Origin of the sequence: Agrobacterium vacciniicorymbosi (genome assembly GCF_040427045.1) — a bacterium.
Classification (GTDB): Bacteria; Pseudomonadota; Alphaproteobacteria; order Rhizobiales; family Rhizobiaceae; genus Agrobacterium.
The window spans coordinates 285075-337656 of record NZ_JBETMF010000005.1 but is presented as its reverse complement, the minus strand read 5'-3'; the positions used below and the strand labels follow the sequence as shown (position 1 = coordinate 337656).

The 52582-nt window shown below is 58.8% G+C and carries 38 protein-coding genes and 1 tRNA gene (1 of these 39 running past the window's edge); 15 read left to right on the top strand and 24 right to left on the bottom strand.

All coding sequences use genetic code 11. The features are described from left to right. Positions 1-420: 420 nt before the first annotated feature. Positions 421-2358: a M23 family metallopeptidase gene (locus ABUK73_RS10780; RefSeq protein WP_353577274.1), complete on the top strand. Its 1938-nt coding sequence runs from the start codon at positions 421-423 to the stop codon at positions 2356-2358. Between the two features lie 58 nt (positions 2359-2416). Here the strand turns inward: ABUK73_RS10780 and clpB are convergent, their stop codons facing one another. The 3 genes from clpB to ABUK73_RS10765 all read right to left on the bottom strand — a co-directional run bounded on the left by clpB (position 2417) and on the right by ABUK73_RS10765 (position 14657). Further along, positions 2417-5035, bottom strand: a complete 2619-nt coding sequence (clpB, locus tag ABUK73_RS10775) for an ATP-dependent chaperone ClpB (protein ID WP_353577273.1) — start codon at positions 5033-5035, stop codon at positions 2417-2419. Positions 5036-7125: 2090 nt separating this feature from the next. After that, positions 7126-9207, bottom strand: coding sequence for a penicillin-binding protein 1C (gene pbpC / locus ABUK73_RS10770; RefSeq protein WP_353577272.1), 2082 nt, complete (start codon positions 9205-9207; stop codon positions 7126-7128). Continuing rightward, positions 9204-14657, bottom strand: a complete 5454-nt coding sequence (locus ABUK73_RS10765) for an alpha-2-macroglobulin family protein (RefSeq protein ID WP_353577271.1) — start codon at positions 14655-14657, stop codon at positions 9204-9206. The genes pbpC and ABUK73_RS10765 overlap by 4 nt, the downstream gene beginning before the upstream one ends. Before the next feature lie 293 nt (positions 14658-14950). Here ABUK73_RS10765 and kduI point away from each other — a divergent pair, with 293 nt between their 5' ends. Together kduI and ABUK73_RS10755 are read left to right on the top strand one after the other, a co-directional pair. Then, positions 14951-15793 carry a 5-dehydro-4-deoxy-D-glucuronate isomerase gene (gene kduI, locus ABUK73_RS10760; protein ID WP_353577270.1) on the top strand — a complete coding sequence of 281 codons (843 nt, stop codon included), beginning with the start codon at positions 14951-14953 and terminating at the stop codon, positions 15791-15793. 11 nt (positions 15794-15804) lie between these two features. Continuing rightward, on the top strand, positions 15805-16140 hold the full coding sequence (locus tag ABUK73_RS10755) for a cupin domain-containing protein (protein WP_353577269.1): 336 nt from the start codon (positions 15805-15807) through the stop codon (positions 16138-16140). A 70-nt stretch (positions 16141-16210) separates the two neighbouring features. On the opposite strand, the gene ABUK73_RS10750 is transcribed toward ABUK73_RS10755, so the two are convergent. From ABUK73_RS10750 to ABUK73_RS10735, 4 genes are all read right to left on the bottom strand, one after another. Beyond that, on the bottom strand, positions 16211-16399 hold the full coding sequence (locus ABUK73_RS10750; protein WP_353577268.1) for a Trm112 family protein: 189 nt from the start codon (positions 16397-16399) through the stop codon (positions 16211-16213). 10 nt (positions 16400-16409) lie between these two features. Then, on the bottom strand, positions 16410-17081 hold the full coding sequence (locus ABUK73_RS10745) for an LON peptidase substrate-binding domain-containing protein (RefSeq protein ID WP_353577267.1): 672 nt from the start codon (positions 17079-17081) through the stop codon (positions 16410-16412). Between the two features lie 151 nt (positions 17082-17232). Next, positions 17233-18198 (bottom strand): thioredoxin, encoded by a 966-nt coding sequence (gene trxA, locus ABUK73_RS10740; RefSeq protein WP_353577266.1) that lies wholly within the window; start codon positions 18196-18198, stop codon positions 17233-17235. 54 nt (positions 18199-18252) lie between these two features. Next, complete coding sequence (locus tag ABUK73_RS10735) at positions 18253-18762, bottom strand: prolyl-tRNA synthetase associated domain-containing protein (protein WP_353577265.1); 510 nt, start codon at positions 18760-18762, stop codon at positions 18253-18255. 257 nt (positions 18763-19019) lie between these two features. On the opposite strand from ABUK73_RS10735, the gene ABUK73_RS10730 reads away from it, so the two are divergent. Beyond that, a tRNA-Gly gene (locus ABUK73_RS10730) sits at positions 19020-19094 on the top strand. A gap of 175 nt (positions 19095-19269) precedes the next feature. Here the strand turns inward: ABUK73_RS10730 and ABUK73_RS10725 are convergent. Next, a complete protein-coding gene (locus tag ABUK73_RS10725; protein WP_353577264.1) occupies positions 19270-20433 on the bottom strand; it encodes a M20 aminoacylase family protein in 1164 nt (387 codons plus the stop codon). A 244-nt stretch (positions 20434-20677) separates the two neighbouring features. Between ABUK73_RS10725 and ABUK73_RS10720 the strand changes: the two genes are divergently transcribed. Together ABUK73_RS10720 and ABUK73_RS10715 are read left to right on the top strand one after the other, a co-directional pair. Next, positions 20678-21724, top strand: a complete 1047-nt coding sequence (locus ABUK73_RS10720) for a D-alanyl-D-alanine carboxypeptidase family protein (protein WP_353577289.1) — start codon at positions 20678-20680, stop codon at positions 21722-21724. Between the two features lie 132 nt (positions 21725-21856). Next, a complete protein-coding gene (locus ABUK73_RS10715; RefSeq protein ID WP_353577263.1) occupies positions 21857-22993 on the top strand; it encodes a CobW family GTP-binding protein in 1137 nt (378 codons plus the stop codon). A 15-nt stretch (positions 22994-23008) separates the two neighbouring features. On the opposite strand, the gene ABUK73_RS10710 is transcribed toward ABUK73_RS10715, so the two are convergent. From ABUK73_RS10710 to ABUK73_RS10695, 4 genes are all read right to left on the bottom strand, one after another. Next, the gene (locus tag ABUK73_RS10710; RefSeq protein ID WP_353577262.1) at positions 23009-24181 is read right to left on the bottom strand and encodes an L-talarate/galactarate dehydratase; all 1173 of its coding nucleotides are present in this window, start codon (positions 24179-24181) and stop codon (positions 23009-23011) included. A gap of 54 nt (positions 24182-24235) precedes the next feature. Beyond that, positions 24236-25735: a tripartite tricarboxylate transporter permease gene (locus tag ABUK73_RS10705; RefSeq protein ID WP_162727692.1), complete on the bottom strand. Its 1500-nt coding sequence runs from the start codon at positions 25733-25735 to the stop codon at positions 24236-24238. Positions 25736-25837: 102 nt separating this feature from the next. Then, positions 25838-26317 (bottom strand): tripartite tricarboxylate transporter TctB family protein, encoded by a 480-nt coding sequence (locus ABUK73_RS10700; RefSeq protein ID WP_113086788.1) that lies wholly within the window; start codon positions 26315-26317, stop codon positions 25838-25840. A gap of 61 nt (positions 26318-26378) precedes the next feature. After that, positions 26379-27359: a Bug family tripartite tricarboxylate transporter substrate binding protein gene (locus tag ABUK73_RS10695; protein WP_353577261.1), complete on the bottom strand. Its 981-nt coding sequence runs from the start codon at positions 27357-27359 to the stop codon at positions 26379-26381. Positions 27360-27588: 229 nt separating this feature from the next. On the opposite strand from ABUK73_RS10695, the gene ABUK73_RS10690 reads away from it, so the two are divergent. Continuing rightward, entirely contained in the window at positions 27589-28617 is a 1029-nt protein-coding gene (locus ABUK73_RS10690; protein WP_353577260.1) for a LacI family DNA-binding transcriptional regulator, read from the top strand. 6 nt (positions 28618-28623) lie between these two features. On the opposite strand, the gene ABUK73_RS10685 is transcribed toward ABUK73_RS10690, so the two are convergent. From ABUK73_RS10685 to ABUK73_RS10660, 6 genes are all read right to left on the bottom strand, one after another. Then, positions 28624-29547 carry an ROK family protein gene (locus ABUK73_RS10685; protein WP_353577259.1) on the bottom strand — a complete coding sequence of 308 codons (924 nt, stop codon included), beginning with the start codon at positions 29545-29547 and terminating at the stop codon, positions 28624-28626. A 28-nt stretch (positions 29548-29575) separates the two neighbouring features. Next, positions 29576-30757: a M20 aminoacylase family protein gene (locus ABUK73_RS10680; RefSeq protein WP_353577258.1), complete on the bottom strand. Its 1182-nt coding sequence runs from the start codon at positions 30755-30757 to the stop codon at positions 29576-29578. 101 nt (positions 30758-30858) lie between these two features. Continuing rightward, complete coding sequence (locus ABUK73_RS10675; RefSeq protein ID WP_353577257.1) at positions 30859-31641, bottom strand: amino acid ABC transporter ATP-binding protein; 783 nt, start codon at positions 31639-31641, stop codon at positions 30859-30861. After that, complete coding sequence (locus ABUK73_RS10670; RefSeq protein WP_113086782.1) at positions 31638-32561, bottom strand: amino acid ABC transporter permease; 924 nt, start codon at positions 32559-32561, stop codon at positions 31638-31640. Before ABUK73_RS10670 ends, ABUK73_RS10675 begins: the two co-directional genes overlap by 4 nt. Next, on the bottom strand, positions 32558-33448 hold the full coding sequence (locus ABUK73_RS10665) for an ABC transporter substrate-binding protein (RefSeq protein WP_353577256.1): 891 nt from the start codon (positions 33446-33448) through the stop codon (positions 32558-32560). Before ABUK73_RS10665 ends, ABUK73_RS10670 begins: the two co-directional genes overlap by 4 nt. Positions 33449-33502: 54 nt before the next feature. Beyond that, entirely contained in the window at positions 33503-34465 is a 963-nt protein-coding gene (locus ABUK73_RS10660; RefSeq protein WP_353577255.1) for a substrate-binding domain-containing protein, read from the bottom strand. Between the two features lie 100 nt (positions 34466-34565). Between ABUK73_RS10660 and ABUK73_RS10655 the strand changes: the two genes are divergently transcribed. Both ABUK73_RS10655 and ABUK73_RS10650 read left to right on the top strand, forming a co-directional pair. Then, the gene (locus tag ABUK73_RS10655) at positions 34566-35894 is read left to right on the top strand and encodes an aminotransferase-like domain-containing protein (protein WP_353577254.1); all 1329 of its coding nucleotides are present in this window, start codon (positions 34566-34568) and stop codon (positions 35892-35894) included. Positions 35895-35964: 70 nt separating this feature from the next. Next, on the top strand, positions 35965-36705 hold the full coding sequence (locus tag ABUK73_RS10650; RefSeq protein WP_353577253.1) for an MOSC domain-containing protein: 741 nt from the start codon (positions 35965-35967) through the stop codon (positions 36703-36705). Here the strand turns inward: ABUK73_RS10650 and ABUK73_RS10645 are convergent, their stop codons facing one another. Further along, positions 36706-38376 carry an FAD/NAD(P)-binding protein gene (locus tag ABUK73_RS10645; protein WP_353577252.1) on the bottom strand — a complete coding sequence of 557 codons (1671 nt, stop codon included), beginning with the start codon at positions 38374-38376 and terminating at the stop codon, positions 36706-36708. It abuts the gene before it with no gap. Between the two features lie 172 nt (positions 38377-38548). Here ABUK73_RS10645 and ABUK73_RS10640 point away from each other — a divergent pair, with 172 nt between their 5' ends. The 3 genes from ABUK73_RS10640 (at position 38549) to ABUK73_RS10630 (ending at position 42712) form a co-directional block, all read left to right on the top strand. Beyond that, the gene (locus ABUK73_RS10640) at positions 38549-39265 is read left to right on the top strand and encodes an SDR family NAD(P)-dependent oxidoreductase (RefSeq protein WP_353577251.1); all 717 of its coding nucleotides are present in this window, start codon (positions 38549-38551) and stop codon (positions 39263-39265) included. 63 nt (positions 39266-39328) lie between these two features. Continuing rightward, a complete protein-coding gene (locus ABUK73_RS10635) occupies positions 39329-40240 on the top strand; it encodes a transglycosylase SLT domain-containing protein (protein ID WP_353577250.1) in 912 nt (303 codons plus the stop codon). A gap of 189 nt (positions 40241-40429) precedes the next feature. After that, positions 40430-42712: an FdhF/YdeP family oxidoreductase gene (locus ABUK73_RS10630; RefSeq protein ID WP_353577249.1), complete on the top strand. Its 2283-nt coding sequence runs from the start codon at positions 40430-40432 to the stop codon at positions 42710-42712. 120 nt (positions 42713-42832) lie between these two features. Here ABUK73_RS10630 and ABUK73_RS10625 read toward each other — a convergent pair whose 3' ends face one another. The 3 genes from ABUK73_RS10625 to ABUK73_RS10615 form a co-directional block, all read right to left on the bottom strand. Continuing rightward, positions 42833-44941 carry a carboxy terminal-processing peptidase gene (locus tag ABUK73_RS10625; RefSeq protein ID WP_353577248.1) on the bottom strand — a complete coding sequence of 703 codons (2109 nt, stop codon included), beginning with the start codon at positions 44939-44941 and terminating at the stop codon, positions 42833-42835. A gap of 244 nt (positions 44942-45185) precedes the next feature. Beyond that, on the bottom strand, positions 45186-45752 hold the full coding sequence (locus tag ABUK73_RS10620; protein WP_353577247.1) for a hypothetical protein: 567 nt from the start codon (positions 45750-45752) through the stop codon (positions 45186-45188). A gap of 207 nt (positions 45753-45959) precedes the next feature. Continuing rightward, positions 45960-46589, bottom strand: coding sequence for a TetR/AcrR family transcriptional regulator (locus tag ABUK73_RS10615; protein ID WP_454892357.1), 630 nt, complete (start codon positions 46587-46589; stop codon positions 45960-45962). A gap of 212 nt (positions 46590-46801) precedes the next feature. Between ABUK73_RS10615 and ABUK73_RS10610 the strand changes: the two genes are divergently transcribed. Beyond that, on the top strand, positions 46802-48085 hold the full coding sequence (locus ABUK73_RS10610) for an MFS transporter (RefSeq protein ID WP_353577246.1): 1284 nt from the start codon (positions 46802-46804) through the stop codon (positions 48083-48085). Between the two features lie 72 nt (positions 48086-48157). After that, complete coding sequence (locus ABUK73_RS10605) at positions 48158-50629, top strand: glycoside hydrolase family 3 C-terminal domain-containing protein (RefSeq protein WP_353577245.1); 2472 nt, start codon at positions 48158-48160, stop codon at positions 50627-50629. 82 nt (positions 50630-50711) lie between these two features. Here ABUK73_RS10605 and ABUK73_RS10600 read toward each other — a convergent pair whose 3' ends face one another. Further along, a complete protein-coding gene (locus tag ABUK73_RS10600) occupies positions 50712-51176 on the bottom strand; it encodes a GNAT family N-acetyltransferase (RefSeq protein WP_353577244.1) in 465 nt (154 codons plus the stop codon). A 264-nt stretch (positions 51177-51440) separates the two neighbouring features. Here ABUK73_RS10600 and ABUK73_RS10595 point away from each other — a divergent pair, with 264 nt between their 5' ends. Next, on the top strand, positions 51441-51833 hold the full coding sequence (locus ABUK73_RS10595; RefSeq protein WP_353577243.1) for a response regulator: 393 nt from the start codon (positions 51441-51443) through the stop codon (positions 51831-51833). Between the two features lie 216 nt (positions 51834-52049). On the opposite strand, the gene ABUK73_RS10590 is transcribed toward ABUK73_RS10595, so the two are convergent. Next, positions 52050-52582, bottom strand: the end of a protein-coding gene (locus tag ABUK73_RS10590) for an acetyl/propionyl/methylcrotonyl-CoA carboxylase subunit alpha (RefSeq protein WP_353577242.1). It continues 1192 nt past the right edge of the window; the window shows 533 of its 1725 coding nt (coding positions 1193-1725); the start codon falls outside the window, past its right edge; it ends in the stop codon at positions 52050-52052.

Sequence of the window (52582 nt, the reverse complement as noted above, 5' to 3'; positions counted from 1 at the left end):
CTTCAGTTTTCTCTAGAACGAAGGACATCGTCGCTAGCAGCGCCGCCGCCCTCGTCAGTGAGCGGACTTATAGAGGACACACCCGAAACAAGTCAACAGCACACCTGTAAAAAAATAGACATATTTGATAGGTCATTGGTTTTATTGGGTAATTTTAGATTTTGGTATCTTGGGCCGTCATATTGGCCAACTTCCTTCATATAGGAAGAGCGGAAAAGCTGCTCATAAGAAGGGATACTGTCTTAAGCGCCACGTTTTCGACATGACACATCCATATCCGGTATCCACGAAGCGGTCTGCATATAAAGGCGGGGAAGATTCGGGCAGGCATAAAGCCGACGTTTGACTCCGGACTTTGAAAGTTGCACATCTTCGGCTCACGGTTTCTGGAGATCAAATGAACGACTGGTCGCGACAGGCATGATGACGGATCGAGACATGATCCGCTCGCTTGGAACCGAACCGCCCATTCTGGCGGAGGGACGGCGCGCCCCTGATCGGCGAGAGATTTCTCTGCGTTGGCTGAGCGGTACGTTTCTGACCGGCATTACCTCCTCCATCCTTATGGGTGTTGCCCTGTTTGCCGCGCTTGATGGCCGACAGCAGCTTGCCATTCCGGCAGAAGCCTTTGCGCGTGCTGATATGGAGCATGACGCATCCGAGACGGTGCGACGCGGTACGCGGCTTCTGGCACCCAATATTGCAGCGCGACCATCCGACCGCTCGGTCATGGAAGTTTCGACCGTCATTCATGATGGTGACAAGGAAGTGGTGCGCAAGGTCCCCTTCTCTCATGTGAAGATCGCGCTCGCCGCCAATTACAACAATCAGGAGGACTATCCTCCCTTCGATCCGCTGAATATTTTCGCGACCAATGACGATGCCTCTCCAGCAGCCAGCAAGACCGGCACGATCTACGGCTCCGAGGTGGAATCCGAAGTCAGCCTGAAGACGATTGCCTTTCCGACCAAGAACAGCCCCTTTGCCTATGCTGGCGGAATGAGCTTCGACGAGGTGGAAGAGGCTGTTCGCTCCAATGGCTCCATGTTGACCGATGGCAATGAGCAGCTTTCCGCCCTTTATTACATCGACCCACGCCGTTTTGAGGCCAGTGAAGATGTGGATGTTACGGCAGGGCTTTCGGCGCGCGTTGTCGAGCAGAACATGTCCGTTTCCACGCCGCAGGCCTCCACCGTCAAGGTGCAGGAATATGCCGACGACGTGATCCCGGTTCGTCAGGCCGAAACGATGGAGGAGGCGCTGTTTGGCGCCGGTTACTCCAAGGAACAGGCCAAACAGACGGCTGCGGCCTTGAGTGCTGAAAACGGATCGGCTGAGGTTCAGGCCGGAGACGTGCTGCGCATCGGCATTTTGCAGAGCGAGGAAAAAAGCGACGTCGTGCGTGCGAGCCTTTATCGCAAGTCGCGCCACGTAGTAACCGTGGCAACGAGTGACACCAAACGTTTCATCAAGGCGACCGAGCCGCCGCATCTGGATGCCGTGGCCACGGCGTTTGACAGCAGCAATGCACCACTGACGGCAAACCGTGATCTTCCGCGCGTTTACGATGGCGTTTACCGGGCGGCGCTGACCTATGGCATGAACCAGACGATGGTGGCGCAGCTGATCAAGCTTCTGGCCAGCAGCGTCGATTTCCAGGCGCAGCTAAAGCCGACGGATTCGCTCGAGGCCTTCTTCTCGGTCCAGGGATCGGACGGCAAGGCAACCGACCAATCCGAGCTGCTTTATGTGAATGCCAAATTCGGCGATAGCGAAACCCGCTTTTATCGCTTCCAGAACCCGGAGGATGGCAGCGTCGATTACTTTGACGGCCAGGGCAAGAGCATCCGGCAGTTCCTGATCCGCAACCCCGTGCCGAACGGCCGCATGACATCCGGTTTCGGCATGCGCCGTCACCCGGTCCTGCGCTTCAGCCGCATGCATACCGGTACCGACTGGGCCGCGCCACGCGGCACGCCGATCATCGCAACCGGCAATGGCGTTGTCGAGAAGGCAGGCTGGGCGTCCGGCTACGGCAACCAGACGCTGATCCGCCATGCCAATGGTTACGTGTCCTCTTACAATCACCAGAATGCGATTGCCAAAGGCGTCGTGGAAGGTGCGCGCGTGACCCAGGGTCAGGTGATCGGCTATGTCGGCTCTACCGGCCTATCGACCGGCGCGCATCTGCATTACGAGTTGATCGTCAATGGCACCAAGGTCGATGCGATGAAGGTGCGTTTGCCGGGCGGGAAGTCGCTTTCGGGTGAAGCGCTGGCGCGGTTTTCGGATGAGAGACGCCGGATCGATACGCTGCTGAACATCGATGGCAAGCCGGAACAGGTCGCGAGCCGCTAAATCATCTTTTCGGACCGAATGAAAAAGGGCTCCATCGCTGGAGCCCTTATCTGTTTCATCATGCCGCGTCGGCGGTTTCGACGTCGGGACGCAGCGGCTTGACCTTGAACAGCAGCCTGTCCGTGCCCGAGGTGACCTTGACGCGTGAGCCATCCGGAATGTCGCCGCTCAGGATCATTTCGGCAAGCCGGTCCTGAACGCTCTTCTGGATGATGCGCTTCAGCGGGCGGGCACCATAGGCAGGGTCGTAACCCTTGTCGGCCAGCCAAATGCGGGCATCCTCATCCAGATCCAGCACGATCTTGCGGTCGCTGAGCAGCGAGACGAGACGCTGAAGCTGGATATCCACGATGGCACCCATTTCATTGCGATGCAGGCGATGGAACAGGATGATGTCATCGATACGGTTGAGGAATTCGGGCCGGAAATGTCCCCGGACACGCTCCATCACCATCTCGCGGACAGAATCCACATCGTCATTATCGCCCATCTGCGTCAGGAACTCCGAACCAAGGTTCGATGTCATGATGATGATGGTGTTCTTGAAATCGACAGTGCGGCCCTGCCCGTCGGTCAGACGGCCATCATCCAGCACCTGCAAGAGGACGTTGAACACGTCCGGATGCGCTTTCTCGATCTCATCGAACAGCACGACCTGGTAGGGACGCCTGCGAATGGCTTCCGTCAGTGCACCACCTTCTTCGTAGCCGACATAGCCAGGGGGCGCACCGATGAGCCGGGCAACGGAGTGTTTCTCCATATATTCCGACATATCGAGGCGAACCATCGCGGTCTCGTCGTCAAACAGGAAGCGAGCCAAAGCCTTGGTCAGCTCTGTCTTGCCGACGCCGGTCGGGCCGAGGAAGATGAAGGAGCCAATCGGACGATTGGGGTCCTGCAAGCCGGCGCGCGCACGGCGAACCGCCTTCGACACGGCCTGAACCGCCTCGCCCTGTCCCACCACGGACTTGGCAAGCTCGTCTTCCATGCGCAGCAGCTTTTCGCGCTGACCTTCCAGCATCCGGTCAACCGGAATGCCGGTCCAGCGGGAAACGACGTGAGCAATATTGTCAGCCGTCACCACTTCCTGAACCATCGAAGCCGTGCCGCTGCTATCGCGTTCTTCCGCCGCAGCCAGTTCCTTTTCGAGGCCTGGAATGATGCCATAGGTCAATTCACCGGCACGCTGGAACTGGCCGTTGCGTTGAGCCGTCGCCAGCTCGTTGCGGGCCTCATCCAGCTGCTTTTTCAGATCAGCCGCATGGCCAAGCTTCTGCTTTTCCGCCTGCCAGCGGGCCGTCAGCGCATCTGCTTTTTCTTCCGTATCGGCAAGCTCGTCTTCGAGCTTCTTCAGCCGGTCGGCAGACGACGTATCGGTCTCCTGCTTCAAGGCTTCGCGCTCGATCTTGAGCTGGATGATACGGCGATCCAGTTCGTCCAGCTCTTCGGGCTTGCTGTCCACCTGCATACGAAGACGCGAAGCAGCTTCGTCCATCAGGTCGATGGCCTTATCCGGCAGGAAGCGGTCGGTGATATAGCGGTTGGACAGTGTCGCAGCCGCCACCAGAGCCGAATCCGAGATGCGGACCTTGTGATGCTGCTCGTATTTTTCCTTCAGGCCACGCAGGATCGAAATCGTGTCCTCAACGGTCGGCTCATCCACCAGAACCGGCTGGAAACGACGGGCAAGTGCGGGATCTTTTTCCACATGCTTGCGATATTCATCCAGCGTGGTTGCGCCGACGCAATGCAGTTCACCACGGGCCAGAGCCGGTTTCAGCAGGTTGGACGCATCCATGGCGCCATCTGCCTTGCCCGCGCCGACCAGCGTGTGCATCTCATCGATGAAGAGAACGATGCCACCGGCTTCCGCCTGCACTTCGTTCAGCACAGCCTTCAGACGCTCTTCGAACTCACCGCGATATTTCGCACCGGCAATCAGCGCACCCATATCGAGCGCCATCAGCTTCTTGTCTTTGAGGCTTTCGGGCACATCGCCATTGATGATGCGCAGGGCCAGACCTTCGGCAATCGCCGTTTTACCGACGCCGGGTTCACCGATCAGCACGGGGTTGTTCTTGGTGCGGCGCGACAGAACCTGAATTGTGCGACGGATTTCATCGTCACGACCAATCACCGGGTCAAGCTTGCCATCGCGGGCTTCCGCCGTCAGATCGCGTGCGTATTTCTTCAACGCATCAAAGCCTTGCTCGGCATTGGCGCTATCTGCGGTGCGGCCCTTGCGGATATCGTTGATGACCTGGTTCAGCGCCTGCGCGGTCACGCCTGCCTTCTTCAGGGAAGCGGAAGTCGACGCAGAGGTCTCGATGGCCATGGCCTGCAACAGCCGCTCCACGGTGACGAAACTATCGCCCGCTTTTTTGGACAGGTCTTCGGCGGTGGAAAACACCTTGGCCAGCGGAGCAGTCAGCGACAGGCCGCCATTGCCGCCGGAGACTTTCGGCAGCTTGGCCAGCGCGGCATCATTGGCAAGACGCGCTTCCTTGGCATTGCCACCGGCACGCTCTATGAGCGCCGCCGCCATGCCCTGGTCATCATCCAGCAACACCTTCAAGACGTGTTCAGCCGCAAATTGCTGATGGTTTTCCGCCAGCGCATAGGTCTGCGCCGATTGCAGAAAACCGCGAACGCGCTCGGAATATTTTTCAATGTTCATCGTCAAACTCCTCTTACCGCCCTGCCCGTTCTCGGCACAGTTTGGAATGTTAGGGTTGAGGCTCCCTGAAGCGGCAAGCCCCGCTACGATATCAGGCTGTTGAGATTTGCCCGCATCGCCTTGAGTGGAAGGCTTGGCATGGTGCCGCGCATTCCACTCTGATTGGCTTGATATGGTATGGGATTTTGATTGTTTAAAGAGGTGGTTGATGGGGGTGTGGTGATTTTTTGGGGCGGCTGGCGTTGGAGCAAGATCGCCACACCCTCCACCCTCATGCTGAGGTGGGAGCGAAGCGACCCTCGAAGCATCGGCCACGCACTCTGCCCCAAACCCGCACTGCCCCAAGCCCGCAACCCCCGTCCTTCGAGGCTCCGGCTGCGCCTGCGCACCTCAGGATGAGGGTTGCTATCGTCGCACCCTGCTTCCAGCTTTCAGCCTCTTACTCCGCCCTCTCACAAGGTAGGGCTGCCACACCCACTGCCCTCATGCTGAGGTGCTTTGACCGTAGGGCAAAGCCTCGAAGCATCCGCCGCAAACTCTGCCCCAAGCCCGCAACCCCCGTCCTTCGAGGCCCCTGCGGAGCACCTCAGGATGAGGGTTGCTCTGTTGCACCTGACGTTCTTCGCCTTGCACACAGCATCCAGCCACACCCTCCAAAATCCAATCCTGTCAAAAATCCCGGCAACCCATCACGCAAGCTTCGCCGTTCACGCGGCAGCATCTGCCCGTGGTATGCTTTACTCTCAGGTCCCATCACCATCAACGGCCATGGGTATGTCGGACGGGGCGCTGTAAGCTGCCTCGTTGGGTCGTCTATAAATGGCACCTCGCAGCGCCCCGTTCGGCTTTTTTGGCCAAACAGCAATCCACTTGCCATGGCTGGCAGAACCCGGATGGCAAAGGCGAAACCTTGCCGGAGAACCGGTCGGACATTTCAAGGCCCGACCCTTCCCATCCGGGTGGCAATGGTCTGTTGCCAGATCATCACCCTGCCAGTTCGGCTGCACCTGCCTTCGATTTGCTCCCGCGCCGATAATCCAAGGGGCGGGAGGATCGATCCGTTTTTCGCAAGGGCTTGCCGCGTCCATGATGGCTGCGGTTCATCCTTGCGATCCGTCCGCGCCGTTTCACAACGGTGCGGGGCAGATGCAGCGTGTTCCTGTGTACCGCCTGACTTTCGCCTCTCACCCCATGGTCGCGTTCGACCAGAGGACGATGAGCTGTCGGAACACCCGGCGGCGGTTAAGCCTTTCGGGCATCGGGAGAATGACACCGGCCGGTCCGAAACCGTGTCACGCTCCTCCCGTTGCCGCCGGGGGGATTGCTGCTCGACCCCGGGATCGAAAGGTTCGCGTCACCCTCTCAACCCCAGCGCCGGTCCCGCCTCGCCGCAACGCCTTGCGGTGTATCCGAGGGCGGAACGGGGCCATTGTCGCTGAGGTCTGGAGGCTGTGAATGAAATTTTGTGAGATTTTTTTGTGGGGTGTGGCGGATTTTGTTTAAGGTGTTGATTTGGTTTGGATGTTTTTATTGTTTGAGGTTTTTGGGTGTGGTTTACCCCGACGTTTCGATAAGGGGCCGCCACACCCACCGCCCTCATGCTGAGGTGGGAGCGAAGCGACCCTCGAAGCATTCGCCGCACATTCTGCCCCGAGCACGCACTGCCTCAAGCACGCAACCCCCGTCCTTCGAGGCTCCGGCTGCGCCTCCGCACCTCAGGATGAGGGTTGCTGCGGTGTGCCCAGCTTCCACCCTTCTCAAAGGGAGGGTTGCTCCGTTGTGCCCCGCCTCATCGGCTTTTTTTCGTCAGCCGGGCAACCACAACCTCCACCCTCTCATTGGGAGGCTTGCCGCACCCGCCGCCCTCATGCTGAGGTGGGAGCGAAGCGACTCTCGAAGCATCCGCCGCATACTCTGCCCCGAGCACGCAACCCTCGTCCTTGGAGGCCCCTACGGGGCACCTCTCCTTCGACAGGCTCAGGATGATGGATGAGGGTTGCTCTGTTGCGGTGGATCTCTGACATTGCCTGCATCTACGGCACCATGGGTTGCTTTCCAAACGCTAACGCCCACAGAAGCCGAGACAACCCCTACTCCACAAAAACCCGCACGCTCGACGCCCGTCCATCCGCATCGATCACCGTCAGTGTCGAAAACCCCTGTCCCTCCGGCAACCACTCACTGCTTCGGCGGCGGGACGGTTCGGACAAGGGTTTACCGTTGGCAAGCCAGTGGAAGGGCGCGCGGCCGCCCTGAAGTTTTAGGACGAGGGGGGAGAGTTCGCCGCTCTGGCCGGTGAGTTCGATGCGGGCGCCCTCGGGCGGATAGACGATCTGCGGTGAGGGTTCGCGGCGCGAGGCCGACAGGAGGCCTGATGGGGTGACGCTGAAGCGGCGTTGGTTTGCGGGGAGGTCCTTATAGGCAAGCCGGGAGACGCCCGGTGGTGCAGGCGGGAAGGGGGTGATGGCGACGCCGGATTTGGTGAAGGCTTCGAACAGGATGGGGGCTGCGGAGACGTAACCGGCAAGGCCGGGGACCGAGCCGTTATCGGCACGGCCTGCCCAGACGCCGATGACATAGCGGCCATCGTAACCCACCGACCATGCATCGCGATAACCATAACTCGTGCCGGTCTTGTAGGCGATGCCGCGCTGCTTCATGCCGAGGGGTGGAAGCACGCCGGAGAGGACATCGCTGATGTTCCAGATGGCGGCTTTGGAAAACAGCGGATCGACATCCAGCACCTGCGGTCTGGCGCGCACGCCATCGCCCAGCTGCACCGGCTGACCGCCATTGGCCAGCGCTGCGTAAAGCTGGACGAGATCGACGAGCGACAGGCCCGCGCCGCCGAGCGCAATGGCAAGCCCCGGCGCTTCTGCCTTCGGCAGCACCATCTGGACGGAGGCGCGGCGGAAGCGGACCATGAGAGCGGCGGGGCTGACGGCATCCAGCAGGCGCACGGCGGGGACGTTGAGCGACAGTTGCAGGGCCTGGCGAATGCTGACATCGCCCTGATACTGCATATCGAAATTGCGCGGACGGTAGCCGGAAAAATCCGCCGGGCGATCTTCGATGATGGTTTCCTGCGCAATCAGGCCGTTTTCGAAGGCAAGGCCATAGATGAAGGGTTTGAGCGTCGAGCCGGGAGAGCGCACCGCGCGGGACATTTCCACCCAGCCACGGCGGTCATTGTCGAGAAAATCCGATGAGCCGACGTCTGCGATGATGTCGCCGGTGGTGCTATCGGCCATGACGATGGCGACGGAAACCTTGTCGCCCAGCTTTTCGGCGGAGCGCTGTGCCAGGGCTTCAAGCTCTCTTTGAATAGGCAGGCGTAGCGTGGAGGCTATGGTGACGGACTGCGGGAAGCGGGCGCGCGCCGCTTGCGCCAGATGCGGGGCATAGGAGGGCAGATCGAGCCGTTTTACCGGAATGGCGGCAATGGTCGCGCGGGCGGCTTCGCCTTCCCCCACCACCTTGGAGACAGCGAGACGTTGCAACACGCGTTCGCGGGCGAGCTTTGCGGCATCGGCAAAGCGATCCGGGCGGCGTTTTTCCGGCAGCTGCGGGAGGGAAACGAGGAGTGCCGATTCTGCCGTTTCCAGCCGTTTCGGCTCCTTGCCGAACCATGCCAGACTGGCGGCTCTGATACCTTCCAGATTGCCGCCATAGGGCGCGATGTTGAGATAGAGGTCGATGATCTGCTGTTTGGTCAGCCGACGCTCGATCTGCCAGGCGCGCGCCATCTGCAGAAATTTGGCGCTGAAGGAGCGATCCGGGCGCGGCTCGATCAACCGTGCCACCTGCATGGACAGCGTGGAGGCGCCGGAGACGATGCGTCCATGGGTCAGCAATTGCCAGGCGGCGCGGCCCAAGGCTGTGAAATCGACGCCGCCGTGATCGAAGAAGCGTTGATCCTCATAGGCAACCAGCATGCGGATGAATTGCGGATCGACATCCGCAGCCGACGTGTGCAGACGCCAGCGTCCGTCCGGCGTTGCGAAGGCGCGCAAGAGTTTGCCATCGGCATCCAGCACTTCCTGCGAGACGATGCGGGCATTTTGCAGCGGTGGCGGAAAGGCGCGGTCCAGACGGTCGAGGCCGTAGACGGCAGCGCCAATCAGCACGGCCGAGACGACAAAACCACTGACAAACGCCCGCCACCTGATCATTGCTGCGCTGCGCGGACCTCCATGCGCCCGGTAGCGGTGCGGACGGAAAATTGCGGACGGTACATATCTTCCACCGACGCCGCCGGATTGTCGTAGGTGCCGGGGGTGACGGCGCGCACGACATAAGCGAGCGTTATCTCCGAACTATCACCTGATGCACGGTCGAAGGCCGCGACGAAACGGTCGTAGCGGAATTCGGTGTGAGCGGCCTCGGTTTCCGGCAGCCAATCGAAATTGGAAAGCGCTGCGCTGTTGACGAGGCTTGGATTGTCGATCTCGAAGCCGGAAGGCAGGAGATCCGTGACCATGATGCGCGATTGCCAGTCATTTTTCGGCGTGACCGTGAGGACGACGACATAGCGTTCGTTCTGGGTGGCTTCGCTGATGTTCACCTCTTCGCCATCCATCGAATAATAGGTCTTCTGGATATCGAAGCCTTCGCCGCCAGCTGGCAGCGGCTGTGCAGGTGGCGCAACGGTGGTGACGACAGCCGTTACCGTATCTTTCGAGGCATTGGTGATCTTGATGGGCGATTGCAGCAGCTCATCACCGCTGATGCTCTTGCTGTAGCCGCCATGTTCCACCGTGCCGTTGATATCGAGCTTGACGTCCTTGTCTTCGCCCTTCAGGGCGCGGGCGGCGAGCAGCATCCAGGCCTGTTCCTGCGTGCTGGTATAGGGCTTGGCGTCCCACGCCTTGGCCACCGCACTGGCCAGTTGCGGAACGACCGCAGGCACCGGGCGGCTTTCGGCGGCGAGCGCCAGCGAGGCGGCACCATCACGCAGGACCGAACCGTAATCGGCTCTGGAAAGGCTGACCTTGGTGGTGGCCGACGCCATGCTGAGAGACGCGCCGAAGACGGATTTCGCCCGTTCCGCATCGCCATAAAGCGACAGGGCCGAGGCCAGTTGCGCCTTGGCAAGCGGCGTCGGAAAATCCTTCAGCGCCGTGTCGGCGTAATAGCGCAGATCGTTGATGGCGGCCTTGCGGTTGCGGGCGAGAACATAGAGCGAGTAGGCGATCTCGTTGCCACGATCCTTGACGTTGTTGTCGTAGGCCAGACCGTTTTGCAGGTTGGTGAGCGCCTGTACCATCGCCGCTTCGGGCACATCGAAGGATTGTTCGCGCGCACGTGTCAGGAAGTCGGTGATATAGGCATCCAGCCACAGGTCACCCTCGCCCGGACCCCAGAGGCCGAAGCCGCCGGAGGAGGACTGGAAGGACAGCACGCGATAGATCGCATCCTGTACGCGCTTGTGGATATCGGGATCGTCAACACCGCCGCGCTGCTTCATCAGTTCTGAGAGATAGAGCAGGGGCAGCGCACGGCTGGTGGTCTGCTCGGCGCAGCCATAGGGGTATTTGTCCAGCATCATCACCAGACCCGGCACATCGAAGGCAGGCGAGCGGGTGACGTTGACGGCGACAGATGAGCCAAGCAGCATGCTCTCCGCCAGAAGATTGCCATCCACGGTCAGGCTGCTGTTGGGCGCGATCTGAATGTTGCGTCGCGTGGTGACCGGCAGCACGGCAGGGCGAACCGGAATGTTCAGCACCTGCTGCAACGAAAGGCCGCTGGCATTGGCGAGCGTGATGGTAATCGCGCCATCGCCGGGATTTTCTCCCGTCAGCGGCACGGTCAGCGATGTCTTGCCGCCCTTTTGCAAGGCGAGCGTCTGCGAGACCTCACCCTCATCGACGGTGATGGACATGTTGCTGGCGATGCCGAGCTTGTAATCGCCCGCCTCGCCGTCGGTATTGGCGATATCGATGCGCATTTGCGAGACATCGCCGGGGCTCAGGAACTTCGGCGCGCTGGCCGTGATGACGACGGGATCGCGGATGACCACGTCAGAGACGGCATGGCCGACACCGGTTTTGGTCCAGGCAACGGCCATGACGCGGGCGGTGCCGTTGAACTGCGGGATGTCGAAACGGATGGTGGCCTTGCCCTGCGCATCCAGCTCCACGGGACCGGCGAAGAAGGCGACCAGCTTTTCCTTGGGCGGGCTACCTTGCAGCGCAACCTGCCCGCCATCACCGCCGGTTTTGAGACGCCCTGTGGCACCCAGCGAACCATCGATCAGGCGACCATAGAGATCACGGATTTCCAGACCCAGACGCCGCTGGCCGAAATACCATTCATCCGGCTTGGGCGGCTCGTAACGGGTGAGGTTGAGAATGCCGACATCGACAGCGGCAACGGTGACATAGGCCTTGTCACCCGCACCGGCACCGGAGACCTGAACGGGGATTTCCAGCGGTTGGCGTGGCAGGGTCTGCTTGGGAAGCGTGAGCGCTATGCCGAGCTTGCGTTCACCGGGATCGACCGCCAGCCATTTGATGCCGATGGCGCGCATGGGCATGCGGCTTTCCTGCGCATCGCCGGGGCGGAACAGGGTGGCGGTGACGTAGGAACCAGCACCCCAGTCTTGCGTGACGGGAATATCCACCTCGCCGCCCTTGTCACCGATCTCGACATTCTGGACCGCAATCAGCTTTTCCGAGCCGGATGTGATCATCAGCTGGCCAGCATAGCGCGATGTGACCTGCAATTTGGCGGTCTCGCCGATCTTGTAGCTCTGCTTGTCGAGCGCGATTTCCAGCGCATCGGGTGTTTCGGTGGAGCTTGCGGAGACGAACCAGCCGGCATCGAACTCGACGCTGGAGGTGGGGCCGTTGTTTTCAGCCGATTCGACTTCGAGGCGATAGCGACCCCATGAGGCAGGCACGGAAATCTCGCCGCCATTGGCATCGATCGCCAATGTGCCTGTCTGCACCTGCTTGGTGTAGACGACCGGCTCATAACGCCAGGAATTGCCCTGACGATACCATTGATAATTCCGCTCGACCTTGATGAGCTTCCATGTGAGGCCGCTCATGGCCTGTTTGCTGCCGTCAGGACCAAGGCTGATGACATGGAAACGACCGATGGAATTTTCAGCGAGATCGCCGGAAAATTCCGGCTTGATGCCGATCATCGCACTATCGGATTTGACCGGCAAAGTCAGTGAGCGCTCAACGGCGCGGCCACCGGCTTCACGCATGCGCAGGGTGATATCGGCGGAGAGATACTGCGTGGTGGAGGGCAGATCGGCCAGCGCGACGTTGAAGGTTGCCTTGCCGTTTTCATCCAGCACGGGAAGATCATCCAGCGTGGTGCGGCTTTCCTCTTCTGTTTCCTCATCCGCAAGACCGAACATATAGCCTTCGAAGCCCGGATGGGTGCGGGTGGGCTTCAGCGCAATTTCACCTTCGAGCGTCAACCCGGCGGCGGGTGCGCCGTAGAGATAACGGCCATCGACATCGATGGCGGTATCACCGGCCGGGTCGATCTCCTTGGCCTTGCTGGTCAGATCGAATTCGGTGCGATCCGGCACGAAGTCATCGACGAGGAAGGATTTCTGGCTGATGGCAGCCGTCTTCGGGTCCGTATGGATGGCCAGGGTCCATGTGCCGCGCATGGCATTTTCCTGCAGGGCCAGATCGACTGCATAGCCGCCCAGCGCCTTGCCATCGGCGACGAAGCGGCGGTCCTCCACGCCATCGGGCCGCGAGAAGATGAAGGTGAGCGGCAGGTTCTCGACCGCATTGCCTTCGATATCGCGGGCGAGCGCCGCAGCATGCACGGTTTCACCGGCACGGTAGATGCCGCGCTCCGTCCAGCTGAAGACATCGATGGCACCGGGGGCGGCACGACCGGTGACGCCACGGTCGGAGAGGTCGAACCCGGCGCGGGTCATATCGAGAAAGACATAATCCTTGTCGCCATTGCGCGCCGTGATGATGGCAGGCGCCTGACCGGCGGTGCCACGCATGAGGCCTGCGGAAAACACCGCGCGGCCCTGCGCATCCGTCGTTGCGGTGCCGAGAACTTCATTGTTCTTGGCAAGAAGCTGGAGCGCCACGCCATCCAGCGGCTTTGCGCTGCTGAGCGCGCGAACGAAGACATTCAGCCCGTCCGTTCCGGCATAGGTGGTGATGCCGGTATCGGAAACGAGGAACCATTGCGTGGCGCGCGAATCCCAGCTTTCCGGCGCAGTGCCGGGTGGAACGGCGGTCAGCACATAGATGCCGGGCTTGCGCTGCGGCAGCGCTTCATCCACCGGGAAGCTGGTGACGACATCCTTGTTCAGCTCGTTCTGGATATCGATGCCGCCCTGCCAGACGAGTTCGCCGATTTCGTTTTCAATCCGCTCTGCGCCATAGCCATCCATCTGCGTCAGGAACTGCGAGTTGGTGAGCAGGCTGGTGATGCTGCGATCGCCCACCCGGTAAAGCTTGAGATCGGCGTGATCGATATTGACGGAAACGAGCGGAATGCCACGGCGGGCGGTGCCGGGCAGAACGAAATTCTCACCGGTAAAGCGCACCGACCCAGACCGGTCGCGGACGTAAATGTCGAGATCGACCTGCTTTTCCAGCGGCTCTTCGACAGAGGACGGCAGACCGGCGCGAAGCGCGATCTTGTAGCGCTGGCCGTGGGTCAGGCCCTCCACGCAAATCTCACTGCCCTTGGCTTCGATGGCCTTGGGGGCAGCGCCATCCAGCGTGACGAAGGAGGAATAATCGACGCCGTTTTTGACCAGCGGTTCGGAGAACTGGATGCAGGCGCGCGGGCTGACGCTATCGGTATCGACCGTGTTGTTGGTGACCCGGAAGCCCTGACGCGCCTTCAAGTCCACATAGGCGGCGCGCGTCTTGGCATTGTCCGACAGCGCAAGGCTGGCCTTGTAGCTATTGAGCGCTGCGCGGTAGCTCTGCGTTTTTTCAAAGGCCTTTGCCAGCGTGTTGAGCGCATCGGTGCGCGCGCTGACGGTGCGGCTCAGCGAATAGGCATTGAGGGCGGCGGTGGCGGATTGCCCCGATATCTCGTAATTATTGTCTATTCGTGCGGCTGTACGGGACAGCTCTGACCAAACAGCACCGTCATCCGGGTTCAGCGCCAAAGCGGACTTATAGCTCTCGACCGCTTGGGGAATATTGGCAGCGCCTGCGAATTGCCGGGCCTGCGCCAGAAGCGCCTCGACGCCCTGCGACTGGTCCGCATCCGATGCCGCAAGGCCTGCCTTCAGACGTCGCGCCTGCTGGTACAGGCTGTCATCCACGAAGGAGAGTTTCTGTGGCGCGCCAAGATCCGGCTCGCTGGTGACTTCCACCACCTTGCCAGCGACCGCGCCGGGGAAGGCGTTGAGCTGGTTGAAATCCGATTTCAGGAAGCACCATTGCACCTTGGGATTATAGGTGAAGGCCTTGCAGGCCTTGTCGTTGATGCAGATGGTTTCGCATTGCGGCAGGGAGACGTTCTGCTCTGTGCGAAGATCGAAGCCGAAATAATCACCATTTTGGGTGGTGACGACCTTTCGTGTTGCGTCCTGCGCAAGCGCTGGCTGGATGGCCAGAGTGGCTGCAACGAAAAACAGGCTCTTCAAAACAGAACGCACGAACATTGGTCCCTCCCCGGTACGCACGACCGCCGCGACTCTGCTCGGATTTCATGCAGAAAGTCAATGCGATCTGGAGTTCCTGGGCGCAGTCATATCCAGCGCTTCCTACCCGCAGTGGCTTGCACAAAAGCGTGGCCGAGAAACCTGCCTTACATGTTGGCATATCCATGAAATTCAGCGTTTGCAGCCTTTTCCTGCGGGAAACCGCTGCCAATCCTTTCGCCGCTATCGATTGACATAGGATTTCTATCGCATATATGTATGACAACTCTGCCTGAGATATGATTGGGAGAACAATGGGCCAGACACAGTACACGAACCGCTTCGCCATCGACCCGAAGACGGCTGCCAAATTCGGCACCGAGGAACTTCGCGAGAACTTTCTGCTGCCGCCACTGTTCGTCAACGACACTGTTCAGCTGCACTACACCAATTACGACCGCATGATCGTGGGTGGTGCCGTGCCGGTGTCGGGCTCGCTGGAACTGGAAGCCATCAAGCCAACGGGCACGAAATCCTTTCTCGACCGCCGTGAGCTGATCGTCGTCAATATTGGCGGCAAGGGCACGGTGACGGTGGATGGCGTAGCGTTTGAAACCGGCACGCGCGACATGGTCTATGCGGGTCTGGGTACGAAGGTGTCTTTCGCATCTACCTCTTCCGAAACACCCGCCAAGTTCTATCTGCTCAGTGCACCGGCGCATGCCGTCTATCCGGCTAAGCATATCAGCATCAGTGATGCCAAGCGCGTCGATCTCGGTTCGCAGGCAACCAGCAACGAACGCTCGATTTTCCAGTTCATCCACCCGGAAGGCGTCAAGACCTGCCAGCTTGTTGTCGGCATGACCAGCCTTGCGCCCGGCTCCGTCTGGAACACCATGCCATGCCATATTCATGATCGGCGCATGGAAGCCTATCTTTATTTCGACTTGCCGGAGACGGCGCGCGTCTTCCACTTCCTGGGTGAACCGAACGAAACGCGCCATCTGGTAATGAAGAATGAGGAAGCGGCTCTCTCTCCCGGCTGGTCCATCCATTCCGGTGCCGGAACGGCCAATTATTCCTTCATCTGGGCCATGGCCGGTGACAATGTCGACTATACCGACGTCGATCTCGTTGCCATCGATGATCTGAAATAAGGACACGCGATATGAGCGAGAGCAAAGCCTTCGTCAATGCCGGTGACGGCCAGTGGACGCCAACCGAACCCGGTGTTTCCCGCCGCATCATGGCTTATCTGCCGGAAATGATGATGGTCGAAGTCATCTTCGAAGCGGGCGCCATCGGCTCGCTTCACTCCCACCCGCATATTCAGGCGAGCTATGTGGCCGAAGGACGCTTCGAGGTGACAATCGACGGCGTGACACAGGAACTGGAGCAGGGCGGCAGTTTCATCGTCAAGCCTGATCTGGTGCATGGTGTGAAGGCGCTGGAAAAGGGCCGTTTGATTGATACGTTTACGCCGCATCGGGCAGAGTTTCTTTGAGGTTTGATTGATCTCGAAAGCTATTCCCGTCATCCCGTATCAGCTAAGGGATGACGGGGAATAGTGACGTTCAGTCCTCGATCCGTCTGGCTTCCGAAATCAGCATGATCGGCACGCCATCCCTTATCGGGTAGGCGAGCTTGGCGCTTTCGGAAATCAGTTCGCTGCGCTCGCGATTATAGGACAGCCGACCCTTGGTGAGCGGGCAGACCAGAAGGTCCAGCAGCTTGGGATCGACATTGCTCACCTTTTCGTCCATCGGAGCCCCATCACTGCAATGTCGTGCCGCCGTCATTGCCAGCTTGGGCAACGGCGATTTCGGTGATGGCGATCAGGGTATCGGCGCGGGATTTCAGGTCCGGGGCTTCCAGCAAAGCCTGTTTTTCCGCTGGCCCGAAGGGCGACATCATCGAGAGTGAGTTGACGAGAACGCGGTTTCCGGCGCGCTCGACGCTGTCCCAATCCGCTTCCAACTGGTTGGCATCCAGAAAGGCCCGGAACACCCGCAGCAGATTTTCCCGATCCACGGCATCCTCATCATATTCGCCCGAGAGATCGGAGATGAAGGGTGCGTGGCGGAAGGTGCGGTAGGGCTTGCCGGTGGAGACTTCTTCCAACAGGCGGAAGCGGCAAACGCCGCTGAGTGAGACGATGTAGCGCCCATCGCCCGTTTCCGAAAAGGATGTGACGCGACCGAGACAGCCGACTTGGCTGAGAGGACCGGTGCCGGTACCACTATCCAGAGCCTGAAGCGAGGGCTGGACCATGCCAATCAGCCTGTCGCTGGCCATGGCGGCATCGAACATGGCAAGGTAGCGCGGCTCGAATATGTTGAGAGGCAATTGCCCCTCCGGCAAAAGCAGAACACCGGGCAGGGGGAACACGGGCACCACGTCCGGAAGATCGGAGCTTTTCAGATATCTCGCGTTTCCGACATGCATGGATGAGCCCTCGGTTGGAGACATGATCGCGACGTTACGGAACGTCGCGATTGCATATCCGCGTCAGACATCTGCCTTGCAGTTGCTGCGCATCTATGCGGCATATCCTTTATAAATGTGGTTTGCGGCCACTGATCGCAAGACGCAAGGCTTATGAAAACAGAATGGACGACAGCTTGCGTCGTGCGGTGACGGAGGCCGGATCCTTGAAGCCCCAGCCTTCCAGAAACTCCACGAGCTGTTTGCGCGCGCCGTCATCTTCAAAGGTGCGGTCCTTGCGCATGATGGTCAGCAACTGATCGGCAGCTTCATCGCGCTTTCCCTGCGCGTTGAAGATTTTCGCAAGCTTCATGCGGGCATCGTGATTGTCCGGATTGGCCGACAATTCACGTTCCAGCGCTGCCGGATCACCCAGCAGGCGGGCCTCTTCATATTGCGCCAGCTTTTTCGACACCGTCTGAAGCGCGGGATCCTCGAGAAGCTCTGCGGGGACGGAGGCAAGAAGATCGCTGGCGCGCTGATATTCGCCAAGTGCAATCATGCAATCGGCAATACCGGCAATGGCAACTGCGTTTTCCGGGTCCACCTGCATGACGAAGCCGAAAAGCTGTGCTGCGCCCTGATGATCGCCATCGGCCAGAAGCTGCTTTGCTTCGGCAAGCGCCGCTTCGATTTCGGCTGCGGGATCATTGGCGGCGGGACCGGCGATCTTGTCAATGAATTCCCGGATCTGGCTTTCCGGCACGGCACCCATGAAGCCATCCACCGGGCGACCGTCCTGAAAGGCGACGATGGCGGGAATGGACTGAATGCCAAGCTGGCCGGGAATGGACGGATGGTCATCGATGTTGAGCTTGACGAGCTTGACGCGACCGCCAGCCTCGTTAACGACTTTTTCCAGCACAGGCGTCAGTTGCTTGCACGGGCCGCACCACGGCGCCCAGAAATCCACCAGCACGGGCTGGCGGCGCGATTCCTCCATGACATCCTTGGGGAAATTCGCCGTTGTCGTATCCTTGATATGCGAGGCCGCAGCCGTCGCACCTGGCGCGCTGCCATAATTGACGGAGCCAGTCATCTGTCCGCTGTTGGACGTTCCGTAGGGATTATCGCTCATATAAAGTCTCCGTTCATGTCGCAGCATGCCGCCATCTGGCGCAAAGATCGTACTTTACTCGGTCACTTTCAAGACGAGCGGTGTGTGACCCGTCGCTTCCAGAAAGCGAATGAGGTCGTCGCGCCCGATGGTGGTGGTGGCATCGTTGGACAGCGGGTGGCCGTTGATGAGATCATGCTTCATCAACTCGCTGTCGAGCACGAAGGTCACGTTGTGTCCCGTATCGTTGATGGCACCGAAAACGGTGACGGAGCCGGGTATGACGCCTAGATATTCCAGCATCTTTTCCGGCCTGCCGAACGACACGCGGCTGGACGCATCGATGACCTTGTGGACCGTCTTCAAATCGACAGTCGCATTTTCTTCCACCGTCAGGACGAAATATCTGTCCTTCTTGTCCTTCACGAAAAGGTTCTTGGTATGGCCGCCGGGAATGCGATCCCGCAGCGATTCCGACTCGGCGACAGTGAAGACCGGCTCATGGTCGACGGTCGTATGCGCAATGCCAAGCCCATCCAGCAAAGCGAAAAGGTCCTGCGCTGTCTTGGGCGATTGCTCGGTCATATTGGGTTTCTCGCGACATCGGATTCGGTTTTCGTTGCCATTGTCATTAGGCCCTCAAAACCGGTTTTGCAATTGGCTTTGAGATTTCAGTATCAAAAAAATCAAACGTTTTCCGTCACTTGTGTGGTTTTTCAAAATTTTCTGCAGCTTTTTGTCATTTCCCTGTTGCATTTAAAAAGCGGTTGAGCGATATAGCCCTCGTCGCCGCAACGCAGCGACCCGCGGTTCAGCGATCTACCCCGAACCAGCGGATTTGAGCGGGTGTAGCTCAGGGGTAGAGCACAACCTTGCCAAGGTTGGGGTCGAGGGTTCAAATCCCTTCGCCCGCTCCAATTTTCCTCAGACTGAGAAAATTGCCACCGAGGACCGGTATTGGGCCGACAATTACCATTCATTCCGACACTTATCCGCAGGCATTTCGTCGTCATGTTCGGCTGCTTTTTATTGTTTTAAAAAAGCCGGCAGAGGCTGCGACCGCACGATGACGCACGGTCGCTCGAAATCGTTTTACCCACCCAGACGCTGTTCGGCGAGCTTGACCCAATAGGACACGCCGTAAGCGATGGCGTCGTCGTTGAAGTCGTAGCTTGGATTGTGCAGACCGGGGCTATCGCCATTGCCGATGAAAATGAAAGCGCCGGGGCGCTCCTTCAGCATGTAGGAGAAGTCTTCTCCGGCCATAGAGGGATCGACATCGGGGTCGACATTCTTGTCGCCCACCACATCACGCGCGATGCGGATGGCGTGGTCGGTTTCATCCGCGTGGTTGACGGTGACGGGGCAGTAGCGCTCGTAGACGGCCTCGGCTTCGGCGCCATTGGCCTGCGCGATGCCCTCTGCCATCTGCTTGATGCGCGCTTCGGCGGCATCCCGCACGGATTCGTCCAGCGTGCGCACCGTGCCGGCAATCAGAGCTTCATTGGGGATGATATTGTGGCTGGAGCCCGCCTGAAACCGGGTGACTGACACGACGACGGAGCGGATGGGGTCGGTGTTGCGCGATGCGATCATCTGCAGATTGGTGACGATCTGCGCGCCGATCGAAATCGGGTCTATCGTGCGGTGCGGTTGCGCCGCATGGCCGCCGCGGCCCTTGACGAGAATGGAGAATTTGTCCGGTGCGGCCATGATGCCGCCCTTGCGAATGGCGAAGGACCCCAAGGGAATGCCCGGCATATTGTGCATGCCGTAGACTTCATCGATCTTGAAACGCTCCATCAAGCCGTCTTCGACCATGGCAAGCGCGCCCGCGCCACCTTCTTCGGCGGGCTGGAAGATGAGGGCGACGGAGCCGGAGAAATTGCGGGTTTCCGCCAGATGTTTTGCGGCGCCCAGAAGCATCGCCATATGGCCGTCGTGTCCGCAAGCATGCATCTTGCCATCGACTTTCGAGGCCCATTCCCGACCGGTTTCCTCGACGATGGGCAGGGCATCCATATCGGATCTCAGCCCGATGGTGCGGCCTTGACCGTGGCGTCCGTGAATGACGCCGACGACGCCGGTGCGGCCAATACCCGTCACGATTTCGTCAACGCCGAAGGATTTCAGCTTTTCGGCAACGAAGGCTGCCGTGTCATGCACATCGTAGAGCAGTTCAGGGTTTTCATGGAGATGACGTCGCCATTCGCTGGCTTCCGCCTGCAATTCCGCAGCTCTATTCAAAATCGGCATTCATTTATCCCTGATGTTCCATTCTCGACATGATAAGCTATAGCTCCTCCGCGGTGGATATTGCGCCGCATAATTGACGCAATCAATGTACTTTGCCATTGCTAGGCCATATATGGTGAATATTGCAAATCCCGAAACGATGACGGGAATTCGAGGATACGCCTTGCAGGAAAACTCCAGACACCGCCGCGCCGCAGGGCGGCTCGTAAAAACCATTGCCGCGATCTCTGCCAGTGTGCTGGCGATGACATCCGTTGGACACGCCAACCCCAAGATGGTGATTGACGTGCGCACTGGCAAGGTGATCTCGCATCAGGAAGCCTTTCGCAAGTGGTACCCCGCCTCGCTGACCAAGCTGATGACGGCCTATCTGGCATTCAGCGCCATGAAATCCGGCAAGCTGAGCCCCACGACGGAAGTGGTGATGAGCAAGAAGGCTGCCGACCAGCCCGCCAGCAAGATGTATTTCAAACCCGGCTCGAAGCTGACGCTGGATAGCGCGCTGAAGCTGCTGCTGATCAAATCCGCAAACGACGTGGCCGTGGCCATTGCCGAGACCGTGGGCGGCACGACCGAGAATTTCGTGGCGCAGATGAATGCGCAGGCCGCGCGTCTGGGCATGTCATCCACCCACTACATCAACCCCAATGGCCTGCCCGGCAAAGGTCAGTACACGACCGCGCGCGACCTGGCCGTTCTGGCGCTGATCCTCAAGCGCGAATTTCCCGAATATGCTGGCTATTTCTCGCTGGAAGGTGTGAGCACCGGCAAGAAGAATTACGCCAATTATAACATGCTGGTCGGTCGCTTCGACGGTGCCGATGGCATGAAGACCGGCTTCATCTGTGCGTCGGGCTTCAATCAGGTCTCGTCGGCCTCGCGCAATGGGCGTCAGGTCGTCAGCGTCGTATTGGGTGCAGACAGCCTTGCGGGCCGTACCGATCAGTCCGCCGACCTGCTGCAAATGGGCCTGACCTCACCTTCAGGCCAGGGCGTATCGCTGGCGTCGCTGGCGCCCTATGGCGACACTGACCTCAACGATGTCAGCGCCGATATCTGCAATCCCAGGGCCGCGAAAGTGCGCAGCGAAAGCCGGGATGATGCAGGCCGCATGATCATCAAATCACCCTATGTGCAGGAAATGACCCGTCCGCCGGTCTATTCCTATGCGGGCCTTATTCCCGGCAGCGAAACCCTTGCCGCCAATGCAACCCCTGCAACGGCGACCACGGCGACTGCCAAGGGCAGCCCCGCCAATGTGCCGATCCCCATTCCGCGCCCGGCATTCTGATCCGCACCTCACAAAGGCTCGCTCTCCGGAACGGGCCTTTTTCTTTTTCATAAAATCGATGCTTTCGCAGGCGGCCATTCTTGCTATAAGACGTGCCTCAGCACGTAATGTTCTAACACTACAGGTCGCCACATGGCACTCGAACGTATTCCGGTTTCCATCATCACGGGTTTTCTCGGCGCGGGAAAATCAACGCTGCTCAATCGTCTTCTGAAAGACCCTGCCATGCAGGATGCGGCAATCATCATCAACGAATTCGGCGATGTCAGCATCGACCATCTGCTGGTGGAGCGTTCCGGCGACGGCATTATAGAGCTGGCAGAGGGTTGCCTGTGCTGCACGGTGCGCGGCGAACTGGTAGATACGCTGGCGGAGCTGATGGATGGTATCCAGACCGGCAAGCTGAAACCGGTCAACCGCGTAGTGATCGAAACCACCGGCCTTGCCGACCCGGCACCGGTGATGCAATCGATCATCGGGAACCCTGTCATCGCCCAGAATTTTTCGCTGAACGGCATGGTCACGGTGGTGGATGCCGTGAACGGCGCAGCGACTCTCGATCATCACCCAGAGGCAGTCAAGCAGGTGGCGGTGGCCGACCGGCTGGTGCTGACCAAACAGGCATTGGCCACCGAAGCGCAGGTTGCCGCACTGACCGAGCGGCTGGCCGCGCTCAATCCCCGCGCGCCGATTGAAAACGGCGATAGTGAAGAGTGGCCAGCAGTAGCCCTGCTGGAAAACGGCCTTTACGACGCGACGAACAAGCTGGGCGATGTCAGCCGCTGGCTTGGCGAAGAAGATGCGCATGACCACGGGCATGAACATCACCACCATGACGACCACGACCACGGCGATCACCACTACGATCATCATCACGATGTGAACCGTCACAATAGCTCGATCCGCTCATTCTCCATCGTTCATGAACAGCCCATCGACCCGATGGCGCTGGAAATGTTCGTTGATCTGCTGCGGTCTGCCCATGGCGAAAAGCTGTTACGCATGAAGGCCATCGTGCAGCTGTCCGACAATCCCGACCGTCCGCTGGTGCTGCATGGCGTGCAATCCATCTTCCACCCGCCGCAACGCCTTGCCGCATGGCCCGACCCATCCGACAGGCGCACGCGCATGGTGCTGATTACCCATGATCTGCCAGAAGCTTTCGTGAAAGACCTGTTCGGCGCTTTCACCGGTGCGGTGCGCATCGACAAGCCAGACCGGCAAGCGGTGATGGACAATCCGCTGGCCGTTCCAGGTATGCGGTTTTAGGTAGAGCCCCCTTGATCAGGGGCGCTTGCCGAATTCGGCTTCGCCTCTGACCCATTTGAAGGCCTGTTCCGACAGTGTGATGCCGAGCCCCGGGCGCTGCGGAACGAGCATGCGGCCATCGCGGATTTCCAGCCGTTCATTGAACAGCGGATCGAGCCAGTCGAAATGTTCGACCCATGGCTCCAGCTCATAGGCTGCCGACAGATGCAGGTGGATTTCCATGGCGAAGTGCGGCGCAAGCTGTAGCTTCTTGGCCTCTGCCAGCGCGCAAATCTTCAGGAAGGGTGTGATGCCGCCGACGCGCGGAGCATCCGGCTGGATGAAATCGACGGAATTGTTGTTGATCAGCGCCACATGCTCCAGCACGCTGGTCAGCATTTCGCCGGTGGCGATGGGCGTATCAAGATGTGCGGCCAGTGCGGCGTGACCTTCCACGTCATAGGCATCCAGCGGCTCTTCGATCCATGTGAGATTATAGGGCTCCATCAGCCTGCCGAACCGCATCGCAGTCGGGCGGTCCCATTGCTGGTTGGCATCGACCATCATCGCCGCGCGGCCCGCAATATGCTCATGTACGGCCTGCACGCGTTTCAGGTCGGTTGCCATATCCGGCTGACCAACCTTGATCTTGATGCCGCCTATGCCGCTTGCAATCGCATGATCGACATTCTCCAGAACCTCTTCGATGGGCGAAGACAGGAAGCCGCCGGAGGTGTTGTAGCACTGAACGGAATCGCGGTGGGCGCCCAGCAGCTTGGCCAAGGGCAGGCCCGCGCGCTTGGCCTTGAGGTCCCAGAGCGCGATATCGAAGGCGGCGATGGCCTGAACGGCAAGACCGCTGCGCCCGACCGAAGCGCCTGCCCAGCAGAGCTTCAGCCAAAGTTTTCCGATATCGCTTGGGTCTTCACCGATCAGAACATTCGCGACCTCTTTGGCATGTTCGAACTGGCCGGGGCCGCCAGCGCGCTTCGAATAGCTGAAGCCGATGCCGCTGTGGCCTGACGTCGTCTCCACCTCAACGAAGAGGAAGGCGACTTCCGTCAAGGGCTTTTGCCGACCCGTCAGAACCTTGGCGTCGCTGATGGGCGTCTTGAGCGGCAGATAGATGGAGGAGAGTTTGATCCAGGCGATCTTGTCGCCACCGGTCTGCGGCGGCACGAGATCGGACTTCACGACATGCGTATTCATGACAAAAACCTCTATTGAATGATGCTATATGCGGCAGGCCGCTGGCCTGCGGGATTATTCGGTGAATGCTTCTTCGCGTTTGCGGCTGATGCTGGGTGACAGCACCAGTGCGAGAACGAGAACGGCGATGACCAGCAGCGAAAGGCTGAGCGGGCTGCGCACAAAAATCGTCGGATCGCCCTGGCTGATCAGCATGGCGCGGCGCAGGTTTTCTTCCAGCATGGGGCCGAGAATAAAGCCGAGCAACAAGGGCGCCGGTTCAAACCGCAATTTGCTGAGCGCAAAGCCGATGACGCTGAAGCCGGCCATGACGAACACATCGAAGACGCTGTTGTTGATGCTGTAAGCCCCGATGCAACAGAAGGCGATGATACCCGGAAACAGCACGTGATAGGGGATCGTCAGCATCCGCACCCAAAGCCCGATCAGCGGCAGGTTGAGGATGACGAGCATGAGGTTGCCCACCCACATGGAGACGATCATGCCCCAGAACATTGCGGGTTCGTCCGAGATGACGTTGGGACCGGGCGTGATGCCCTGAATGATCATCGCGCCCACCATCAGCGCCATGACCGGATTGCCGGGAATGCCGAGTGTCAGCATGGGGATGAAGGAGGTCTGCGCACCGGCATTATTGGCCGATTCCGGGGCTGCGACCCCTTCGATAGCGCCCTTGCCGAATTCCGCACTGTTGCGTGAAACGCGTTTTTCAACGGCATAGGATGCGAAAGAGGCAAGCATTGCCCCACCACCGGGCAAGACACCCAGCAACGAGCCAAGCGTCGTTCCGCGCAGGACCGGGCCGATAATTCGCTTGAAATCATCCTTGGTCAGCATGAGGCCGGTGACGCGTTTCACGCCGACGGAGCGTTCATGCTCGCTTTCCAGATTGCGCATGATTTCGCAGATGCCGAAGATGCCCATGCTAACGGCAACGAAATTGAGGCCGTCATAGAGTTCCGGAATGCCGAAGACATAACGCGGGCTGCCGCTTTCCACGTCCGTGCCGATGGTTCCCAGCAGCAAACCGAACAGGATCATCGCCACCGCCTTGAGCAGCGAGCCACTGGCAAGCGCGACCGATGCGACGAGACCGAGGATCATGAGCGAAAAATATTCCGCCGGGCCGAATTTGAGCGCAACGGCGGCAAGCGGCGGGGCGGCGACCGCCAGAAGCACGGTGGCGACTGAGCCCGCAAAAAACGAACCGAGTGCCGCTGTGGCCAAGGCCGGGCCTGCCCGCCCGTTGCGGGCCATCTGGTAACCGTCAATAGCGGTTACCACGGAAGAGCTTTCGCCAGGCAGGTTGATGAGAATGGCCGTGGTAGAGCCACCATATTGTGCGCCGTAGAAAATGCCCGCAAGCATGATCAGGGACGATTCAGGCGGAAGCCCGAATGTGATGGGCAGCAGCATGGCAATGGTGGCGGTTGGGCCGAGGCCCGGCAAAACGCCGATGGCCGTGCCCAAGAGGCACCCGATAAAGCAATAGACGAGGTTGAGAGGCAGAAAGGCGGTGTTTGCGCCGAGCCAGAGGTCTGAAAATAAATCCATGATCAATCCCGATCCGGTTTTGCCGGTATGAGAGCATCGGACCGAAACGAAGAGTCGACGTTTCGGATCGTGCGATGCTTTGACAAGTGACGAGCGCCCAAATCAGGAAAGGTCGCCGATGAACGGCACCCAAGGCCCAAAAGCGCTGACGGGAAGTGACAAAAGTCGCGTGAACAGCACCACAGAGCAAACCGCCATGAACAGTCCGAGCAGAATGGAGTGGCGCCAGTTCGCAAAGGCGCTGGCTGTCGCGACCGCCACGACCATGAAGAACATGGTTGGTGCAAGTCCCAGGCCCGCCAAGACAAAGCCGAAGAAGACCGGGCCGAAAATGATGAGCCCATAGGCCTTCCAGTTCGGCGCGACGCTGTCTTCCTCATCAGCCATCACCACGAAGGACTGAATGATCATCAATCCACCGATGGCGATCAGAAACAGGCTGAGCATCATCGGAAAATAACCGGCGCCCATCTGAAAGGCATTGCCGACCTGAAGCTCCTGCCCGAACCAGATGAACAGCAGGCTTATAAGGATCATCGTCATGCCGCCGACGAAGTCGCGGCCATTTTTTATCTTCAACATGGCTGAATACTCGCGGATGGAAAGGCATCCCGACCAGCCATTCGACCGGTCGGGACCGATATTACTGAAGAGGAATATCTGCGGCCTTGATGACCTCAGCCCATTTTCCCGTTTCACCCTGAATGAAAGCGGTGAACTCTTCCGGCGTGTTGCCAACCGGTGTTGCACCCATTGCTTCCAGCTTTGCCTTCATCGCAGGCTCATGAAGAATGGCCTGAACTTCCTTGGAAAGCTTGTCCACGATTTCTGGTGGTGTGCCGGGAGGGGCGAAGATGCCGTGCCAGGAGGTTGCCTCAAAGCCCGGAATGAAGCTGGCCATGGTCGGGACTTCCGGCAGCAAAGCCGCCTTATCCAGACTGGTGACGGCAAGAGCCTTGACCTTGCCTGCCTTGACCTGCTGGGCGGCTGTCGGAATATTGTCGAACATCATATCGACGTGACCGGCGACGACATCGAGAATGGCCTGACTGCTGCCCTTATAGGGAATGTGGGTCATCTTCACGCCTGCCTTGGTGGCCAGAAGTTCGCCCGCAAGATGGATGGAGGTGCCGACACCCGACGATGCATAGGTGTGCTTGCCCGGCTCTTTTTTCAGAAGCTCGATCAACTCAGGAACGGAGTTGGCTTTGATCTTATCAGGATTGACCACCAGAACATTCGGCAATGTGGCGATGAGCGAAATCGGAGCGAAGCCTTTTTCCTTGTCATAGGGCAAGGCCTTGTAAAGCGTCTGGTTGATGGCGTTGGAACTGACCGTGCCAAGGCCGATCGTGTAGCCATCTGGCTTTGAGCGCGCAAGATCGCCCAGACCGACATTGCCACCGGCACCCGGCTTGTTTTCCACGATGAAGCGCTGTCCCAGGCGCTTGTCCAGCTCCTCGGCCACGAGGCGACCGAAGGTGTCGGTATTGCCACCTGCGGCGAAGGGAACGACGACGGTGACCGTCTTGGTGGGATAATCGTCGGCGTGACCCGCATGGGTGCCGAGTACAGAAATAGAAGCGGCAAGGGCCGCAAACGTCATGAAACGCTTCAAGCTCATAAATTCTCCTCCTCTTTGGCTGGTACAAACCAGCATCAACCCGCCACTTCTCGTTGGATTTCCTCCCCGAAAAGAAATGGAAGCGCTTTCATTTTAACGTCAGAATTGCAGAGCGCAAGTCCTGATGAAGAGCGATTATGCAGGTAAGGCGGGATAGAAAGGGAGGTGCCGAACAAAAAGCTTGCCGATCCCACAAATGAAAGCGTAAATCATTTCGCGGGAGATATTCATGTCGAGACAGTCAAATGGCGGCCAGATGGCCCATATTTCAGGCCCTGTGACGCTTGCAGATATTGCGAAGCTGGCGGGCGTATCGCCTGTTACCGTATCGAGAGCGATCAATACGCCGCACCTCGTCAAACCTCGCACGCTCGAGGCGATAGAACACGTTATCGCGAGGACCGGATATGTGCCGAACCTGTTGGCAGGTGGATTGGCATCGCGCCGCACGCGCCTGATCGCCGCCATCGTACCATCGGTATCGAGTACGATCTTTGCCGAGACCATCGAGGGGCTGAATGCGGAACTCGTTCCGGCGGGGTATCAACTCCTGCTGGGGCTTTCCGGCTATGATGCCAAGCGCGAGCTTGAACTGACGCGGGCCATTCTGGCGCGCAGGCCGGATGGCATCATCCTCACCGGCATCTCGCATCTGAAAGAGACGCGGGCAATGTTGACGGGTGCCGGTCTTCCAATCGTAGAAATATGGGATTCGACGCCCTCCCCGCTGGATGTGGCGGTTGGCTTTTCGCATTTTGATGCGGGCGCGCTGGTGGCGGAATATCTCTATAGCAAGGGATATGACCGTTACGCCCAGATCGGCGCAAACGACCCGCGCGCCAGTCAACGACGCAATGGATTTATCAGCCGTCTGAGCGGTAAGGCAGAGGTGGAAGTACCGACCACCGAGTTGAGTTCTCCGTCCACCTTCAAGGATGGCCGACAGGCGATGGCAGAGTTGCTGGATCGCAAGGGTGGCTCGCTGGCAGTGTTCTGCTCATCCGATGTGGTGGCGCATGGAGCCCTGACGGAAGCCAATTCCCGTGGCTGCAAACTGCCTGAGGATGTCGCCATCATCGGCTTTGGCGATTTCGATTTCGCCCCTTACACCTATCCTCCCCTCACCACCGTCCGCATCGACCGGCACCAGATCGGCACCCGTGCGGCACAAGCCCTTTTGAAAAGGCTAAATGGTGAAGAGGAACCGGAGGCGATGATCGACATGGGCTTTGCAATCGTTAACCGCGCAACGGCGTAGCCGACCTTACCGCGCTGATCGCTGCCGCACGAAATCGAACCCTAAGACGGCAGCACCCACGAGGCCGGGCTCTATGGTGCATTCGGCGCGCACAACGAGAGGGCGGGTGAAGCGGCGCAGGATGCGGGCACGCACGGCTTGGTCCAGAGCTTCGAGCAAGGCGGAAGAATTGGACAGGCCGCCGCCGACCGGGATGATGGTGGTGCCTGTGACATTGACTACCAACGCCAGCGGGCCGGACAACATGTCGATATAGATGTCTATGGTGCGGGTGGCATCCACTTCGCCAGCCTGCCAGCTTTCCAGAATTTCTTCTGCCGCCATGGCTTTGCCTGTCAGGTGCCGATGAAGCTTTTCCATGCCGCGGGCGCTGCAGATGGCGTCGAGGCAGCCATCCAGACCGCAACCGCAGGCAAAGCGCGGCAGGTCCACGGGTGGATTTCCGGCGCGCGTGGCGGCGACGGGGGCGTGGCCCCATTCTCCGGCAAAGCCACCGCCACTGTTGATAAGCTTGCCATCGATAACCAGAGCGCCACCGACGCCGGTGCCGAGAATGGCGCTGAAGACCACGCGGTGGCCGCGACCAGCGCCGACCCCGTATTCCGCCAAAGCGCAGCAATCGGCATCATTGGCGATGAGGACAGGCAGGCCGAGTGCCGCTTCCAGATCCGCCTTCAGCGGCCTTTGGTGGGCGCAGGGAATGTTGGCGATGAAGGATTTGCCTGTGTCGGGATCGATGATGCCGGTAATGGACAGCGCCACGCATTCGGGTGTGCCGTCGATCTCGGCAATCGCGGATTTCAACACCGAGACGAAGGCATTGAAATCATGGATCGGCGTTTGTTGCCGCGCGAGCGGCCGCACATCATCCGCGGCATAGGCCGCAGCACCCTTGATGGCGGTTCCGCCAATATCGAAACAGACGATCAATCCAACACTCCCGGAATCAACCGGGGTCTTATGCCAGATAACGCTCCGCAAGTCTTGCCCACATGGCAGCGCCAACGGTGAGGCTGGCATCGGCAAAATCATATTTCGCGCTGTGCAGGATGGCGGAGTTCATGCCGTTTCCAAGCCGCAGGAAACTGCCGGGCTTATGCTCCAGAAAACACGCAAAATCCTCGCTGCCGGGAATGAGATGGCAGGTGGATACCTTGTCCGTTCCGATCAACTCTTCAGCCACGGTACGGGCAAAGGCGGTTTCTTCTTCCGAGTTGACGACAACAGGATAGCCGCGCTCATAATCGATTTCGACAGATGCGCCGAAGCCTTCCACCACGGAATTGGTCAGCTTGGTGATCCGTTCCTGCAACAGATCGCGGATGCGCGGATCGAAAGAGCGGATGCTGAGCGCCAGCTTGGCGGACTCAGGAATGACGTTGACGGCTTCGCCCGCATGAATGGTGCCGACGGTCACGACTGCCGTCTGCGTGGGGTCGATGTTGCGCGCGACAACGGTTTGCAGGGCGACGACCAGATTGCAGGCAACCACGACAGGATCGATGGTGAGGTGCGGACGCGAGGCATGGCCGCCCTTACCCTTGATGGTGATCTTGGCCGTGTCCGAAGACGCCATCATCGGGCCGGAGCGCAGCAGAAGTGTGCCTTCCGGTGCGCCGGGATGGTTGTGAAGGCCGAAAATGGCATCGATGGGGAAACGCTCGAACAGGCCGTCATCGATCATCTTCTGCGCGCCGCTCGGCTTTCCGCCTTCTTCCGCAGGCTGGAAAATGAGCGTGACGGTGCCGTTGAAACGGCGTGTCTTTGCGAGATGCTGGGCCGCGCCCAACAGCACGGTGGTGTGGCCATCGTGGCCGCAGGCATGCATCTTGCCCGGCACTTTGCTGGCATAGGGCGCGCCGGTTTCTTCCAGAATGGGCAGCGCATCCATATCAGCGCGAATGCCGATGCTTTTCTTGCTTTCGCCCACCGTCATGCGGGCTACGACACCATGGCCGCCGACATTGCGCGTGACCTCATAGCCCCAGCTTTCCAGCTTTTCGGCAACGAAACGCGACGTTTCCGTTTCCTCGAAGGACAGTTCCGGGTTGGCGTGGAGATGCTGCCGGGTCTCGATGAGTTCGGCTTCCATGTCCTTGAAATCGGATACGCGGGTATAGGCATTGTCGAGCGCGGTCATGACGGTCTCCAGTCCGGATGCAATGGTGCAAGGCGCGTTGAAAAACGCACTGCAAAGAGAAACGGCGACGCCTCGGAGTGCCGGGGCGTCGCATCAATCGATCACAGGAAGCGCGACAGAAAGGCCTGCGTGCGCGGATGCTGGGGATTGCCGATAACGTCTTCCGGCTTGCCCATTTCCACGATATGGCCGCCATCCATGAAGACGACGCGGTCTGCCGCTTCCTTGGCAAAGCCGATTTCGTGGGTGACGACGATCATCGTCAGGCCCTGACGCGCCAGATCGCGCATCGTGGCCAGCACTTCGCCCACCAGTTCCGGGTCGAGTGCAGAGGTTGGCTCATCGAACAGCATGAGCTTTGGCTTGATGGCCAATGCGCGGGCGATGGCCACACGCTGTTGCTGGCCGCCGGAAAGCTGGCGCGGGTAATTATCCGCCTTGTCCGACAGGCCAACCTTTTGCAAAAGCTCACGCGCATAGGCCGTGGCCTGCGCCTTGCTTTCACCATGCACGCCGACGGGGGCTTCGATGACGTTCTGCAACGCCGTCATATGCGGGTAGAGGTTGAACTGCTGGAACACCATGCCGATGTTGCGGCGCTGTGCGGCAATGGCATTGCCGGAGAGTTTTTCCAGCTTGTTGTTGCGGAAGCGATATCCGATCTGTTCGCCCGCCACTTCGATGGAGCCGCGATTGATCGATTCCAGATGGTTGATGCAGCGCAGGAAGGTGGACTTGCCCGAACCGGACGGGCCCAGAATGACCACGACTTCCCCCGGAAACACATCGAGATCGATGCCTTTCAGCACTTCCAGCTGATCGAAGGACTTGTGGACATTGCGGGCGCGCACCAGCGGCTGCTTTTGGCTGTCTGCAGTGGTCAATGGCTTGCCTCCTGCTGAGCGGCGGGCGTAGGCGCGGCAGCGGTGCGGCGTTCGCCCTTGCTGTAATAACGCTCGATATAGCCCTGGCCGATGTTGAGAACGGAGGTGATGAGCAGATACCAGATGACCGCAACCATCAACATCGGCACGATTTCGAAGGTGCGGTTATAGATGGACTGCACGGAGTAGAGCAGGTCCGCCATGGCGATGACGCTGACCAGCGAGGTGGCCTTGATCATGCTGATGAGCTGGTTGCCGGTGGGCGGCACGATGGAGCGCATGGCCTGCGGAATGATGATGCGCCACAGGGCGCGCGCGCGGGTCATACCGAAGGCTTCCGCCGTTTCGGCCTGGCCCCGGTCGACCGACAGAAGGCCGCCACGAATGATTTCCGCCATATAGGCCGCTTCGTTGAGCGCCAGCCCGACGATGGCCGCCGTCATGGGTGTGATGACCGAGTTGGTATCCCAGCTGATCAGGGTTGGACCGAATGGGATGGACAGGGAGATTTCCGGAAACAGCGTGGAGAGATTGTACCAGAAGATCAGCTGGACGAGCAGCGGCGTGCCGCGGAAGAACCAGATGAACAGGCCCGACAGCGAGCTTGCCAGCACATCCTGCGACATGCGCGCCACGGCCAGCAAAAGCCCCATGACAACGCCGATCAGCATGGCAACGACGGTGAGGCCGAGGCTGACGGACAGGCCCTGCATGACGGTCTTGTCGAAGAAATATTGCGCGACGACCGGCCAGCCGAAATTTTCGTTTTTGGCGACGATCCAGGCAAAGTTGGCTGCGATCAGCACCGTGACGAGCCAGAGCGTGACGCGCCCGGTTTGAAATGGACGATGGGCATTTGCCACATCGCGCGGGTCCGCACCGCCCGAAGGCGATGCGAGTTCTGCGTTGGCCGCACTCATTTCTTTTCAACTCCAACGAGGTTGATGCCGGGTGTCTTGATGGTGTTGTTCTCAAGGCCCCACTTCTTCATGATGATGCCGTAGGTGCCGTTATCGATGAGGACCTTAACCGCATCGCGCAGGATTTCGCCAAGGGGCGAGCCCTTTGGCACGACAGCGCCCTGGAACAGGTCTTCAAAACCGTTCTTTTCGCCAACGCCCGTCAGTTCCAGCTGACCATTGGCCTGCGAAACGAAATAGGTCAAAGGTGCCTGCGAGGAGAAGAAGGCATCGGCGCGCTTGGAGCGGACGGCCAGAATGGAGCTTGGCTGGTCCGTGTAGGACTGAACTTCGAGCGGCGACTTGCCATCCGCAGTGCATTTTTCGGCTTGAGTCTTGATGACCTTTTCAGCCGAGCCGCCAGCCATGACGGCGATGCGGGTGCCGCAGGCCGAATCCAGCGAAACGATGCCCTTTGGATTGCCCTTCTGCACGGCAAAGACCACGAATTCCTGCACCCAGTCTACGAAGTCGTTGGCTTCCTGACGGGTTTTGAAATCACCGACGGGGCCGAAAGCGAACTGGTAGCGACCGGAATTGACGCCCGACAGCAAGGCGGGAAGACCGCCAACGGTTGCGTGTTCGATCTTCACGCCGAGCAGCTGGCCGAGCGCATCAGTGAGATCTGCGCTGGCGCCGGTCATTTCCGTGCCGGTGACGATTTCATAGGGAGGAAAGGAGCCGTTGTTGACGGAGATCATCTTGCCTTCGGTGCGGATTTTCTCCGGCAGGCGGGCATTCAGTTCCTTGTTGATGGTCTGTTGCGGAATGGCTGCATCCTGCGCCAGTGCTGGTGCAGCCAGCAAGAGGCCGAGAAGAGCGACGGAAGTGGTCAATTTCGAGTACATGGCATTCCCCTTTTTTGATTGGCTCGGAAACTGTGTCTTGTCTGAAGTCTTACATCAGCGGCCAGCGGCGTGTTTTGGAAACAGGTCGGCAGGCGAAAGAAGGCGCGGCAGGATTTTCTGCTCATGAAGTTCCATCGCAAAGTCGGCGATCATCTTCTCATTGGCCTCAAATCCATTAACGTTCCACGCGGGAGAAAGATCGGCAGCGCAGCGGCGCAATTCATCGATCATCCACGGTGTGGTATCGGCATATTTCTCGCGTTTTTCCAGCCACATGCGCTGCGATGCGTCGAGAAGATCGCTCAGCTCGTCCATGATCCACGGATGTTCGCGCACGATTTCCGCCTTGAAGCCGATGAGATGCATGCCCGGCACGTAGCCGACATCGTTGAAATAATCGACTTCGGCAGAGCGGTAGTCATCCAGCACCTGACGCAGCAGGGAATCCTTGTCGAAAAAGCCTTTCGGCATGAAGGGCGTGAAGACGGCATCCAGACCGCCATCCAGAAGCAAATCGACCATGGGGCGTTCGCCGGGAGCCGCTTCGATGCGTCCGGGACGACCGAAGCCATCCAGACGATCCGTGATCGGATGGGCGTCCGTCAGGCGGCCCGCATACCACATGGCATCTTCCACGCCCACGCCTTCGCGGCGCAGGGCGGCGCGCGTCCAGGTATTGCCGGAATCCCGCCAGCCGGTGACGCCGATCTTCTTGCCGCCCAGATCGGACAAGTGGCGGATGGAGCTGGCCTTGCTGGTGATGATGCAACGATGGCGAAAGCCGCGCATGATGAAGTTGGGCACGCCGACGACGGTCTCATCACCATCATGGCGCAGCTGTGCGTAACGGCTAAACGACATTTCCGCCGCATCATAGGCGGGATCGGTCGCGACATTGGAAATGAGCGTGCCGACGCGGTCTACCTGAATGTTGAGGCGGGGCGAGGATACGTCTCCGAGGACCAGCGGGGTCATATAGTCCCAGTCACGGAGAGCGAGGCGAAGCGTTACGGTCATGCGGAATGCTCACAAAAAAATCTCGATAAGAAAAAGTTAAATGTTCAAATTACAAAGATCAAATGTTATTACGTTATTGAACATTTAAAAAGGCAAATTAATGGGCAATCTCTACACGGCACAGTGGCTTGCCGAAAAAATAGCCGATCGCAGCATTCGCGGGATTGCGCTGGAAACAAGCGCCCTGATCCGCGCCGGTGTCCTACCTGTCGGGACACGTCTGCCCTCTATCCGCGATCTGGCTTATGAGCTTGGTATCAGCCCGGCAACGCTGTCCGAAGCCTGGGCCGATCTGCGCCGCCACAAGATCATTACCGGGCGTGGCAGGAACGGAACATGGGTCAGCGGCGACCGCTTCATTGCCAAGCCGGAGCGCTTTGCCAGCGCCGGCAATTACGGACCCAATGCGCTGGACCTGACCATGGCCGTGCCGGACCCGTCACTGCTGCCGCCGCTGGAAGAGGCGCTCGCCCATGCCGCGACGGTGGACAAGCTGAACAATTACGAGCGCACCCGCATTATTCCCGAGCTTTATGATGCCGCGCTTCAGAGATGGCCCTATGAGCCGGAGGCCTTTCTGGTGACCAATGGTGGCTACAATGCCGTTTACACCGCAATCCGCGCGCTCGTCTCCCCGGGCTCTGCCGTTGCCATCGAAAGCCCGACCGCCATGCGGCTTCTCGATATTCTCGAGGATTTCGGGGTGAAGATCATTCCTGTTCTGTGCGATGAAGAGGGACCGACGCCACAATCCCTTCACGCCGCACTGAAGGACCGCCCGGCGGCCTTCGTGTTCCAGCCGCGCCTGCATTCCGTGACCGGCCAGACCGTGAGCCCTGCGCGGCTGGCGGAACTGGGTGATATTCTCGATGGTAGCGATACGCTGATCATCGAAGACGATGGCATGGGCGATATCTCGGCTGCGCCATCGCATTCGCTGGGCGGACGCTTTCCAGACCGAACGATCCACATTCTGTCCTATTCGAAAACACTGGGGCCGGATTTGCGGCTTGCGGTACTGTCGAGTTCGGCGCCCATTGTCGAGCAAATCCAGTCCTACCGCGCCTTCAGTGCCGGATGGACCAGCCGCCTGCTTCAGGGTGCGACCGCATGGCTGCTGCGCAACCCGCACAGCTGGGAGATCGTGAAACAGGCGCGCGAAACCTATCAGAACCGCCGCAACGGTCTGGCCCATGCGCTTCAACAGCGCGGTGTCATGTCCAATCCCGGCAGCGGTCTCTGTCTATGGCTGCCGGTTGCAGCCGAGCCGTTCGCCATGGTCACCCTTGCTGCCCGCAACATTGCCATCAATCCCGGCCGAAAATTTTCGCTGCTGCCGGGAGATTACATCCGCATTGCCACCTCGACGCTGACCGAAGACAAATGGGAGAGCGTTGCCGATGCCGTCGCTCTAGCCAGTTCGGTGTGACCTTGCAGGGAACCAGCAGCCCCCAATGCAGTTCCCTGTTCACGACACATGACAGTAAGATCGGAAAAGCGTGGACGCACTGGGGACGATTGAGGAAATCTGGCGCTATCCCGTCAGTTCGCTTGGTGGCGAGAGGCTGACATCGGTGGAATTGGGGGCAGACGGCATTGCCGGGGACCGAAGCTGGTGCGTGGTGGATGCGACAACCGGCCAACCGGCGGCCCCTGAAAAAGAAGAGCGCTGGCGGGCCGCCGTTTTTCTACAATCGAGACTGACTGATAATACGCCCGATATCGGTTTTCCCGATGGCACATGGCTTTCGGTTCTGGACGAGGGCCTCTGCTCAAAGTTATCGGATCATTTCGGGTTCGATGTAGCGGCTTGGCCTTACGCAAAGGCTGGCGCGGAGTTGTCCGATACTCGCGCCGTCGCCGTCAATCGTTACGAGCCAAGCCCGCTTCACCTCATCACCACCAGTGCGCTGGATCACCTCTCAGCCCTGATCGGCACCGAAAAGGTCCAAAGCAAGCGCTTTCGTCCCAACATAGTGGTTCGAACGACTGGCGAAGCGGATTTTCGGGAAAAAGCGTGGCTTGGGAAGCGTCTACAATTGGGATCGAGCGTGATCCACATTGGCGAAGAAACCAAAAGATGCGGGCTGACGCTGATTGCGCAGCCTGACGTCAGCGAGAACCCTGAAATTCTGCGATCCATCCTGCGGCAGAACCGCAGGAATTTCGGCGTCTATGCCTCCATCGAAACGATCGGCACGATATCCACAGGAGATCGTGCCGATCTGATCGACGCCTGATCAGGCCGCCGACAGTTCCAGCTTTGCATTTGTTTCCAGAATGGCCTGCGACACGACCATGCCGATGTCGCGGGCGCTGGTAATGCCCTGCACGAAGGGCAGCTTGTGCAGCAGGAACGCGATGGAGCCGCAATAGAGCCGGTTGGTGAGATTGTCCTGAAAGATCGGCCGGAACTTCTCATCCAGATCGACCCCACCGGTGCGGACCATCTGATCCTCATTGCCCACCAGTGACGAGACGGCACTGGTCGTTGCCTTACGCATCACACCCTGTTCTTTCAGGGTCGGGAAAGGAATGTCCCGGGCAGACAAAGTGTGCTGGCCGGTGGCATCGACGAAGGCATCGAACTCCAGAGCCTGGCCCTGAGCGCGAACGACAGCGCCGTGGCTCACACCTTCATTATCGATCTTGCCATCATTGCCCAGCGCCATGATATCCAGCTTGCCCGCACGATAAAGCGCCAGCAGACGCTGGATGGAGGCGTGCGGAACGGTGGCATAATCATCCACGAAGACGGTCTTGAAGTGCGCGTGGAACCGCTTCAAATCCTTTTCATCCAGATGCGGGATCGCAAGGGCGATGACCTCGTGCATCCGCAAGATGGCGTAGCGCCACTCGACCGTGTAATGGCGCTTTTTGTTGGCTTCGGCTTCGGCCAGATTGCGCGCGGCCCAGACGAAAGGTGGCGTCGTTTCGCGGTCATGGAAATAGGCCTTGGAGATGGTTTCCACATCCAGCATCGACAGGCCGATGCGTGAGGCATATTCCGGATCGCAGAACAAAAGCTCGGCCTTGAACAGCTCGAAGACAGCATCCAGCAGGTCATGACGCCGGGTGGAAATCAGGTTTTCAATGGCGGCTTCGGTGCAGAACTGCAGCGGGCGATAGGGGATTTCGCAATAGAAATCCGCTTCCGGCAAAACGCCCTTTCGCGACATCATGGTGACGTGCAGGCCTTCTGTTTCGGGCATTGAATGATATTGCAGCACACCTTGTTCATCCAGAAGAAAGGTGCCGTGCGCCGTGGCGACCGTAATCAGCGCGTCGATGCCGCTGAGCGACGTGCCGAGAATACCGACCTTGCAGGGTTCGATCTTCTTCAGCGCGGGTGCTGGCCATGGCGACATGAAATAGCCCGGCTTGACCTCGGTCGTCTCGGGAAAATCATGGCCGGTTGCCATGACCACATGGTCGAAAGCGAACTCTTCGGTCACATCTTCCGGTGCCGTGACGCTCAACCGGATGTCCTTCGTCCGTAGCTCGATATCGGCAACGCGATGGGATGCCTTCACTTCGATGGTATGGCCATTGGCCTTGCCGATGTTGAGAAGCTGCACGAATTGCGCATGCAGGAATTCGCCCAGCACGACGCGCGGGTAGAATTCCCGATCCGCAATCAAATCCCGCACAATGCCGAACCGCTGCAAATCCTCATCCGGTTGGCGGCGCAGCCATTCGTTCAAGGTTTCGCAGATCGGCGGAAGCTCGATGCTGGCGATGTTGGACAGCATGGCCCGGTCGTTGAGGTCTGGATGATAGGGCGTGCCTTTTCCGGGGTCGGCTTCACTTTCAAAAACGGTGATGGACAGTGGCTCGGATTTTCCGACCAGACCCTTCAACGTGTAGATTCCCGTTGGGCCCGACCCAATGATGGCAATTTTCGATGTCATAAGTAGAATGAACCCCGTAAGCAACGCCGGATGACGCACCTTACAAACCAAGAGCAGGCTTCGAAGTTCCCTTGAAGGGTCACGCTGACATTAGAAGATTATGATGTAATTGCGCCTGCGTTAAATCCTTCAAAATTTTGAACATAGGGCGGTCATCTTCGTTTCTCTTCCCATGGAAACAGCGCACGACACTCTTCTCTCCTCCCTGCCCCACGGATTCCGCGCCGTGGTGATCGGCGCAAGTGGCGGCATAGGATCTGCCCTGTGCCAGCGCCTGCGTGAAGAACCTAACATGGGCGAGATCATCCCCTTGTCTCGCAGCGGCAACAAGCTTGATCTTGCCGATGAAGCGAGCATCGCCGCAGCGGCACAATCGCTTGACGGTGAGCCGATCCACCTGCTGATCTGCGCCACGGGCATTCTCGGCACCGATGGCCATGCACCGGAAAAGGCTCTGCGCCAGATCGACCCCGACCGAATGATGCGGCAATTTGCGATCAATGCCGTTGGCCCCGCACTGGTGGCGAAACATTTTCTGCCCTTGCTGGACCGCAAACAACGCTCCATCGCCGCGTTTTTATCGGCTCGCGTCGGCTCCATTGGCGATAACCGTCTGGGCGGATGGATTTCCTACCGGGCAGCCAAGGCAGCCCTCAACCAGATCGTCCGCACCGCATCGATAGAATATGCGAGAACGCATCCCGAAGCCGTGCTGGCGGCCATTCACCCCGGCACAGTCAGAACCAAACTGTCGGAGCCCTTTGCCGCGGGCCACAAGACCGTGGCACCGGACGAAGCCGCGCGTTCGATATTGCAGGCTTTGAATGGGCTGACGTCGGATCGAAGCGGATCGTTCATCGCCTATGATGGCAGCACCATTGTCTGGTAGCTTGCCGCGCGACGCTGGAACGGGTGTATAGTCTCCCACATGGGCATCAGAAGTCTGAGATCGATGGGGTTGATCGCATCACGCATGGTGATGTGTCTGCTGGCAGTTTCGCCGCCGCAGGCTGTTTTTGCACTTGAGCAAGAGAAGAATCCTCCCTGCCTTTATGAGCGGTCGGACGGTAGGGATGCGATCTGCATCAGCCGCAAAACCTTCAATGCCGATCTGTGCCGTACCATCGAGCATTTCGCGAGAGCACATGAGGTGCCGCCTGCCTTCTTTGCGCGGTTGATCTGGCGAGAGAGCCTGTTTCGCGCCGAAGCCGTGAGCGACAAAGGGGCGGAAGGCATTGCGCAGTTCATGCCCGGTACGGCGCGGAGCCGGGGGCTGCGCAACAGCTTTGATGTCATCGACGCGCTGGAGGCATCCGCTTCCTATCTGAAAGAGCTTGAAACCCGTTTCGGCAATTTCGGATTTGCCGCCGCTGCCTACAATGCAGGGGAAAACGGGCTGGCGCGCTTTCTCTCCGAGGGACGGTTGCCGATTGAAACCCGTGACTATGTCTTTGCCATTACCGGCCAGACCGCCGAAACCTGGCGCGATGCACCACCAAAGATCGTCGCGCCGGAACTCGACACGGCCCTGCCCTTCCAGAAAGCCTGCGTGGTTCTTGCCGAAACGCGGCGCATGCAGGAACCTGTCTTCGCCGGGTCTGCGGATTGGGCACCATGGGGCGTGCAGCTTGCCGCCCACTATCGCCCCTCGGTGGTCGAGCAATTGTTTACCCGCGCCGTCCTGCGCCTGCCCGCGCCTCTCAATGACGAGCGCGCCCTGATCGTGCGGCAGCGCGGCGGCAATTTCGGCAACCGCCCGCGTTATGCGGCAAGGCTGGGGCGTGAAACACGCGCAGAAGCCAACCGTCTGTGCGAGCAAATTCGCGCTGCCAATGTTCCCTGCACGGTGTTTCGAAACCGCTGAGGCTCCGAGTGAGCGCTCGCTGACCAACCTCCGCTCCCGGCAATTTATTCGGCTATTGGGATACATTTTGAGCTTTGTTCGCAGGCCTAACGGCACTGTGATCAATTGGTTGATGGGCCAAGTGTTCGAAGGTGGAACCAACATGCGGTTGGGCGGTTCGCTGTGCATGACATGCATGAGGTGGACGCCATGGACCGTAAAGTCAAATACAAGCAATATACGATGCCGACAGGCGGGTGGGGTTCCCTTAAATCTGTCTTCGCGGATGCCGTTCAGCAGCGCGCGATCCGCACCGCTCCGGGGCTTCTCAAAGACCACAACAAGCTGGGCGGCTATATGTGCACCAGCTGCGCATGGGCCAAGCCGGGAAAGCCGCATCTGGGCGAGTTCTGCGAAAACGGCGCCAAAGCGACCTTCTGGGATTTGACCGCCAAGCGCACGACGCCAGAATTCTTTTCGCGCCACACGGTTCGCGAGCTTCTCAACTGGCCGGATTACGATCTTGAAAATCAGGGCCGCCTGACCCACCCCATGCGCTACGATGCGGCAAGCGACAAATACGTCGAGGTCAGTTGGCCGGAAGCCTTTGCCGATATAGGCCAGAAGCTGAAAGGTTACGACCCGGCCTCAGTGGTGTTTTATGCCTCCGGCCGCGCGTCGCTCGAAACATCCTACATGTATCAATTGCTGGCGCGGCTCTATGGTAACAACAATCTGCCCGACAGTTCCAACATGTGCCACGAGACGACATCCGTGGCGCTGCCGCAAAGCATTGGCACGCCGGTCGGGACCATTCTTCTGGAAGATTACGACCACACCGACTGCATCTTGTCCTTCGGGCAGAATGTCGGCACCAACGCGCCGCGATTGCTGCACAGCCTTCAGGAAGTGCGCGAGCGCGGCGCCCCGGTCATCGTCTTCAATCCGCTGAAAGAACGAGGCTGGCAGGAATTCGTCAATCCGCAGAGCCCCGTGCAGATGGCCACCAACAAGCCGACGCAAATCGCCACCCAATACTATCAGGTCAGCGCCGGAGGTGACATTGCTGTCATGATGGGCATGGCGAAACTGCTGTTTACCTGGGACGATGAGGCCAAGGCTCAGGGTAACAGCCGCGTTCTGGATGTCGAATTCATCGAACGCCACACCCACGGTTTCGAAGAGTTCGAGGAACGGGTTCGCGCGGCGGAGTGGACCGAAATCCTGCAGGTTTCTGGCCTCAGCTACGCATCCATCGAGGCTGCGGCGAAGACCTATGCGAAAGCCAATGCCGTCATTGCCATCTATGGCATGGGTCTGACCCAACACCGCTACGGCGTCAGCAATGTGCAGATGCTGATCAACCTTTTGCTGATGCGCGGCAATATCGGCAAGCCGGGCGCGGGCATCTGTCCCGTGCGCGGCCACTCGAATGTGCAGGGCCAGAGAACGGTCGGCATTTCCGAAAAGACCAAGCTGGTGCCGCTCGACCATCTGGCCGAGCAGTACGGTTTCGAGCCTCCCAGAGAAGACGGGCTGAACACGGTCGAGGCTTGCGAAGGCATCGTCAACGGATCGGTCAAAGCCTTTATCAGCCTTGGAGGCAATTTCGTGCGCGCCATTCCCGAGCGCGAATTGATGGAGCGGACGTGGCGGGAGATGGACCTCTCCGTCCAGATCGCGACGAAGCTCAACCGCAGCCATCTGGTGGTGGCGAAGACGACCTATATTCTGCCGACGCTGGTGCGCTCCGAAATCGACGAGCAACTGTCCGGCCCGCAGATCGTCACCATGGAGGATTCGACCACCTGCGTTCACGCCTCACGCGGCAAATACAAGCCCGCGCACGAGGCCTTGCTTTCCGAACCGCGGATCGTGGCCGAAATTGCAAAAAGCACCCTCACGCCCAACCCCAAAGTGCCATGGGAAGAGTGGGTCAATAATTATGCGCTGGTGCGAGATGCCATCGAGGCGACCTATCCAGAGCCATTTAGGGATTTCAACGCCAGACTGGATACGCCCGGGGGCTTCCCGCGCCCCGTTGCTGCCAGACACCGGGAATGGGAAACGGAGACGGGCAAGGCAAATTTCAAACTGCCGAAATCGCTCTGTTCCAGCTTCGCGGCCAGTGACGACCACGACATTCTGCGCCTCATCACCCTGCGGTCGAACGACCAGTTCAACACCACGGTCTATGGCTATGACGACCGCCTGCGCGGCATCCACAAATCCCGGATGATCGTGATGATGAATGCCGATGACCGCATTCGACTGGGCATCGAAAAGGATGGGCTTGCGCGAATGACGACCGCCGTCGATGACGGGATTTTGCGCACCATGACCGATTTTCAGGTCATCGACTACGACATCCCATCCGGAAGCTGCGCTGCCTATTACCCGGAATGCAATGCGCTTATTCCGCTGTGGCAATATGCGGAAGAAAGTAAAACGCCTGCCGCCAAATCCGTGCCGGTGCGGGTCGAGCGGGCCTGAGTACTTTCGCAGCCTGCAGAAACCTAACGGATACGAGCCTTGATCAGTGAAAAATAAAACACCCGCAAACATGTGTCGCGGGTGTTTTGAAGACCGATAAAAGATGCGTGCAGAAGCCTGTTACTGCACGACCTTTTGCGTCTGGCGCTTGGCACTATTGGACGTCAAATCCACCACATCGCCAACGATGGCTGCGGCTTCGTTTTGCAGAACGTCCTTTGCATTCTTGCGCGCGTTTTCAATCGCGATATTGGCGCTCAAGCTGCGTTCATTGGCTTGCAGACCATCGTCCTGTTCCGGTACCGTTCCATCGCCAGCCTGCTGACGCGCCTTGAGGCGGGCTGCCGTGGCGGCCATTTCCTTGCGGCGTTCCTCTTCGTTGAGAGAAATGGTGCGCTTTTCACGCTGAGCCTTCAGGTCGGCCACATCTTCGACAAAGCGCTTGTAATCGCGATCATCCTTGATGCGGGCATCGTGACGGCTTTTCAGCTGCGGAACCAGTGCCGCGATATTGCCTTCGGTGGCGTATTTCGCAGGCTTGATCTGGGTCCATGGCAAGGCGTTGTCATAGCTTGCCTCGCCCAGAACCTTGGGATCGGAAAAGCCCGGCAGCGGCAGATCAGGCGTTACGCCACGCAGCTGCGTCGTGCCGCCATCCACGCGGAAGAACTGCGCAATCGTCAGCTTCAGCTGGCCCAGCTGCGGCTTGTTGTTTCCTGCGGCACGGTCGAGGTCAACAACAGTCTGCACCGTACCCTTGCCAAAGCTCGGTTCGCCCACGATCACGCCGCGACCGTAATCCTGGATCGCTGCGGCGAAAATCTCAGAGGCCGAGGCCGAACCGCGATTGATCAGCACGCCAAGCGGGCCTTTCCAGACCGCTGCGGAAAGATCGTCGCTTTCGACCTTGATCGTGCCCTGTGCATCGCGCTGCTGCACGACAGGGCCCTTGCCGATAAACAGGCCGGTCAGTTCAATCGCCTCAGCCAGCGATCCACCGCCATTGTCGCGCAGATCGATCAGAACGCCATCGACGTTGTCCTGCTTCAACTCGCCCAGCAGTTTGGCGACATCGCGGCTTGCGCTTCTATAGTTCTTGTCGCCGTTGCGACGCGCCTCGAAATCCTCGTAGAAAGTCGGCAGCGTGATGACGCCGATCTGGTGTGTGACATCCCCGTCCTTGATCGGCAGAATGGTCTTCTTCGCGGCCTGTTTTTCAAGGCTGACCTTATCACGCACGAGGCTGATGACACGATGACCTGCACTATCGCCGGTTTCGGCGGGCAGAATATCCAGCCGCACAACGGAGCCCGTCGCACCACGGATCAGCTGCACCACCTCATCGAGACGGGTGCCGACCACTTCCTTGATGGCGCCGTCTTCACCCTGGCCGACGCCGATGATGCGATCACCGATGGCCAATTTACCGGACAGTTGCGCCGGGCCACCCGCCACCAGCTCACGAATGGTGGTGTAACCATCCCGCTCCTGCAGAACGGCACCAATGCCAACCAAGGAAAGCTTCATCGAAATATCGAATTCCGCCGATGCGGAAACGCCGAAATAATCCGTATGCGGATCGACCGCAGTCGTATAGGCGGCCATGAAAGACTGGAACACATCGTCGCTCTTATAAGGATAAACGCGGTCCAGAATGTTCTTGTAACGCTTGTCGAGCGTATCGCGGATGGCCGCATCCGCCTGACCCGCCAGTTTCAAACGCAGCCAGTCATTCTTGACACGCTTGCGCCAAAGCTCGTGGCTCTGCTGTTCGGATTGCGCCCAGGGCGCGTCTTCGCGGGAAATCGGGAAATCTTCATTGACCGTAAAATCGAAGCCCTGGCTGAGCAGGCTACGCGCATAGGTCATGCGCTCCACGACGCGCTGTGTGTATTTGTTGAAGATCGAAAACGGAATCTCCAGATCCTCACTGGCGATCGCATCATCGATATTTTTGCTGTCCTTCATGAACTGGTCGATATCGGCCTGCATGAACAGCATGCGATCCGGGTCCAACGATTTGATGAACTTGTTCATGACCTTGACGGACAGAGCATCATCAAGCGCGACCGGCTTATAGGCATATCGTTCCAGAAACTGCGCGCTGAGATTTGCGGCCTGAGCCTGGCTCGGCACCGGCTCCAGCGTTGGCGGCGCGGCGGGTTCCTGAGCGTAGACTGGCAACGCGATGGAAAGGATGAGGCCAAAGACGAGGTACTTTATGCGCATTCCGCATGATCCTGATTGTTATGCTGAAACAGCTCTTATCCTATCTTGACGCAGAATTGCGATATTTAGAACCCGGTAACGGATCGCTTTTCGGTGATGCGAATGAAATAGGATGTAAAAACCTGCTGGATATCGTGGCGCGGCGGTAAGCAGAGTGATTGCGAGCCGAGAGTTGGGCGCAAATCACGAACCAGGATCGGACGTGACAATGGGGATAAACCATGTCCATCCCCATCGCTTCATTTTAGACTTTTACAGCACCATACAGACCGAGTTCGTCTGGCTGGAAAAGCGATGCAGTTATGTCTTCCAAGCCTTCTTCATCTGAAATTCCGGCCTCTTTTTTCAAAGCCTTGGTGACTTTGTCATTGCCTTCAGGATCACTCGCACTGTTGATAACGTCGTCAATCGAAACTCCGAGCTTATCGAGCCCCAGCTCTTTTTCGAGAGCGATGACCGCAGCCTCTCCCTGTTCGATTCTCAGCTTCCCCAGTGCTCTCTGCATCGCATTTACGAAGTCTGTTCTCGTGTCATAGTCCTTCTGATCGACGCCCAAGGCTTTACCCGTTCGATCAATTAAGTCGAGCTTGAGTTTGTTCACGTTGACATGATGGACACTGTAAATGGCGCTGGAAATCTTGGTTTCCGCTTCTGCCGATGTATCGGGGCGACCAATCTTCGTCTTGCTATTGCTTGCAATACCAACCAGATCGTCTTTCGGCTGGGGTTTTTCCTGCTCTACGCCGTTCGGGGAATTTGTTTTTTGTAAAATAAGGAGAGCGCTCGAATTTTGACTGGAAATTATCGTCATTTCATATCCTCCGCTTGGCCTCCAATCGCTCATCGCAGGAAACCAAGACGTTGCTCCTGCCTGATGCAAGAGCTAAAATAAAATGCGATTCTACTATAGCGCGAATATTTGATATTGTAAAATGAACTAGAAGTATTTTCTCTCACCGGCGAAAATCTTGTCGCTTAACCTCGGGAGATAAACTGGCCTGCTACAGACACCCGACTTTCAACGAACCTCGATAGCTTCGATCAAACGGCTGACATAGGCTGAAAACACCGTCACCATGTCGAACTCTTCCGGCGATCTGAGCCATAGCATCTGAAGCCCGTCCATCATGCTGATCAGTTCGGCGGCAATGGAATGGGGATCGATGTCTTGCCTCAACTCGCCAGCCGCCATGCCTTTTTGAAAGGAAGAGACGAGGTTTTTCTGCAGGTGGCTGACGCGGGCGGCAAACCATGCGCTGGCGGGGTGGTCTGTCGTCAGGCTTTCGGCGTTGAGAACGGCAAATACCTGTACGACGCTGGGGATTTTCTGGTTGGCTCTGGCAATTTCGACAAGGCCGAGCAGCACTTTTCGCCAGTCCGCATATTCTTCACCGACGGCGGAGGCGCTTTCGATGTCGCGCTTTTCCAGAATGGCAAGGAGCAGATCCACTTTCGTCGGAAAGTAATGGAGCAGGCCCGGCAGCGACAGCCCCACCTCTGCGGCTATGGCTGCAAAGGACGCGTTTTGATAGCCATCCTTGGCGAAATGCTGCATGGCGGCAGCGAGAATGGCCTCCCGGCGAATCATGCCTTTGGGGGATTTCCGCTTTTTGCCGGGCGCTAAATCCGGCGACATCGCCTCTTTCATTTCATCCGTCATATCTGCTGTTTCCCCCATTCCAATTGCACCTTTAGCCTTGAAAGGCCCTGCGCGTAAACGTTTTAAGAATCATGCGATGGTCCGTTGCGGCACAGAAAAAAGTTGACTCCCCGCCATAACCGAGTAGTCGGTAGGTTTAACACGAAGTTCGGTGGAGGACGACGTTGTTATCGAATGTATTGCGGTGGAGGTTTTCAAAAATGAGTATTGCAACCCCAAATCTCGGTGCGCAGCCTTCTAAAACGGGCGATGAGCGCTCGGTCGGCCTGCCATTCATTCTCACTTACGGCCTTGCGAGTGTCGGCTTTTTTACGGCGGTCATGACGCCGGTTGCGATGACGCTGGCCATTCGGGTCAACACGCTCGATCCGGTGAGCAAGGGCGCAAGCCTTGGCACCATTTTAGGGCTCGGTGCGCTTTTCGCTCTTCTGGCGAACCCTATTTTCGGTCAGCTTTCAGACCGCACGCGCTCCCGCTTCGGTCGGCGTAAACCCTGGCTGGTGGCCGGCGTCGTCGTCGGCAGCCTTGCTCAGATCGTGATGGCCTATACATCCAGTCTTATTGTCATCGGCATTGCCTGGTGCGTCATCCAGACCGCATACAACGCCATGCTGGCAGCGCTTGTGGCAACCGTGCCGGATCAGGTGCCGGAACATCAGCGCGGTCTGGTTTCTGCCCTGGCAGGCATGTCGATCTATATCGCGCTGTTGATCGGCAGTGGCATTCTGGCGCTGACGGGAACAGCCAGCAATGCGATGTTTCTCATTCCAACAGCCATCGGGTTGATCTCGGTTCTCGTCTTCGTTCTGGTGATTGAAGACCGTCCTTTGACTGATGCGCCGCAGAAAACAGCGCCCGGCCTGTCCGAACTGTTGGGCAGCTTCTGGGTTAATCCCGTCAAGCACCCGGACTTCGGCTATGCCTGGCTCAGCCGCTTTCTGGTGTTTTTCGGCTTTGCCGTGCTGACGTCCTATCAGGTCTATTATCTTATGGATCATTTGAAGATTGCCGAAGCTGACATTGGCGACATCATGTTCGTTTCGACACTGATCACCGCCATCTGCGTTGTCGGTTCGTCCTTCGTTTCCGGCTCCATGTCGGACCGCATCGGTCGCCGCAAGGCTTTCGTGCTGGTGGCGGCGCTGACCTATGCGCTGGGGATCGTGGTCATCGTTTTCGCAAAAGACCTGACGATGTTCTACAGCGGCATCGCGGTCACCTCTATTGGCTTTGGCGTCTATATGGCGGTCGATCAGGCCCTCGTCGTGGATATCCTGCCAGACCGGGAAACCCATGCGGCCAGAAATCTCGGCGTTCTCAACATCGCCAATGCCGTCCCGCAATCCATCGCCCCGGCTGTGGCACCCTTTCTTCTCGCCATCGGCAATGCGGGAGGCCAGAATTATGGTGTCCTCTATGCTGCTGCGGCCATCAGCGCCTTTCTGGGCGCGCTGGCCATCGCCCCCGTGCGCGGGGTTCGCTGACACCATGTCAGGACGCGCCGTTCATGACGGCGCGTCTCTTTTTCACTCGCATGAAAAACATCGGAGGCTCGTATGATCGAGAATATCCTGAACCAAATGACGCTTGAAGAGCAGGTTTCGCTGCTTGCCGGTGCCGATTTCTGGACGACAGTGCCGGTTGAGCGTCTTGGCGTTCCCAAGATCAAGGTCACGGATGGCCCCAATGGCGCGCGCGGTGCCGGATCGCTGGTAGCCGGTGTCAAGGCAGCCTGCTTTCCCGTGGCCATCGCACTGGGTGCTACCTGGAACCCGGCGCTCGTGAAGCGCATGGGCGTTGCATTGGCAGGTCAGGCGAAAAGCAAGGGCGCGTCCGTTCTGCTGGCGCCCACCGTCAATATTCACCGCTCGGGCCTGAATGGCCGCAACTTCGAATGCTATTCCGAAGACCCGTTGCTAACGGCGGCTCTCGCCGTTGCCTATATTCAGGGCGTACAGAGCAAGGGTGTGGCCGCGACGATCAAGCATTTCGTCGGCAATGAATCCGAAATCGAACGTCAGACAATGTCTTCGGATATCGATGAGCGCAGCCTGCGCGAACTCTATCTGCTGCCCTTCGAACAGGCGGTAAAGAAGGCTGGCGTGATGGCCGTCATGTCATCCTATAACCGCCTCAACGGCACCTATACAAGCGAACATGAGTGGCTGCTGACACAGGTGCTGCGCAAGGAATGGGGCTTTGACGGCATCGTCATGTCCGACTGGTTCGGCTCGCATTCCACCGCACCAACGGTCAATGCCGGTCTGGACCTGGAAATGCCTGGCCCAAGCCGCGACCGTGGCGAGAAGCTGGTTGAAGCCGTGCACAAGGGCGAGGTCAAGGCGGAAACCGTGCGCGAGGCTGCGCGCCGTATTCTGACACTTCTGGAGCGCGTCGGTGCATTCGAAACCGCGCCTGATCTTACCGAAAGCTCTCTTGACCTTCCCGAAGACCGCGCGCTTATTCGCCAGATCGGTGCCGAAGGTGCCGTGCTGCTGAAGAACGATGGCATTCTGCCTTTGGCCAAGACCACGCTCGACAGCATCGCCGTTCTCGGCCCCAATGCCGCCGAAGCCCGCGTGATGGGTGGTGGCAGCGCACAGATCGCCGCGCATTATACGGTCAGCCCGCTTCAGGGTATCAAAGCTGCCCTTTCCAATGCCAACAGCGTCCACCACGCCGCAGGCTGCAGCAACAACCGCCTGATCGAAGTTTTCGCAAGCGAAATGCAGGTCGATTACTTCAAGGGCAGACAGTTGGAAGGCGCGCCGGTTCACAGTGAAACGGCTGTTAAGGGCGAGTTCTTCTGGTTCGACCTGCCCTCGGCAGAGCTCAACCCGGCAGATTTCTCGGCCCGGATCACCGCGCGCTACGTGCCGTCCGACAGCGGCGAGCATGTCTTCGGCATGACGAATGCAGGCCTTGCCAAGCTCTATGTGGATGGCGAGATGGTGGTAAATGGTTTTGATGGCTGGGAACCCGGCGACAATTATTTCGGCACCGCCAACAGCGAACAGCGGCAGTCGCTGAAGCTGGAAGCCGGGCGCAGCTATACGGTGACAATCGAATATTGCTCCCCTGCCGCGACTGCCGACGGCATTCACCTGACCGCCATTCGCTTCGGCATCGAAAAGCCGCTGGGCGATGCCGCGATCGAAGAGGCCGTAGCCAAAGCGGCGGCTTGCGATGTCGCACTTCTCTTTGTCGGACGTGAAGGCCAGTGGGACACCGAAGGCCTCGATCTGCCCGACATGCGCCTTCCCGGTCGTCAGGAAGAGCTGATAGAAAAGGTTGCCGCCGTCAACGCCAACACCGTCGTCGTGCTACAAACCGGTGGACCGGTGGAAATGCCGTGGCTGGGCAAGGTCAAAGCCGTTCTGCAATTGTGGTATCCGGGCCAGGAACTCGGCAACGCGGTGGCCGACGTTCTCTTCGGTGATGCGGAACCCGGCGGACGCCTGCCGCAGACCTTCCCGAAATCGCTTTCGGACAATTCCGCGATCACCGGCAATCCTCTCGTCTACCCCGGTCAGGATGGGCATGTGCGTTATGACGAGGGCGTCTTCGTCGGTTACCGTCACCACGATACCCATGGCGTAGAGCCGCTTTTCCCCTTCGGTTTCGGTCTGGGCTACACGCAATTTGCCTGGGGCGAGGCCAAGGCATCGTCCAGCGTCATGAGCGAGGACGGCATCACCGTCACGGTGGATGTGACCAATACGGGTGAGCGCAAGGGCTCTGATGTCGTGCAGCTTTACGTGCGTGCGCTGGGTTCTTCCGTCTCCAGACCGGAGAAAGAGCTGCGGGCTTTTGCCAAGCTCGAACTGGCAGCGGGCGAAACAGCGACCGCAACGTTGAAGGTGACACAACGCGATCTCAGCTTCTTCGATGTGGACGCGAAAGCCTTCCGTTCGGATGAAGGTCAATATGAACTGGTGATTGCCGCAAACGCTGGCGATATTCGCGGCCGCATCCTTATCGACAACCCGACGCTATGGCTCGGTCAGGTCTCGGACACGTCTATCTAAGGGCGTGTCCCCTTCGCTTCCCGTCTTGGGAATAGACGTTTCAAAACAGAAAGCCGCCCGTAAAAATCGGGCGGCTTTTTTATTACGCCAAAAGCTTGTCGAAATCGACGCTGGTGTCGGTTCCTGTCGGGGACGGATAGGAAAAGCGGTCGAATTCCCGGTAGCCGCTGTCGCTCCAGAACCGCAATGTGCCCGCCGTCTGTGCATCCGCATGCAGATAGGCGGCATTGTAATTCAGGGTCTTCGCCTCGTTTTCCAAGATGCGGACAATACGGCTTCCAAGGCCCATCCGCCGCACGGATGCATCGAGATAGACGCGCACGATCTGGCAGACATTTTCCATCGCATCATAACGCTGCGCCAGACGGTTTGCCGTGTTCGGCTTTCGCGCCAGATCATAGAGGCCGCCGGTCGCTATGATCTGACCCTGAAGATTGCGGATGAGAAAGAAAGCGCCGCGGTTTTCGTTTGAAAACCAGCTATCTGCAGCCGCAAGAGCAAGCGAATCGAGATCGGCATGCCAGTCTGGATGATAAGGCGATGCCATAGACCTGCTGGATGACGCCAAGGCAAAAGGCCCGGGCATCCGCCCCAGTCTCGGCACATCCCTCACCGCTCAGGCGCTCGATTGGCAGCGTTTCGAATTCTGTCAACTTGCGTCATCTCCTGATGATTTTGGTCTTTCACCGCTTTATAAAACCGTCGTCTTTGCGGGTTATCTGCACGCGCAGCATCATTTTTAACGATTATAGCCACTCTGCCCAGCGAACTTTTCGGTGTTTGCCCGGTTTTCATGACGGGAGGAAAAACCATGTCGACACAGCTTCTTGCGGGACGTCAGTTTCTCGTGGTGGAGGACGAATATCTCATAGCCTCGGACATATTGATGACCCTTGAGGAGGCAGGCGCCAGAGTTTTCGGGCCGATCTCGGATGTAGAACGGGCGGTTGAGGTGCTGGCCGATCCCGGCTTCAAACTGGACGCCGCCATTCTCGATATCGATCTGGGAGGGCAGATGGTTTTTCCTGCCGCCGAATTGCTGATCAAGCACAAGACGCCCTTCGTCTTCATTTCTGGCCTTGAGGACCTCTCAGTGCCGGAAGCCTTCGCCGCGACGCCGCGCCTGTCCAAACCTTACCGCACGGCTGATCTTATATCCCTGCTCCAGTCTGTTGGACCGCAGAGTGGAGCGAACGGCGTCTGAGCGTGAAGGTTGGGGGGCAGGAAGTTGCGGCAGTAGACGGAGCGGGTTGGCTTCGGCCTTGCCCGTCTAACGGGCCAAACCGAAACCTCTATCCACCTTTGGCAATATATCGCTGCCACTCTGTTCTTGGAGCGTCTCCATCCGTCGGATTCCAAAAGGTGCCGCCGGCTAAATAAGGGCCAAGGGCTGGCCCTTAGTCACGAGCAGTTACCCCCATCATTCGAACGAGATCACCACATCGCCTGCCTGAAGGTAATCACCTTCCTTGACGCGCAAGCGGACCTTGCCAGCTTTCGGCGCGGTCAGTTGTGTTTCCATTTTCATGGCTTCCATGACAGCCACGAGATCGCCCTCTGACACGGCATCACCATCCGCCACCTTGAAAGACTGCAAGGTGCCGGAAACTGGCGCCGTGATCCCATCTTCCTGCGGCTTTGCGGATGAGGTAGCGGCAGGACCATTGCTGCCCACTCCACCAAGGCCCGAAAGCAGCAGATGCGGCAGGCCGACGCTGACGCGTTTGCCGTCGATCTCGAGCCAAGTGCGGGTGATGGACGCATCCTCTGCAGGAGCGGGACGCTCCATCGCATCGGGCATGTCGGCAAAATCGGTTTCGATCCAGCGGGTGTGAACCTTGAAACCGTCCGTGCCGATGAAATCATCCGTGTCGATTGCGGCGCGGTGGAACGGCAGAACGGTGGCGATGCCGTCGATGCGGAATTCCTTCAGGGCGCGGCGGGCGCGGCGCA

Excerpts from the sequence above, each read along its gene's own strand:
- ABUK73_RS10750 (WP_353577268.1), bottom strand. The coding sequence starts at position 16,399 with ATGGACGAAAAGGTGAGCAATGTCGATCCCAAGCTGCTGGACCTTCTG.
- ABUK73_RS10780 (WP_353577274.1), top strand. The coding sequence starts at position 421 with ATGATGACGGATCGAGACATGATCCGCTCGCTTGGAACCGAACCGCCC.
- ABUK73_RS10680 (WP_353577258.1), bottom strand. The coding sequence starts at position 30,757 with ATGACCGCGCTCGACAATGCCTATACCCGCGTATCCGATTTCAAGGAC.
- ABUK73_RS10660 (WP_353577255.1), bottom strand. The coding sequence starts at position 34,465 with ATGACCGTAACGCTTCGCCTCGCTCTCCGTGACTGGGACTATATGACC.
- ABUK73_RS10720 (WP_353577289.1), top strand. The coding sequence starts at position 20,678 with ATGACATCCGTTGGACACGCCAACCCCAAGATGGTGATTGACGTGCGC.
- ABUK73_RS10695 (WP_353577261.1), bottom strand. The coding sequence starts at position 27,359 with ATGAGCTTGAAGCGTTTCATGACGTTTGCGGCCCTTGCCGCTTCTATT.
- ABUK73_RS10635 (WP_353577250.1), top strand. The coding sequence starts at position 39,329 with ATGGGGTTGATCGCATCACGCATGGTGATGTGTCTGCTGGCAGTTTCG.
- ABUK73_RS10645 (WP_353577252.1), bottom strand. The coding sequence starts at position 38,376 with ATGACATCGAAAATTGCCATCATTGGGTCGGGCCCAACGGGAATCTAC.
- ABUK73_RS10735 (WP_353577265.1), bottom strand. The coding sequence starts at position 18,762 with ATGACCGAGCAATCGCCCAAGACAGCGCAGGACCTTTTCGCTTTGCTG.
- ABUK73_RS10630 (WP_353577249.1), top strand. The coding sequence starts at position 40,430 with ATGGACCGTAAAGTCAAATACAAGCAATATACGATGCCGACAGGCGGG.
- ABUK73_RS10725 (WP_353577264.1), bottom strand. The coding sequence starts at position 20,433 with ATGCCGATTTTGAATAGAGCTGCGGAATTGCAGGCGGAAGCCAGCGAA.
- ABUK73_RS10710 (WP_353577262.1), bottom strand. The coding sequence starts at position 24,181 with ATGAATACGCATGTCGTGAAGTCCGATCTCGTGCCGCCGCAGACCGGT.
- ABUK73_RS10595 (WP_353577243.1), top strand. The coding sequence starts at position 51,441 with ATGTCGACACAGCTTCTTGCGGGACGTCAGTTTCTCGTGGTGGAGGAC.
- ABUK73_RS10755 (WP_353577269.1), top strand. The coding sequence starts at position 15,805 with ATGAGCGAGAGCAAAGCCTTCGTCAATGCCGGTGACGGCCAGTGGACG.
- ABUK73_RS10625 (WP_353577248.1), bottom strand. The coding sequence starts at position 44,941 with ATGCGCATAAAGTACCTCGTCTTTGGCCTCATCCTTTCCATCGCGTTG.
- clpB (WP_353577273.1), bottom strand. The coding sequence starts at position 5,035 with ATGAACATTGAAAAATATTCCGAGCGCGTTCGCGGTTTTCTGCAATCG.
- ABUK73_RS10670 (WP_113086782.1), bottom strand. The coding sequence starts at position 32,561 with ATGAGTGCGGCCAACGCAGAACTCGCATCGCCTTCGGGCGGTGCGGAC.
- ABUK73_RS10620 (WP_353577247.1), bottom strand. The coding sequence starts at position 45,752 with ATGACGATAATTTCCAGTCAAAATTCGAGCGCTCTCCTTATTTTACAA.
- ABUK73_RS10665 (WP_353577256.1), bottom strand. The coding sequence starts at position 33,448 with ATGTACTCGAAATTGACCACTTCCGTCGCTCTTCTCGGCCTCTTGCTG.
- ABUK73_RS10715 (WP_353577263.1), top strand. The coding sequence starts at position 21,857 with ATGGCACTCGAACGTATTCCGGTTTCCATCATCACGGGTTTTCTCGGC.
- ABUK73_RS10745 (WP_353577267.1), bottom strand. The coding sequence starts at position 17,081 with ATGCATGTCGGAAACGCGAGATATCTGAAAAGCTCCGATCTTCCGGAC.
- pbpC (WP_353577272.1), bottom strand. The coding sequence starts at position 9,207 with ATGATCAGGTGGCGGGCGTTTGTCAGTGGTTTTGTCGTCTCGGCCGTG.
- ABUK73_RS10705 (WP_162727692.1), bottom strand. The coding sequence starts at position 25,735 with ATGGATTTATTTTCAGACCTCTGGCTCGGCGCAAACACCGCCTTTCTG.
- ABUK73_RS10690 (WP_353577260.1), top strand. The coding sequence starts at position 27,589 with ATGTCGAGACAGTCAAATGGCGGCCAGATGGCCCATATTTCAGGCCCT.
- ABUK73_RS10605 (WP_353577245.1), top strand. The coding sequence starts at position 48,158 with ATGATCGAGAATATCCTGAACCAAATGACGCTTGAAGAGCAGGTTTCG.
- ABUK73_RS10600 (WP_353577244.1), bottom strand. The coding sequence starts at position 51,176 with ATGGCATCGCCTTATCATCCAGACTGGCATGCCGATCTCGATTCGCTT.
- ABUK73_RS10765 (WP_353577271.1), bottom strand. The coding sequence starts at position 14,657 with ATGTTCGTGCGTTCTGTTTTGAAGAGCCTGTTTTTCGTTGCAGCCACT.
- ABUK73_RS10610 (WP_353577246.1), top strand. The coding sequence starts at position 46,802 with ATGAGTATTGCAACCCCAAATCTCGGTGCGCAGCCTTCTAAAACGGGC.
- ABUK73_RS10615 (WP_454892357.1), bottom strand. The coding sequence starts at position 46,589 with ATGAAAGAGGCGATGTCGCCGGATTTAGCGCCCGGCAAAAAGCGGAAA.
- trxA (WP_353577266.1), bottom strand. The coding sequence starts at position 18,198 with ATGAGCGATAATCCCTACGGAACGTCCAACAGCGGACAGATGACTGGC.
- kduI (WP_353577270.1), top strand. The coding sequence starts at position 14,951 with ATGGGCCAGACACAGTACACGAACCGCTTCGCCATCGACCCGAAGACG.
- ABUK73_RS10655 (WP_353577254.1), top strand. The coding sequence starts at position 34,566 with ATGGGCAATCTCTACACGGCACAGTGGCTTGCCGAAAAAATAGCCGAT.
- ABUK73_RS10700 (WP_113086788.1), bottom strand. The coding sequence starts at position 26,317 with ATGTTGAAGATAAAAAATGGCCGCGACTTCGTCGGCGGCATGACGATG.
- ABUK73_RS10640 (WP_353577251.1), top strand. The coding sequence starts at position 38,549 with ATGGAAACAGCGCACGACACTCTTCTCTCCTCCCTGCCCCACGGATTC.